This window comes from Streptomyces hydrogenans (genome assembly GCF_014656075.1).
Classification (GTDB): domain Bacteria; phylum Actinomycetota; class Actinomycetes; order Streptomycetales; family Streptomycetaceae; genus Streptomyces; species Streptomyces hydrogenans.
The window spans coordinates 1-55,416 of the sequence record NZ_BNBS01000013.1 but is presented as its reverse complement, the minus strand read 5'-3'; the positions used below and the strand labels follow the sequence as shown (position 1 = coordinate 55,416).

The 55,416-nt window shown below is 73.3% G+C and carries 52 protein-coding genes and 3 pseudogenes (1 of these 55 only partly in view); 31 read left to right on the top strand and 24 right to left on the bottom strand.

The features are described 5' to 3' along the window. The 8 genes and pseudogenes from IE321_RS08510 to IE321_RS08475 all read right to left on the bottom strand — a co-directional run. Positions 1-55: the 5' portion of an alpha/beta hydrolase gene (locus tag IE321_RS08510; RefSeq protein ID WP_190222358.1), read on the bottom strand. 1,532 nt of this gene lie to the left of the window's left edge; 55 of the gene's 1,587 nt are visible here — the first part of the coding sequence; its start codon is at positions 53-55; the stop codon falls past the left edge of the window. Positions 56-194: 139 nt separating this feature from the next. After that, positions 195-941 carry an urease accessory protein UreD gene (locus tag IE321_RS08505; RefSeq protein ID WP_190222357.1) on the bottom strand — a complete coding sequence of 249 codons (747 nt, stop codon included), beginning with the start codon at positions 939-941 and terminating at the stop codon, positions 195-197. Next, positions 938-1,633 (bottom strand): urease accessory protein UreG, encoded by a 696-nt coding sequence (ureG, locus tag IE321_RS08500; RefSeq protein WP_190222356.1) that lies wholly within the window; start codon positions 1,631-1,633, stop codon positions 938-940. The genes IE321_RS08505 and ureG overlap by 4 nt, the downstream gene beginning before the upstream one ends. 15 nt (positions 1,634-1,648) lie before the next feature. Next, positions 1,649-2,311 (bottom strand): urease accessory protein UreF, encoded by a 663-nt coding sequence (locus IE321_RS08495; RefSeq protein WP_190222355.1) that lies wholly within the window; start codon positions 2,309-2,311, stop codon positions 1,649-1,651. Further along, the gene (locus IE321_RS08490; protein WP_190222354.1) at positions 2,311-4,032 is read right to left on the bottom strand and encodes an urease subunit alpha; all 1,722 of its coding nucleotides are present in this window, start codon (positions 4,030-4,032) and stop codon (positions 2,311-2,313) included. The genes IE321_RS08495 and IE321_RS08490 overlap by 1 nt, the downstream gene beginning before the upstream one ends. Before the next feature lie 133 nt (positions 4,033-4,165). Beyond that, positions 4,166-4,471, bottom strand: a pseudogene (locus IE321_RS08485) (urease subunit beta); the annotation flags it as partial. A gap of 15 nt (positions 4,472-4,486) precedes the next feature. Further along, positions 4,487-4,789, bottom strand: coding sequence for an urease subunit gamma (locus IE321_RS08480; RefSeq protein ID WP_030746741.1), 303 nt, complete (start codon positions 4,787-4,789; stop codon positions 4,487-4,489). Positions 4,790-4,951: 162 nt separating this feature from the next. Further along, complete coding sequence (locus tag IE321_RS08475) at positions 4,952-5,593, bottom strand: TetR/AcrR family transcriptional regulator (RefSeq protein WP_190222352.1); 642 nt, start codon at positions 5,591-5,593, stop codon at positions 4,952-4,954. A gap of 253 nt (positions 5,594-5,846) precedes the next feature. Here IE321_RS08475 and IE321_RS08470 point away from each other — a divergent pair, with 253 nt between their 5' ends. Further along, complete coding sequence (locus tag IE321_RS08470) at positions 5,847-6,902, top strand: ABC transporter permease (RefSeq protein WP_190222351.1); 1,056 nt, start codon at positions 5,847-5,849, stop codon at positions 6,900-6,902. A gap of 155 nt (positions 6,903-7,057) precedes the next feature. On the opposite strand, the gene IE321_RS08465 is transcribed toward IE321_RS08470, so the two are convergent. Beyond that, positions 7,058-7,357, bottom strand: coding sequence for a type II toxin-antitoxin system Phd/YefM family antitoxin (locus tag IE321_RS08465; RefSeq protein ID WP_190222350.1), 300 nt, complete (start codon positions 7,355-7,357; stop codon positions 7,058-7,060). 58 nt (positions 7,358-7,415) lie between these two features. Here IE321_RS08465 and IE321_RS08460 point away from each other — a divergent pair, with 58 nt between their 5' ends. The 4 genes from IE321_RS08460 to IE321_RS08445 all read left to right on the top strand — a co-directional run bounded on the left by IE321_RS08460 (position 7,416) and on the right by IE321_RS08445 (position 10,020). Further along, positions 7,416-8,039 carry an ATP-dependent Clp protease proteolytic subunit gene (locus IE321_RS08460; protein WP_190222349.1) on the top strand — a complete coding sequence of 208 codons (624 nt, stop codon included), beginning with the start codon at positions 7,416-7,418 and terminating at the stop codon, positions 8,037-8,039. Positions 8,040-8,046: 7 nt separating this feature from the next. Then, entirely contained in the window at positions 8,047-8,352 is a 306-nt protein-coding gene (locus tag IE321_RS08455) for a hypothetical protein (RefSeq protein ID WP_043223396.1), read from the top strand. 524 nt (positions 8,353-8,876) lie between these two features. Next, the gene (locus tag IE321_RS08450; RefSeq protein ID WP_043223395.1) at positions 8,877-9,353 is read left to right on the top strand and encodes a C40 family peptidase; all 477 of its coding nucleotides are present in this window, start codon (positions 8,877-8,879) and stop codon (positions 9,351-9,353) included. A 223-nt stretch (positions 9,354-9,576) separates the two neighbouring features. Continuing rightward, a complete protein-coding gene (locus IE321_RS08445; protein WP_190222348.1) occupies positions 9,577-10,020 on the top strand; it encodes a cytidine deaminase in 444 nt (147 codons plus the stop codon). Positions 10,021-10,038: 18 nt separating this feature from the next. Here the strand turns inward: IE321_RS08445 and IE321_RS08440 are convergent, their stop codons facing one another. Both IE321_RS08440 and IE321_RS08435 read right to left on the bottom strand, forming a co-directional pair. Continuing rightward, the gene (locus IE321_RS08440) at positions 10,039-10,497 is read right to left on the bottom strand and encodes an ATP-binding protein (RefSeq protein ID WP_043223393.1); all 459 of its coding nucleotides are present in this window, start codon (positions 10,495-10,497) and stop codon (positions 10,039-10,041) included. A 193-nt stretch (positions 10,498-10,690) separates the two neighbouring features. Then, the gene (locus IE321_RS08435) at positions 10,691-11,869 is read right to left on the bottom strand and encodes an 8-amino-7-oxononanoate synthase (RefSeq protein ID WP_190222347.1); all 1,179 of its coding nucleotides are present in this window, start codon (positions 11,867-11,869) and stop codon (positions 10,691-10,693) included. 156 nt (positions 11,870-12,025) lie between these two features. On the opposite strand from IE321_RS08435, the gene bioB reads away from it, so the two are divergent. From bioB to IE321_RS08400, 7 genes are all read left to right on the top strand, one after another. Further along, positions 12,026-13,285 carry a biotin synthase BioB gene (gene bioB / locus IE321_RS08430; RefSeq protein WP_190222346.1) on the top strand — a complete coding sequence of 420 codons (1,260 nt, stop codon included), beginning with the start codon at positions 12,026-12,028 and terminating at the stop codon, positions 13,283-13,285. Between the two features lie 9 nt (positions 13,286-13,294). Then, positions 13,295-14,575, top strand: a complete 1,281-nt coding sequence (locus tag IE321_RS08425; RefSeq protein WP_190222345.1) for an adenosylmethionine--8-amino-7-oxononanoate transaminase — start codon at positions 13,295-13,297, stop codon at positions 14,573-14,575. A gap of 73 nt (positions 14,576-14,648) precedes the next feature. Next, positions 14,649-15,365, top strand: a complete 717-nt coding sequence (bioD, locus tag IE321_RS08420; RefSeq protein ID WP_190222344.1) for a dethiobiotin synthase — start codon at positions 14,649-14,651, stop codon at positions 15,363-15,365. A 71-nt stretch (positions 15,366-15,436) separates the two neighbouring features. Next, complete coding sequence (locus IE321_RS08415; RefSeq protein ID WP_043223388.1) at positions 15,437-15,781, top strand: VOC family protein; 345 nt, start codon at positions 15,437-15,439, stop codon at positions 15,779-15,781. Positions 15,782-15,862: 81 nt separating this feature from the next. Further along, the gene (locus IE321_RS08410) at positions 15,863-16,288 is read left to right on the top strand and encodes a GNAT family N-acetyltransferase (RefSeq protein ID WP_190222343.1); all 426 of its coding nucleotides are present in this window, start codon (positions 15,863-15,865) and stop codon (positions 16,286-16,288) included. A gap of 200 nt (positions 16,289-16,488) precedes the next feature. After that, complete coding sequence (locus IE321_RS08405; protein WP_190222342.1) at positions 16,489-17,829, top strand: hemolysin family protein; 1,341 nt, start codon at positions 16,489-16,491, stop codon at positions 17,827-17,829. Then, positions 17,826-18,845, top strand: a complete 1,020-nt coding sequence (locus IE321_RS08400) for a hemolysin family protein (RefSeq protein ID WP_043223383.1) — start codon at positions 17,826-17,828, stop codon at positions 18,843-18,845. The genes IE321_RS08405 and IE321_RS08400 overlap by 4 nt, the downstream gene beginning before the upstream one ends. Before the next feature lie 90 nt (positions 18,846-18,935). On the opposite strand, the gene IE321_RS08395 is transcribed toward IE321_RS08400, so the two are convergent. After that, a complete protein-coding gene (locus IE321_RS08395; RefSeq protein WP_190222341.1) occupies positions 18,936-19,964 on the bottom strand; it encodes a maleylpyruvate isomerase N-terminal domain-containing protein in 1,029 nt (342 codons plus the stop codon). A 64-nt stretch (positions 19,965-20,028) separates the two neighbouring features. On the opposite strand from IE321_RS08395, the gene IE321_RS08390 reads away from it, so the two are divergent. The 3 genes from IE321_RS08390 to mug all read left to right on the top strand — a co-directional run bounded on the left by IE321_RS08390 (position 20,029) and on the right by mug (position 22,935). Further along, a complete protein-coding gene (locus IE321_RS08390; RefSeq protein ID WP_043223536.1) occupies positions 20,029-20,811 on the top strand; it encodes an SGNH/GDSL hydrolase family protein in 783 nt (260 codons plus the stop codon). Positions 20,812-20,923: 112 nt separating this feature from the next. After that, complete coding sequence (gene purB, locus IE321_RS08385) at positions 20,924-22,366, top strand: adenylosuccinate lyase (RefSeq protein ID WP_190222340.1); 1,443 nt, start codon at positions 20,924-20,926, stop codon at positions 22,364-22,366. Between the two features lie 62 nt (positions 22,367-22,428). Continuing rightward, entirely contained in the window at positions 22,429-22,935 is a 507-nt protein-coding gene (mug, locus tag IE321_RS08380) for a G/U mismatch-specific DNA glycosylase (protein ID WP_190222339.1), read from the top strand. Positions 22,936-23,002: 67 nt separating this feature from the next. Here mug and IE321_RS41900 read toward each other — a convergent pair whose 3' ends face one another. Both IE321_RS41900 and IE321_RS41895 read right to left on the bottom strand, forming a co-directional pair. Beyond that, positions 23,003-23,200: a hypothetical protein gene (locus IE321_RS41900; RefSeq protein WP_226651814.1), complete on the bottom strand. Its 198-nt coding sequence runs from the start codon at positions 23,198-23,200 to the stop codon at positions 23,003-23,005. After that, a complete protein-coding gene (locus IE321_RS41895; RefSeq protein ID WP_226651812.1) occupies positions 23,200-23,439 on the bottom strand; it encodes a hypothetical protein in 240 nt (79 codons plus the stop codon). Before IE321_RS41895 ends, IE321_RS41900 begins: the two co-directional genes overlap by 1 nt. Positions 23,440-23,672: 233 nt before the next feature. Between IE321_RS41895 and IE321_RS08370 the strand changes: the two genes are divergently transcribed. After that, positions 23,673-24,830: an ROK family transcriptional regulator gene (locus IE321_RS08370; protein ID WP_043223378.1), complete on the top strand. Its 1,158-nt coding sequence runs from the start codon at positions 23,673-23,675 to the stop codon at positions 24,828-24,830. Between the two features lie 241 nt (positions 24,831-25,071). Here the strand turns inward: IE321_RS08370 and IE321_RS08365 are convergent, their stop codons facing one another. After that, a complete protein-coding gene (locus IE321_RS08365; RefSeq protein WP_190222338.1) occupies positions 25,072-25,812 on the bottom strand; it encodes a GntR family transcriptional regulator in 741 nt (246 codons plus the stop codon). 377 nt (positions 25,813-26,189) lie between these two features. On the opposite strand from IE321_RS08365, the gene IE321_RS08360 reads away from it, so the two are divergent. Next, positions 26,190-27,026: an alpha/beta fold hydrolase gene (locus tag IE321_RS08360; RefSeq protein WP_190222337.1), complete on the top strand. Its 837-nt coding sequence runs from the start codon at positions 26,190-26,192 to the stop codon at positions 27,024-27,026. A 48-nt stretch (positions 27,027-27,074) separates the two neighbouring features. On the opposite strand, the pseudogene IE321_RS41890 reads toward IE321_RS08360, so the two are convergent. Further along, a pseudogene (locus IE321_RS41890) lies at positions 27,075-27,674 on the bottom strand (EamA family transporter); the annotation flags it as partial. Between the two features lie 284 nt (positions 27,675-27,958). Here IE321_RS41890 and pdxR point away from each other — a divergent pair. The 5 genes from pdxR (at position 27,959) to IE321_RS08330 (ending at position 36,931) form a co-directional block, all read left to right on the top strand. Next, on the top strand, positions 27,959-29,428 hold the full coding sequence (pdxR, locus tag IE321_RS08350) for a MocR-like pyridoxine biosynthesis transcription factor PdxR (RefSeq protein WP_190222336.1): 1,470 nt from the start codon (positions 27,959-27,961) through the stop codon (positions 29,426-29,428). A 153-nt stretch (positions 29,429-29,581) separates the two neighbouring features. Then, positions 29,582-31,210 carry an alkaline phosphatase D family protein gene (locus tag IE321_RS08345; RefSeq protein WP_190222335.1) on the top strand — a complete coding sequence of 543 codons (1,629 nt, stop codon included), beginning with the start codon at positions 29,582-29,584 and terminating at the stop codon, positions 31,208-31,210. 85 nt (positions 31,211-31,295) lie between these two features. Continuing rightward, on the top strand, positions 31,296-32,657 hold the full coding sequence (locus IE321_RS08340) for an SWIM zinc finger family protein (RefSeq protein ID WP_190222334.1): 1,362 nt from the start codon (positions 31,296-31,298) through the stop codon (positions 32,655-32,657). A gap of 64 nt (positions 32,658-32,721) precedes the next feature. Beyond that, positions 32,722-35,418, top strand: coding sequence for a DUF7824 domain-containing protein (locus IE321_RS08335; protein ID WP_190222333.1), 2,697 nt, complete (start codon positions 32,722-32,724; stop codon positions 35,416-35,418). Positions 35,419-35,506: 88 nt separating this feature from the next. Next, a complete protein-coding gene (locus IE321_RS08330) occupies positions 35,507-36,931 on the top strand; it encodes a GNAT family N-acetyltransferase (RefSeq protein WP_190222332.1) in 1,425 nt (474 codons plus the stop codon). Here IE321_RS08330 and IE321_RS08325 read toward each other — a convergent pair. Then, positions 36,858-38,069, bottom strand: coding sequence for a trans-sulfuration enzyme family protein (locus IE321_RS08325; RefSeq protein WP_190222331.1), 1,212 nt, complete (start codon positions 38,067-38,069; stop codon positions 36,858-36,860). The genes IE321_RS08330 and IE321_RS08325 overlap by 74 nt on opposite strands. A 59-nt stretch (positions 38,070-38,128) precedes the next feature. On the opposite strand from IE321_RS08325, the gene IE321_RS08320 reads away from it, so the two are divergent. The 3 genes from IE321_RS08320 to IE321_RS08310 all read left to right on the top strand — a co-directional run bounded on the left by IE321_RS08320 (position 38,129) and on the right by IE321_RS08310 (position 40,894). Beyond that, positions 38,129-38,626, top strand: coding sequence for an Lrp/AsnC family transcriptional regulator (locus IE321_RS08320; RefSeq protein WP_043223366.1), 498 nt, complete (start codon positions 38,129-38,131; stop codon positions 38,624-38,626). A 49-nt stretch (positions 38,627-38,675) separates the two neighbouring features. Beyond that, complete coding sequence (locus tag IE321_RS08315) at positions 38,676-40,376, top strand: DUF885 domain-containing protein (protein ID WP_190222330.1); 1,701 nt, start codon at positions 38,676-38,678, stop codon at positions 40,374-40,376. A 71-nt stretch (positions 40,377-40,447) separates the two neighbouring features. After that, positions 40,448-40,894 (top strand): Lrp/AsnC family transcriptional regulator, encoded by a 447-nt coding sequence (locus IE321_RS08310; RefSeq protein ID WP_043223360.1) that lies wholly within the window; start codon positions 40,448-40,450, stop codon positions 40,892-40,894. Here the strand turns inward: IE321_RS08310 and IE321_RS08305 are convergent. The 4 genes from IE321_RS08305 to IE321_RS08290 all read right to left on the bottom strand — a co-directional run bounded on the left by IE321_RS08305 (position 40,884) and on the right by IE321_RS08290 (position 47,416). Next, complete coding sequence (locus IE321_RS08305; RefSeq protein WP_190222329.1) at positions 40,884-43,958, bottom strand: AAA family ATPase; 3,075 nt, start codon at positions 43,956-43,958, stop codon at positions 40,884-40,886. The genes IE321_RS08310 and IE321_RS08305 overlap by 11 nt on opposite strands. Beyond that, positions 43,955-45,130, bottom strand: a complete 1,176-nt coding sequence (locus IE321_RS08300; protein ID WP_190222328.1) for an exonuclease SbcCD subunit D — start codon at positions 45,128-45,130, stop codon at positions 43,955-43,957. Before IE321_RS08300 ends, IE321_RS08305 begins: the two co-directional genes overlap by 4 nt. Before the next feature lie 240 nt (positions 45,131-45,370). After that, positions 45,371-45,997, bottom strand: coding sequence for a YigZ family protein (locus IE321_RS08295; RefSeq protein ID WP_190222327.1), 627 nt, complete (start codon positions 45,995-45,997; stop codon positions 45,371-45,373). A 9-nt stretch (positions 45,998-46,006) separates the two neighbouring features. Continuing rightward, on the bottom strand, positions 46,007-47,416 hold the full coding sequence (locus IE321_RS08290) for a PucR family transcriptional regulator (protein ID WP_190222326.1): 1,410 nt from the start codon (positions 47,414-47,416) through the stop codon (positions 46,007-46,009). Between the two features lie 186 nt (positions 47,417-47,602). Here IE321_RS08290 and IE321_RS08285 point away from each other — a divergent pair, with 186 nt between their 5' ends. The 4 genes and pseudogenes from IE321_RS08285 (at position 47,603) to IE321_RS08275 (ending at position 51,586) form a co-directional block, all read left to right on the top strand. Continuing rightward, positions 47,603-49,093, top strand: a complete 1,491-nt coding sequence (locus tag IE321_RS08285) for a long-chain-fatty-acid--CoA ligase (RefSeq protein WP_190222325.1) — start codon at positions 47,603-47,605, stop codon at positions 49,091-49,093. Between the two features lie 214 nt (positions 49,094-49,307). Beyond that, positions 49,308-49,478 (top strand): annotated as a pseudogene (locus tag IE321_RS42780) (carboxylesterase family protein); the annotation flags it as partial. Positions 49,479-49,489: 11 nt separating this feature from the next. After that, entirely contained in the window at positions 49,490-50,983 is a 1,494-nt protein-coding gene (locus IE321_RS08280) for a carboxylesterase/lipase family protein (RefSeq protein ID WP_264202441.1), read from the top strand. 162 nt (positions 50,984-51,145) lie between these two features. Then, positions 51,146-51,586: a CoA-binding protein gene (locus IE321_RS08275; protein WP_190222324.1), complete on the top strand. Its 441-nt coding sequence runs from the start codon at positions 51,146-51,148 to the stop codon at positions 51,584-51,586. Positions 51,587-51,693: 107 nt separating this feature from the next. Here IE321_RS08275 and IE321_RS08270 read toward each other — a convergent pair whose 3' ends face one another. Both IE321_RS08270 and IE321_RS08265 read right to left on the bottom strand, forming a co-directional pair. Beyond that, positions 51,694-52,257, bottom strand: a complete 564-nt coding sequence (locus IE321_RS08270; protein WP_043223522.1) for a YbaK/EbsC family protein — start codon at positions 52,255-52,257, stop codon at positions 51,694-51,696. Positions 52,258-52,301: 44 nt separating this feature from the next. Next, positions 52,302-52,874 (bottom strand): helix-turn-helix domain-containing protein, encoded by a 573-nt coding sequence (locus IE321_RS08265; protein WP_043223352.1) that lies wholly within the window; start codon positions 52,872-52,874, stop codon positions 52,302-52,304. A gap of 119 nt (positions 52,875-52,993) precedes the next feature. Between IE321_RS08265 and IE321_RS08260 the strand changes: the two genes are divergently transcribed. Further along, complete coding sequence (locus IE321_RS08260) at positions 52,994-53,857, top strand: DMT family transporter (protein ID WP_190222323.1); 864 nt, start codon at positions 52,994-52,996, stop codon at positions 53,855-53,857. Positions 53,858-53,866: 9 nt separating this feature from the next. Here the strand turns inward: IE321_RS08260 and IE321_RS08255 are convergent, their stop codons facing one another. After that, positions 53,867-54,685 (bottom strand): acyltransferase, encoded by an 819-nt coding sequence (locus IE321_RS08255; RefSeq protein ID WP_226651806.1) that lies wholly within the window; start codon positions 54,683-54,685, stop codon positions 53,867-53,869. A gap of 149 nt (positions 54,686-54,834) precedes the next feature. Here IE321_RS08255 and IE321_RS08250 point away from each other — a divergent pair, with 149 nt between their 5' ends. Continuing rightward, on the top strand, positions 54,835-55,362 hold the full coding sequence (locus IE321_RS08250) for a gamma carbonic anhydrase family protein (RefSeq protein ID WP_043223347.1): 528 nt from the start codon (positions 54,835-54,837) through the stop codon (positions 55,360-55,362). Positions 55,363-55,416 lie beyond the last annotated feature (54 nt).

Below are 55,416 nucleotides of genomic sequence, written 5' to 3'. Positions count from 1 at the left end.
GTGTGCCGGCGATGAGCGTTCCGGCGGAGCCGAGCACTGCCGTGCGTCGTCTCACAGGTCCTCCCCCTGTAGGTGGTCGTCTGTTCGGGCGATCCTTTCGTCAGGGAGGCCACGGCGTCAGTGCGAACACACGTTTCTTTGCCGAACCCATAACCGGATCCGGGTGTCCGCTGAGCGGTACACCCGGATCCGCCTCATACGTCGGCGAGTTCGGTGAGCGCCGCGTCGAGGATCCGGCTCAGGGCGAGCGCGTCGGGGGCGACGGCGGTGACGAGGGCGGCGGGACCGGCGAGCGGGGTGAGCGCCCCGTGCTCGCCGAGCGGGCGCGCCGCCACCGGTTCCTCCTCGAAGGCCGGGTCGACGACCAGGAGCTGGCCGGTGGCCCGGTGACCGGCCAGGACGGCGCCGCCGTCCCAGCCGCCCGGGGCGCCCGGGCCGTACGCGAGTTCCTGGTCGAGCAGCGGACGGCCGGCGCGGCGGACGGTGAGCCGGGAGAAGAGCGTGCCGGGCGGCTCGCCGTGCCGGCCGAGGACCTGCTCCTCCCGCAGCACCAGTCGCGCGGTGGCGTCGAGGTCGACGTCCGTCCGCACCCGGAGGTCGGAGCCGTGGGCGCTGACGAGCTGTTCGGGCAACCAGTGCAGCGCGGCGTACGCGCCGACGCGGAGCCGGAGTTCGTACGCGGCCGGGTGCGGGACGCGGCCGGGCAGGGCCAGCGTGGCGGCAGCCGAGTCGACCCGCAGCCTGGCCCCGTCCCGTACCTCGGTCTCGATCGCGAGCCGGTCGCCACCGAGCGGCGCGCTCATCGCGCCGACCACCGTCACCCGCGTCCAGCCGGGTGCGGCGGCGCGGGTACGGCGCGGGGCGAGCGGACCGTCGCTCTCCAGGACCGGCAGGGAGCCGTCGGCCGCGGCGGCGATCCGGGCGGTGGCGCGCAGGCTCATGCGGTGGGCGCGGGCAGCGCCGTCCAGGCGGCGAGCCGCTCGCGCACCCAGTCGGCGACCGGGCCGACGCCCTCCGCCGAGCGCAGCGAGGTGAACGCGACGGGCAGGTCGCCGCGCTGCTCGGCCGCGTCGCGGGCCATCCGGCCGAGGTCGGAGCCGACGTACGGGGCGAGGTCGGTCTTGTTGACGACGAGGAGGTCGGCCGTGGTGACGCCGGGGCCGCCCTTGCGGGGGATGTCGTCGCCGCCGGCGACGTCGATGACGAAGATCTGCGCGTCGACGAGGCCCCGGGAGAAGGTGGCGGTGAGGTTGTCGCCGCCGGACTCCACGAGGATCAGGTCGAGGGGCCCGACGGTGTCCTCCAGTTCCTCGACCGCTTCGAGGTTGGCGGAGATGTCGTCGCGGATCGCGGTGTGCGGGCAGGCGCCGGTCTCGACCGCCTGGATGCGCTCCGGCGGCAGCACCGCCTCGCGGAGCAGGAACTCGGCGTCCTCGCGGGTGTAGATGTCGTTGGTGACGACGGCGAGGGAGAGCGTGTCGCGCAGGTGTCGGCAGAGCGCGGCGACGGTGGCCGTCTTGCCGGAGCCCACGGGGCCGCCGAGCCCGATGCGCAGGGCGCGCCGGGTGCCGTCGGGCCGGTGGGCGTCGGCGGAGACGGAGCCGTGGTGGGTGTGGCCGTGGTCGAGGTGCATGGGGCTACTCCAGTGTTACGAGGCGAAGAGGCGGACGGGCCAGGCCGCGTGCTGTTCGGCGGTGATGTCGAGGAGCGGCGCGGAGGCGGCGGGCAGGGCGTCGACGCCCTCGCGCGCGGCGGCGGTCGCCCGGGCCGCGACCTCGTCCATCACGGGGGCGAGCCGCGCGAGGACGGCGGTCGCCTGGTACGGGTCGAGGCCCAGGAGGCGTACGGTCGCGGTCGCCGGACCGCCGGCCGTCTCGTACGCGGCGCAGTGCGCGGCGTCCTCGGGGCCGCGGCCGGCGGCCCGCGCGGTGGCGCCGAGGACGACGGGCTGGTGCGCGCCGCGCGGGAACGCGGCGGCGAGCGCGTCGAGTCCTGGGCCCGGCCAGGTGGCGCGGGCGGCCCGCATCAGCTGGCGACCGAGCCGCCGGGAGGCGGCGCGGAGGGCGGGTGAGGGGGTGCGGGCGTCGGCGGCCGCGTCGAGCTCGTACGGGTCGTGGCCGAGGGCCGCGGCGGCCGCGAGGCCGGCCGCGGTGAGCCCGGTGGTGTGCAGACGCCCAAGGCAGAAGGCTTCCAGTCCGGCGGCGTCCCGGATCCGGCCCGCCTTGACGGCGGCCTCGGCGCCGCCGGAGTGCGCGTGCCCACCGGCGGGGAAGCGCCCGTCGGCGAGCACGAGCAGTGCGGAGCGCGTCATCAGAAGAGGAAGTAACGCTGGGCCATGGGCAGTTCCGCGGCGGGCGCCGGTTCGACCGCCTCGCCGTCGATGGTGACGGTGAAGGTGTCGGCGTCGACCTCGACGCGCGGCAGGGCGTCGTTCTCCCGCATGTCCGCCTTGGTGACGCGGCGGGTGGAGCGGATCGGGGTGAACTCCTTGGCCAGACCGAGCCGCCGCGGCAGGTCGTCCTCGATCGCCGCCTCGGCGGTGAAGTTGACGGAGCCGGCCGCGGCCGCCCTGCCCAGGGCGCCGAACATCGGCCTCGGCAGCACCGGTTGGGGCGTGGGGATGGAGGCATTGGCGTCACCCATCTGGGCGTACGCGATCTGCCCGCCCTTGAGGACCACGAGCGGCTTCACGCCGAAGAAGGCCGGCTCCCAGAGGACCAGGTCGGCGAGCTTGCCCGGCTCGACGGACCCGATGAGGTGGTCCATGCCCTGGGCGACGGCCGGGTTGATCGTGTACTTGGCGACGTAGCGGCGCACCCGGTGGTTGTCGGCCCGGCCGTCCCCCGGGAGCGCGCCGCGCCGCTTCTTCATGACGTGGGCGGTCTGCCAGGTCCGCAGGATCACCTCGCCGACGCGGCCCATGGCCTGGGAGTCGGAGGAGATGATCGAGATCGCGCCGAGGTCGTGGAGGACGTCCTCGGCGGCGATGGTGGAGGGCCGGATCCGGGACTCGGCGAAGGCCAGGTCCTCGGGGACGGCGGGGTTGAGGTGGTGGCAGACCATCAGCATGTCGAGGTGTTCCTCGATGGTGTTGACGGTGTGCGGCCGGGTCGGGTTGGTCGAGCTGGGCAGCACGTACGGCTCGGAGACCGCGGTGATGATGTCCGGTGCGTGCCCGCCGCCCGCTCCCTCGGTGTGGTACGCGTGGATGGTCCGGCCCGCGATGGCGGCGAGGGTGTCGCCGACGAACCCGGCCTCGTTGAGGGTGTCGGTGTGGATGGCCAGCTGGACGCCGGTCTCCTCGCAGACGTCGAGGCAGGCGTCGATGACGGCGGGGGTGGCCCCCCAGTCCTCGTGGATCTTGAAGCCGAGGGCGCCGCCGCGCAGCTGGGAGTGCATGGCCTCGCGGGACATGGTGTTGCCCTTGCCGAGGAGGCCGATGTTGACGGGGAAGGTGTCCAGGGCCTCGAACATCCGGGCCATGTGCCAGGGCCCCGGGGTGACGGTGGTGGCCTTGGTGCCCTCGGCGGGGCCGGTGCCGCCGCCGACGAGGGTGGTGATGCCGGTGGCGAGGGCCTGCTCGACGACGGTCGGCGAGATGAAGTGGATGTGGGTGTCGACGCCGCCGGCGGTGACGATCCGGCCGTTGCCGACGATCACCTCGGTCTCCGGCCCGATGACGAGCCCGGGGTGCACCCCGTCCATGGTGTCGGGGTTGCCGGCCTTGCCGAGCGCCGTGATCCGGCCGTCGCGGATGCCGATGTCGGCCTTGACGATCCCCCAGTGGTCGATGACCAGCGCACCGGTGATCACGGTGTCGGGGGCGCCTTCGGCACGTGTGGTGCGGGCCTGCCCCATCGACTCGCGGATGACCTTGCCGCCGCCGAAGACGGCCTCCTCGCCGGCCCGGCCGGGCCCGCCGGAGCGGTCCTCCTCGATCTCCACCAGCAGGTCGGTGTCGGCGAGCCGGACGCGGTCGCCGGTGGTGGGGCCGAACAGGTCGGCGTACACGGCACGGTGGAGGTCAGGCACGGGGATCTCCGTTCGGGGCCGCGGCGTCGGGGCGGGCGGTCGGGGCGGGGGTGCTCGACGGGCCGGGCTCGGTGGGGGTGCTCGACGGCGCGGACGCGGTCGAGGTTTCCAGCGGGCCGGTCGGGGGCGGGGTGTCCAGCGGGCCGGCGGTCTCGCCGCGGAGGCCGGGGACGATCCGGTGGCCGGCGATCGGCACGAGTTCGACCTCGACGGGGATGCCCGGCTCGAAGCGCACGGCGGTGCCGGCGGCGATGTGCAGCCGCAGACCGCGCGCGGCCGCGCGGTCGAAGTCGAGGCCGGGGTTGACCTCGGCGAAGTGGTAGTGGGAGCCGACCTGGACGGGCCGGTCGGCTGCGTTCAGGACGGTGAGGCGGGTGACGGGGCGGCCCTCGTTGAGGGACACCGGCCCGTCCCCGTACAGGATCTCTCCGGGGATCATCGGCGCCGGCCCCCGTCAGACGATCGGGTCGTGGACGGTGACGAGCTTGGTGCCGTCCGGGAAGGTGGCCTCGACCTGGACGTCGTGGATCATCTCGGGGATGCCGTCCATGACGTCGTCGCGGGAGAGCACCTTGCGCCCGGAGGCCATGAGCTCGGCGACGGTGCGCCCGTCGCGCGCGCCCTCCAGGATGTGCGCCGTGATGAGGGCGACGGCCTCGGGGTGGTTGAGCCTCACCCCGCGGGCGCGACGCTTCTCCGCCACGTCGGCGGCCACATGAATGAGCAGGCGTTCCTGCTCGTGCGGGCTCAGTTGCACTCTTCCACCTCACAGTCGTCCACCGGGCCGCACCCGGTCAGCTGCGGACCCTACCGACCGTCAACACTCTGTTGAACAGCGGAGATGCGGTGGACGGCCGGACATTGCACGTTAGGGCGGAAGTTTTTCCGGCGCGTTAACTCCGGCTTTGCGATCTCATGATCATCGGACCGCCGGGGAGGGTCCCTCCTGGGCGCCGGCGTTCATCGACATGAGACCCCGGAGCCCCTCGCCGAGAACCTCGATCTCGACGTCCCCGAAGAGCGCCTGCTGGGCGATGAACCCCTGGACCGCGGCGATGAGGGTGCGGGCCATCACCTCGGAGGAGACGTCCGCCGTGAGCACGCCGCTCGCGCGGTAGGCGTCGAAGAGTTCGGACCAGAGCGCCCGCATCGCGTCGAAGCCCTGCGCGAGGGCCTTCGCCAGGGCCTCGTCCCGGAGGGTCTCGGCCCACACCTGGACGATCAGCCGGGCGAACGCGTGCCGGTCGGCCCCGCTGATCCGCTCCTCCAGGACGATCGTCACGACGCGGGCCACGAGGACGTCGGGGGTCGGCGGCGGGGTGGACGCGGCCGCCTCGACGAAGGCGGTGCGGACGCTCGAGAAGGTCTCCTCCGCGATGGCCTGGATGAGCTCGTCCTTGCTGCGGAAGTAGCGGTACACCGCACCGGCGGAGAGCCCCGCCTCGGCGAGCACGTCCTGCATCGACGTGGCGTGGAAGCCGTTCCGGGCGAAGCAGCGGGCGGCGCCGTCGAGGATCTGGCGGCGGCGGGCGTCGAGGTGTTCCTGGGAGACACGGGCCATGCCACGAACCTAAAACGAATATTCATTCTTGACAACTTCCCCACCTCGGCGGACAGTGGGCCTCAGGTAAAACGAACGATCCTTCTCTTTGACTCTTCAGATCGCGCTCCACCTGGATCGCACCTTCCCCGGGCCGCTCCTTCTCCATGGATCGCTCCTTCTCCATGGATCGCACCTGCTCCATGGATCGGACCGGCCCTGGGGGGCGGTTCCGCCCGCCCGTTCCCGTCCCGCGCATCGAATCGAGGCCGCCATGCCCTCCGCCGCCGCCCCCACCGCGGGGCGCACGACCCTCGCGGTGATCCTGCTCGTCCCCGTGCTCGCCGCCCTTCTCCTGTGGACCTTCGCCTGGCCCGCCGCCCGTACCGCCCCGCGCGACCTCCCCGTCGGGATCGCGGGCCCCGCGGCGGCCGCCGACGGGCTGGCCCGCGAGCTCGGCCGGCACGAGGGCGCCTTCGAGATCCACCGGTACGAGGACGCCGCCGCCGCGCGCTCCGCCGTCGAGGCCCGTGAGATCTACGGCGCGGTCGTCGTCACCCCGGCCGGACCGGAACTGCTGACCGCGTCCGCCGGCAGCCCGGTCGTCGCCGGCCTTCTCCGCGAGGCGGTCACCGCCGGCGCCGCCGCCGAGGGCAGGACCGACCCGGTCGCCGACGTCGTCGCCCCGCCCACGGCGGATCCGCGCGGCAGCGTGCTCGGCGCCGGCCTGCTGCCGCTCGCCGTCGCGGGCGCCGCGACGGGCGTGGCCGCCCTCTTCCTCGGACTGCGCGGGACGCGCGCCGCGACGGCCCTCGCCGGCGCCTCGGCCCTCGCCGGACTCGCGGGCGCGGCCCTCACCCACAGCTGGCTCGGCGCCCTGACCGGGAACTGGTGGGCGGAGGCCGGCGTGTTCGCCCTCACCGTGCTCGCCATCGGCGCCACCTTCTCGGGGCTCGCCACCCTGCTCGGCAAGCCGGGCCTCGGCCTCGCGGCCGTCCTCACCGTGCTCGCGGGCAACGCCTTCTCCGGCATGAGCAGCGCGCCGGAACTCCTGCCGACCGGCATCGGCCTCCTCGGCCAGTGGCTGCCGCCGGGCGCGGGCGGCCAGGCCCTCCGGTCCGTCGCCTACTTTGACGGGGCAGCGGCGGGCGGTCCCGTCCTGGTCCTCTCCCTCTGGGCGGCCGCGGGGCTCACGGCCGTGACCCTGGGCGGACGGCGGGGCCGGACGGCGGCGGAGCCCGTACCGGCCGCGGCGTCCGCGTCCGGCACTCCGGCTTCGGCTTCGGCTTCGGCTTCGGCTTCGGCTTCGGCTTCGGCTTCGACCGGCTGATCGCCGCACCCCACAGACAGCCGCGTGCCCCCGCTGTAGCGGACGGGGGCACGCGGCTTCCGTATACACGGGGTCGCGAGCAAGGGGTCACGACACCGGGGGCGCGATCCAGAGAGTGCGATCCGGGGGCGCGGTCCAGGGCTCGCCCCGCCGGGTCAGCCGGTGCCGGGCTCGCGGTGGTGGGCGGCGATGCCGAAGCGGCGCTGTTCACCGGTGGCGGAACCCAGAACGCCCGGACCGGACACTCCGGACAGCGAGGTGATGACCAGCTCTTCGGCCTCCTCCGGCGCCTCGGCCTCCAGCTTCTCCAGTCGTTCCAGGTCAGCGGCGGAGACCAGGGCCACGAGCGGCTTCCCGTGGCGGGTCACGACCACGCGCTCGTCGCCGTACACCACGCGGTTGATGAGGTCGGCGAGCTCCGCCCGCGCTTGCGTCACCGGGATCTCGTAGGTCATGCTCCTCATCTTACGGTCTGTACGTCCTGTACATTTTTTACAGAAGGAGGTGCTCCTGATGGACGCACGCCACGTTCTGCCGGAGTTCTCGGAACGGACCCCGTACGGCACCCGGACCCTGGATCCGTACGCCAAGCTCCTGGAGAACCGGATCGTCTTCCTCGGCACGACGGTCGACGACATCGCGGCGAGCGACGTGATCGCCCAGCTCCTGTACCTCGACCACGCGGATCCGGGTCGGGACATCGCCCTGTACCTCAACTCCCCCGGCGGCTCGATCACCGCCATGACCGCGATCCACGACACGATGCGCAGCCTGGCGAGCGACGTGGAGACGACCTGCCTCGGGCAGGCGGGCTCCACGGCGGCGGTCCTCCTCGCCGCCGGCGCGCCCGGCAAGCGCCTGATGCTGCCCGGCGCCCGGGTCACCCTGCGCCAGCCGGTGCTCGACGAACCCCTCAACGGGCAGCTCTCCGACCTGGACCTCCAGGCGCACGAACTGCTGCGCATGCGCGCCGTCATGACGGAGCTCCTCGCCTCGTACACCGGCCGGGACGCGGCGGGGATCGCCGCCGACACCGACCGCCTGACCGTCCTGGACGCGCCGGCCGCGCAGGCGTACGGCCTGGTCGACCACATCGTCAGCGACAGGCGGGCCGCCTCCGCCGCCTCGGCCCGGTGAGCCCGCGATGGTGCCGGAGCTTCCGCCGCTGCCCGCCCTGACGCGTGCCGAGGGGCAGTTCATCGACGCGTACCTCGAAGTCGTCGACCTTCTGGGGAAGATCAATCCATCCAGGGGTTCGCATACCTATGGCGCCCTGCGCGCCGCGCAGGCGCTGGTCGGCCGCGTGGACGCGCTGCGCGAGGCCCTGACGCTCATGCACATGCGGGGCGAGAGCGAGGTCCACGCCGAGACATTGGCGTGCGCGCTGCGGGTGTTGGACGGCGAGCGGCGAGCAGCCCGCGTCACCGTGCCGGGAACACGGGCGAGTTGACATTCCGACGTGTCGTGTCCAGCCCCGGACGGCCGACACGAGACGCAGAAACCGTCCCCCGTTCGGCGTATTCGAGGGATCGACAGTTGCGGCGTGCGAGTTGCGCAACAGGTGTACGCATTTGGCGGAATAGGACATTCCGGCGCTGGTACGAGGCTCGTCGCCCAAACCTACGACGATCACGAAACCCTCTTGTCCACCCGTATGGATCAGTCGTGAGGAGCCTCACATAACGCCGTTTCCGCTCGGTTTTCGCCCGAACCGTGGGTCAAGATCCTCGACGACGACAAGCCCCCGCCATCCAGGCGGGGCGGTCCGGGCGGACGCCGAGTCCTGCCGCCGTCCCGGACGTCTGGTCGACAGGATTGGACCGGCAGGAGTGGAGGACCCGAGCAGTACGGGTCGACCGCGCTGATTCCCCAGCGCGGCCGTCCCTTGGGGTGAAGCCGCAGCCGCGGCCGGGCATCTTCGCCTGCCCGAACCCGACAGGTCATCCTTCACAGGCGGCTGACGAAGGGTTGCGCATGACTGCGCAGATGCATGTCCCGTCCCTGCTGTCCCGGGCCGGAGCCGTCTCGGCTCTCACCCTCGCCGCCGTCGGCGGCACGCTCCTCGCCCCGGGAGCGGCACCAGAGGCCCAGGCGGCCACCTCATACGCGACGAAGGCACTGGGCGTCGCCGCGTCCAAGAAGGGCGCGCCCTACGGATACGGCGCGGCGGGTCCCACCCGCTTCGACTGCTCCGGACTGACGCTCTACGCGTACAAGAAGGCGGGCAAGTCGCTGCCCCGCACCGCGCAGCAGCAGTACAACAAGACCCGGCACATCTCCGCCTCCAGCCGCCAGAAGGGCGACCTGGTCTTCTTCCACTCGGGCGGCAGGGTCTACCACGTGGGGATCTACGCCGGCAGCGGCAAGATCTGGCATTCGCCCAAGACGGGATCCTGGGTGAAGCTCGACCGGATCTGGAGCTCCAAGGTCTACTACGGTCGCGTGCGCTGACCCGACGGCGCCTGCGGTCGTGTCCCCGGGTGCGGTGGCGCCGCCGCACCCTCCCGCAGGCGCCGTACCCCTCTCCCCCGCCTCACCCGAGGCACTGTGCAATCGCCCTGCCCCACCCACCCGAGGCGGTGCGCGATCACCCCGCCCCACCCAGGCGGTGCGCAAACACCCGGCCCTGCCCAAGGCCGTGCGCAATCACCCCGGCCCTTCCTAGGATGCGGCGATGACACTTGACCAAGCCCTCGTCGACGCCGCCATCGCCCAGCTGGACCGCCGCTGGCCCGCCGACGAGCCCGGAGGGGCCGCCGCCGTCCGCCTCGACGACGGGCGGATCCTGACCAGCGTCGGCTTCGACAACATCCACGCGAGCGTCAGCCTCTGCCAGGAGACCGGCGCGTACTGCCAGGCGTACACCCTCGACCGGAGGGTGACCGCCTCCGTGTGCGTCTTCCGCGACCCGGAGGACGGCCGGTACGTCATCCTGCCGCCGTGCGGGATCTGCCAGGAACGGCTCGCGCTCTGGGGGCCCGACGTCGAGGTCGGCGTCCCCGACCCCGAGGACCCGACCCGCTGGCTCTCCCGCAGGCTCGCGGACGTCAATCCGTACTACTGGGCGCGCCACTTCGCCGGCGGCGCGTGGCCCTCGACCGCGATGCACGCCGAATGAACGGCGCCGACACGGCGTTCAGCAGGCGGGCACGACGTCGGCCCTCGTGGCGGCGACCCACGGCAGCGTGATCCACACGGTCTTTCCGCCCTCGTCGGTCGGCGTGAAGGAGAGCCGTCCGCCCGCCTCCGCCGCGAGCACCCGGATGATCACCATGCCGCGCCCGTTGTCCTGCTGGACGGCGGCCGGGAGCCGGCGCGGGAAGCGCGGATGGCTGTCCGTGACACCGACCCGCAGGACCTGCTCGCGGTCGAGGCGCAGCTCGACGGTGAAGGTGGGCGATTGCCCAAAGGTGTGCACCACCGCGTTGGTCGCCAGCTCCGACACCATCAACCGGAGCGCGTCCGCCGCTTCCGCCGTGTCAGCGCCGTCGTCCAGTCCCCAGCGACCGAGCACCTCCGACACGAACCTCCGTGCCGCGGCGACCGAGGCGGGTTCGCTCGGCAGGGTGACGGATGCTTCTCGGTGATCTGCCATGGCGACGTCGTCCCTTTCCCGCCGGGGCCGTCGCCCCGGATCGCGCTCCGCGTCAGACTGCCACCGATCGGGTGCCCGGGTGGGGCGTTCTCCCGATATATGCCCCGTTCTGTCGCCCGAAGCGGTGAACTCTCGCCCCACGAGCCGACCTTGGACGTCCGCACAATGTCCGGGGCTCAGCGGGCACCGGCGCTCAGCGCGCCCCGGCCGGCGCGGTCCGCACGATCGTCGCGACCGCCGCCGCGATCTCCGCGGCGGTGAGGTCCGCGCGCGCCGTCAGCCGCAGCCGCGAGATCCCGTCCGGAACGGACGGAGGACGGAAACACCCCACGGACAGACCGTGTTCGCGGCAGTCGGCGGCCCATCGAAGGGCCTCCTCGGGCCCCGGCGCGTGCACCGACACCACGGCGGCGTCCGGCCGGGCCGAGGTGAAGCCGGCCTCGGTGAGCATCCTGTGCAGATCGACAGCGACCGTGCGCGCCCGCCCGGCGAGACCCGGATCGGCGGCGATCAGGCGGAGGCTCGCGAGCGCCGCACCGGTCGCGGCCGGAGCGAGCCCGGTGTCGAAGATGAAGGTGCGCGCCGCGTTGACGAGGTGCTCGATCACCCGCGCGGGCCCGAGCACCGCACCACCCTGGCTGCCCAGCGACTTGGAGAGGGTGAGGGTGGCCACCACGTCCTCGTCACCGGCGAGTCCGGCACCGTACGGCGCCCCCCGGCCGCCCTCCCCCAGGACACCGAACCCGTGCGCGTCGTCCACGACGATCCCGGCGCCGTGGTCACGGCAGACGGCGGCGAGTTCCTCCAGCGGTGCCCGGTCGCCGTCGACGGAGAAGACGGAGTCGCTGACGGCGAGCGCCCGCCGGTCCGGATGCGCCTCCAGCGTCTTGCGTACGGCTTCGGGGTCGGCGTGCGGGACCACCGCCGCCTCGGCGCGGGCCAGCCGGCAGCCGTCGACGATCGAGGCGTGGTTGGCGGCATCGGACACGATGAGCGCGCCCGGCCCGCCGAGCGCGGTGAGCGCGGCGAGGTTGGCGGTGTAGCCGGAGGAGAAGACCAGGGCGGCCTCGAAGCCGCAGAACGCGGCCAGTTCGCGTTCGAGCGTGGCGTGCAGTTCGGTCGTACCGGTGACGAGGCGCGAACCGGTCGCGCCCGCCCCCCAGCGCCGGGCCGCCTCGGCGGCGGCGGCGGTGACCTCCGGGTGCCGGGTGAGGCCGAGGTAGTCGTTGCCCGCCAGGTCCACCAGCTCGGACTCGGCCCGGCGCGGCCGTAGGGTCCGGACCAGCCCGGCCTCGGCCCTCCGGCGGGCCTCGGCACCGGTCCAGTCGAAGGCGGTGCGGCGCGCGGGCGGGGTCGGCTGGGCCTGGGACATGCGGCGTTCCTTTTGTAGGCACCTTTTGTAGGCAGCGCACAGACCCTAACCGCAGGCGGCCGAGGTCGGGATGTGGTCATACACACACCTCGATCGGGCCCGTTTGTTCAGATCCTCCTTGGCCGGGGGGTGTGCCGTAGGCAAGGATCAGCCCTTATGGACCTGCTGAACACGCTGGTGGAGAAGGGGCTGCGGCGCGAGTCGCCGACCCGTGAAGAAGCGCTCGCCGTCCTGGCGACCTCCGACGACGAACTGCTCGATGTGGTGGCCGCGGCCGGCAAGGTGCGCCGTCAGTGGTTCGGACGGCGGGTGAAGCTCAACTACCTCGTCAACCTGAAGTCGGGACTCTGCCCGGAGGACTGCTCGTACTGTTCGCAGCGGCTCGGCTCCAAGGCCGACATCCTCAAGTACACGTGGCTGAAGCCGGACGAGGCGTCCGAGGCCGCCGCGGCCGGCATCGCCGGCGGCGCCAAGCGGGTCTGCCTGGTGGCGAGCGGCCGCGGCCCGACCGACCGGGACGTCGACCGGGTCGGCAGGACCATCGAGGCGATCAAGGAGCAGAACGAGGGCGTCGAGGTGTGCGCCTGCCTCGGTCTGCTCTCCGACGGTCAGGCCGAGCGGCTGAAGACGGCCGGCGCCGACGCGTACAACCACAACCTCAACACCTCCGAGGGCACGTACGGCGAGATCACCACCACCCACACCTACGCGGACCGGGTGGACACCGTGCAGAAGGCGCACGCCGCCGGACTCTCGGCCTGCTCGGGCCTGATCGCGGGCATGGGCGAGACCGACGAGGACCTGGTCGACGTGGTGTTCGCGCTGCGCGAGCTGGACTCCGACTCGGTGCCGGTCAACTTCCTGATCCCCTTCGAGGGCACTCCGCTGGCGAAGGAGTGGAACCTCAGCCCGCAGCGCTGCCTGCGGATCCTGGCCATGGTCCGCTTCGTCTGCCCCGACGTGGAGGTCCGGATCGCGGGCGGCCGCGAGGTCCACCTGCGGTCGATGCAGCCGCTGGCGCTGAACATCGCCAACTCGATCTTCCTCGGCGACTACCTCACCAGCGAGGGCCAGGCCGGCAAGGCCGACCTCGACATGATCGCGGACGCCGGCTTCGAGGTGGAGGGCGCGGGCACCACCACGCTGCCCCCCGACCGCGCCGCCGCCCTCGCGGCGTCCGGCGCCGGCGGCTGCGGTTCGCACGCCGCGTCGGGCGGCTGCGGTTCCGAGGCGGCGGCCGGCTGCGGCTCGCACGCGGACGCGGCGGCCGGCGGCGGCTGCGGCCCCTGCGGCGGCCACACCGAGGCCCCCGCCGAGACCCCGGCGGCGGTGTCCACCGGCGCCTCTGACGCCCGTACCGACCTGGTGGCGGTCCGCCGTCGCGGCGCCGGCACGGACCTCGCGCCGAACGCGTAACGGGTGACGATGCGCAACGACGAACTCCTCGCCCTGGACCGGGCGCACGTCTGGCATCCGTACGGCCCCATGCCGGGCCGTGCGGAGCCGCTCGTGGTCGCGTCCGCGTCCGGTGTGCGTCTGCACCTCGCCGAGCCGTCCGAAGGACGGTCGGAGCTGATCGACGGCATGTCCTCGTGGTGGTCGGCTGTGCACGGCTACAACCACCCGGTGCTCAACGAGGCGGTGCGCGGCCAGCTCGACCGGATGAGCCACGTCATGTTCGGCGGGCTCACCCACGAGCCGGCGGTACGGCTCGCGGCCCGGCTGGTCGAGATCACGCCCGAGCCGCTGCGGCACGTCTTCCTCAGCGACTCCGGTTCCGTCGCGGTCGAGGTCGCGGCCAAGATGTGCCTCCAGTACTGGCGTTCGCTCGGCCGCACCGGCAAGCAGCGGCTGCTGACCTGGCGCGGTGGCTACCACGGCGACACCTGGCAGCCGATGTCGGTGTGCGATCCCGAGGGCGGGATGCACCAGCTGTGGTCGGGCGTGCTCCAGCGGCAGGTCTTCGTGGGCGAGCCGCCGGTCGCGTACGAGGAGTCGTACGCCGAACTGCTCCGCACCACGATCGCGCGGCACGCCGACGAGCTGGCCGCGGTGATCGTGGAGCCGGTGGTGCAGGGCGCGGGCGGCATGCGCTTCCACGACCCCGCCTATCTGCGCGTACTGCGCGAGGCGTGCGACGCGCACGACGTGCTCCTCGTCTTCGACGAGATCGCCACCGGCTTCGGCCGCACGGGCACGCTGTTCGCCGCGGACCAGGCGGGCGTCTCCCCCGACGTCATGTGCCTGGGCAAGGCCTTGACGGGCGGTTACCTGTCGATGGCGGCGACCCTGTGCACCCGCACAGTGGCCGACGGCATCTCCCAGGGCGAGGTGCCGGTGCTCGCGCACGGGCCGACGTTCATGGGCAACCCGCTCGCCTCGGCCGTGGCCTGCGCCTCCATCGACCTGCTGCTGTCCCAGGACTGGGCCCAGGAGGTCAAGCGGATCGAGACCGGACTGCGCGACGGCCTCGCCGGCACCGAGGCCCTCCCGGGCGTCCGCGACGTGCGGGTGCTCGGCGCGATCGGCGTCGTCCAGCTCGACCACGAGGTCGACATGGCCGCCGCGACGCGCGCGGCGGTCCGGGAGGGCGTCTGGCTGCGCCCGTTCCGGGACCTCATCTACACGATGCCGCCGTACGTCACGGAGGACGCCGACCTGGCCCGGATCTGCGCGGCGGTACGCGCCGCCGCGACCGCGGGCTGAGCCCGCCGGTGGCCGCGGACTCCCGCGACACGGGGGCGGACACCGGCGGAGAACACGGACAGAGAGGAACAGCATGAGCATCGTCGTCGTCAGCGGGACGGGGACGGAGATCGGCAAGACGGTCGTCACGGCGGCCGTCGCCGCCGCGGCCGTCGCCGCCGGACGGACGGTCGCGGTCCTCAAGCCCGCGCAGACCGGGCTCGCGCCGGACGAGCGGGGTGACGTGGACGAGGTGGTACGCCTCTCGGGCGCGAAGACCTCCGCCGAGCTGGCGCGCTACCCGGAGCCGCTCGCCCCCGGCACGGCCGCCCGGCGTGCGCGGATGCCCCAGGTCGGAGCCGAGTCGGTCGCGGAGGCGGCGCGCGCGCTCGCCGCGGAGCACGACCTCGTCCTCGTCGAGGGCGCGGGCGGCCTGCTCGTCCGCTTCGACGACGAGGGCGGCACGCTCGCCGACACGGCCCGGCTGCTCGGCGCCCCCGTCCTGGTGGTCGTGCCGGCCGGGCTCGGCACGCTGAACTCGACCGCGCTCACGGGCGAGGCGTTGCGGGCGCGCGGCATCGAGCAGCTGGGTGTCGTCGTCGGCAGCTGGCCCGCGGAGCCGGACCTCGCCGCGCGGTGCAATCTGGCCGACCTGCCCGAGGCGGCCGACGCGCCGCTGCTGGGCGCGGTGCCGGAGGGCTCCGGCGCACTGGACCCGGCGGCCTTCAGGGCGGCGGCGCCCGGCTGGCTCGCCCCGGTCCTCGGCGGCACGTGGGACGCGGACGCGTTCAGCCGCGCGGCCGGCGCCTGAGTCCCGGGCAGGGCCGTACTCCTCCGTGCGCACGCACTCCCGCGCGTCCCCTCCCTCCGTAGAGTGAGGGGATGCGCGCACACGTACAGGAGCTCGTCCTCGACTGCGACGACCCGGCCGCCCTGGTCCGCTTCTGGGCGGGGCTCCTCGGCGGCGACCCCGTCGACCGGAGCCCCGACTGGTCGTACGTGGACCCGCCCGGCTTCGTCCGCGTCGCCTTCCAGCGGGTGCCCGAGGGCAAGACCGTGAAGAACCGTCTGCACCTCGACGTCGAGGTGGCCGATCCGGAGGAGGCGGCCGACGAGGTGGCCCCGCTCGGCGCGGTCCGCGTCGGCGGTCTCGTCACCGACGCGCAGGGTTCCTTCCAGGTGATGCGGGACCCGGAGGGCAACGAGTTCTGCTTCGTCACGGGGTGAGGGGCGCGTCGCCGCGGCGCGGTGCCGTCCACGCTGCGGAATGTGCTGGCCCAGCCCGTACCCGCGTGGTGGGATCGTGCCGTGATCGACATACAGATTCGTGCCGCCGCGCCGACCGACGCCGACGCCGTGCTGTCCTTCTGGCGGGAGGCCGCCGAGGGCACCTCCATCTCCGACGACGTCGACGGGGTGAAGCGGCTGCTCGCCCGCGACCCCGAGGCGCTGATCCTGGCCGTGGACGGCGATGTGATCGTCGGATCGGTGATCGCCGGCTGGGACGGCTGGCGCGCCTCGCTCTACCGGCTCGCCGTTCTCCCCTCGCACCGCCGGCGCGGCATCTCGAAGACGCTGCTGCGCGCCGCGGAGGAACGGTTCGCCACGCTGGGCGGCCGTCGCGCGGACGCCATGGTCCTGGAGGCGAACGAGCGCGCGCACCAGGCGTGGACCGCCGCGGGGTACGAACGCCAGGACTCCTGGCGCCGCTGGGTGAAGCCCTTCACGGGGTGAGCGACCCACCGTTTTGCCGATCCTTTACCATGGGATCTCCTTCAGAACCCCGAGCCGACCGAAAGGTGTGAACGTCCGCCCATGGGCGAGCCCCCCAGTAGCACTGGTTCCTCCCTTCCACGGAGCACCGGTCCCGAGCACGACGACCGACATCGCGCACTCCGAGCCCCCCTGGCTGATCATGGGACGGAGGTGAACCGATGACCGAAGTGCTCCTGCTCCTGGTGGCGCTGCTGCTCTCGCTCGCGTGCGGCGCGTTCGTGGCGGCGGAGTTCTCCCTGACCACCGTCGAACGGGGCGAGCTCGAAGCGGCCGTGGAGCGCGGCGAGCGCGGCGCGGCCGGAGCCCTCAAGGCCGTCAAGTCGCTCACGTTCCAGCTCTCCGGCGCCCAGCTGGGCATCACCGTGACCAACCTGGTCGTCGGCATGCTCTCCGAACCCTCCATCGCCGCCCTGATCAAGGGCCCGGTCGAGGCGCTCGGCTTCTCCGCCTCCGTGGCCTCCTCGATCGCGCTGGTGATCGGCACCGCACTGTCCACCGTGGTCCTCATGGTGGTCGGCGAGCTGGTCCCCAAGAACTGGGCGATCTCCTCGCCCCTCGCGGTGGCCAAGGTCGTGGCAACCCCACAACGCGTCTTCACGGCCGCGTTCAAGCCGCTGATCAGTCACCTCAACAACACCGCCAACCGGATCCTGCGCCGCCTCGGCATGGAACCCGCCGAGGAGCTGGCCTCCGCCCGCTCGCCCCAGGAGCTGGTGGCGCTCGCACGCCACTCGGCGAAGGAGGGCGCGCTGGAGGCCGACACGGCCGAGTTGTTCGTCCGCACACTGAACCTCGCGGAGCTGACCGCCGAGAACGTGATGACCCCGCGCGTCCAGGTGACCGCCCTGGAGGTCCAGGCGACCGCCGAGGACGTCGCGAACGCCACGCGCGCCACCGGCCTCTCCCGCTTCCCCGTCTACCGGGGCAACCTCGACACGGTCGTGGGCATCGCCCACATCAAGGACGTCCTGGCCATACCGGCCGAACAGCGACGCCTGCGCCGCGTCGGCGACATCGCGCGCGAGCCGCTGCTCGTGCCGGAGACGCTGACCGTGGACAAGCTGCTCGACCGGCTGTCCGGCAAGCAGACGATGGCCGTCGTCATCGACGAGTACGGCGGCACCGCCGGCGTCGCGACGCTGGAGGACATCGTCGAGGAGGTCGTCGGCGAGGTGCGCGACGAACACGACCCGCACGAGACCCCCGACCTGGCCCGCGCGGGCGAGGACGAGGACGGCCGCGCGCTGTGGTCGGCCGACGGAGCCGCCCGTACCGACCAGCTGGAACGCATCGGCCTGCGGGTGCCGGACGGACCCTACGAAACCCTCGCCGGCGTCCTCGCGACCGACCTCGGCCGCATCCCGGAGGTCGGCGACACCGTGGAACTGGGCGGCTGGCGTCTCGACGTCGTCGACGCCTCCGGACGCCGCGCCGCGCGCGTCCTGATGCACGCGCCGCCGGCCCAGGACGAGGACGAGACCGGGGAGGCCCGCCGATGATCGCGATCCAGCTGCTGATCGGCCTGCTCACGCTGGTCGTGAACGCCTTCTTCGTCGGCGCCGAGTTCGCCCTGATCTCGGTCCGGCGCAGCCAGATCGAACCGCTCGCCGAGGCCGGCGACCGGCGGGCCCGCAGCGTCGTCTGGGGTCTGGAGCACGTCTCCGCGCTGCTCGCCGCGGCCCAGCTCGGCATCACGCTGTGCACCCTGGTGCTCGGCATCGTGGCCGAGCCGGCCATCGCGCACCTCCTGGAGCCCGTCTTCGACGCCGTCGGCGTGCCGCACGGCCTGGTCCACCCGATCTCGTTCGTGATCGCGCTGACCGTGGCCACCTACCTGCACATGCTGCTCGGCGAGATGGTGCCGAAGAACATCGCGCTCGCCGAACCGGCCAAGACCGCGCTGATCCTCGGCCCACCGCTGGTGACCCTGGCGCGCGCCCTGCGACCGGTGATCTTCACGATCAACGCCTTCGCGAACGCGCTGCTCAAGCTGCTGCGGGTGGAGACCAAGGACGAGGTGTCGGCGACGTTCTCGGACGACGAGCTGGCCCGTATGGTCACCGACGCGAGTGACGCCGGCCTGCTCGACGACCGCGCGACGGAGCGTCTGCACGACGCCCTGGAGCTCGGCCGTCGTCCCGTACGGGACGTGGTCATGCCGGTGGAGAAGGTGATGTACGCGCAAGTGGGCACCACCCCCGAGGAGCTGGAGGCACTGTCCGCCGCGTCGGGCTTCTCCCGCTTCCCGCTCGTGGACTCCGACCGCCGAATCCTCGGCTACCTCCACGTGAAGGACGCCCTGGACGTCACGCCGCGCGACCTTCCGTTCCCGGTGTCGGCGCTGCGCCCGGTCGCCCGGGTGCGGGCGGCGACGCCGATGGACGACGTGCTGACGGCGATGCGCCGCAGCCGTACCCACCTGGCCGCCGTCCTCGACGAGGACGGCAAGCTCGCCGGCCTGGTGACGATGGAGGACGTCCTGCGCGAACTGGTGGGCCGCCCCGCGGCGCCGTGACGCAGTGACGCAGTGACGCAGTGACGCAGTGACGCGAGGGAAGGGCCCCGGGATCCACGATCCCGGGGCCCTTCCCTCGTTCCGGCGTCCTCAGAGCGCGCCGGCCGCGAGCCAGTCGTCGAGGAGGTCACGGTCCCCGGTGAGGGCGAAGCGCGGGTCGTCGGCGTCGTAGCGGCGGTGCACGAGCAGCAGCAGCTCGCCCGCGTCCGCCGTCACGGTCGTCGTCGGTTCGGCACCGCCGCTCCCCAGGCTCCCCCGGCTCCAGGCGAAGCCGCCCCCGCCGAGCACGAGCGTCCAGGAGGCGGCGCTGTCGCGCGCGTCCAGGCGCAGGACGGCGCCGTCGCGGTCGAGGTGGGCGAGCGGTTCGGCGATCCAGGGGATGTACGGGGCGGTGGCGAGGTGGTGGTCGAGCGCCTCCGCGGCGGTGCCGGGGGCGAGCGGCCGGGCGGTGCCGGTGAGCGCGATCTCGGCGTCGGCGAGGTGGACGACCGTTTCCGCGAGGACGTGGCGCGGGTAGTGCCGCACGTACGGCTCCGCGCCCGGCGACCACACGGGCGCGGCGGGATCGACCGCGCGGGCCGCCGCGGTGAAGCGCTCGGCGCGGTCGGCGAACCATCCGGGGTACGAGGACGGGTCGGCCGGCGGGTCGAGGGGAAGCTCGGCGGCGCGGACCCGGGTCGCGGGGCGGGCGGTCACGAGGTGCTCGGCCCAGCCGTGGACGGTGCCGAGGTGGCGGGTCAGGTCGCCGAGGGTCCAGCCGGGGCAGGTCGGGACGGGCGTCGCAGGGTCGGCACCGCGGACGGTGTCGGCGTACCGCCGCGCGTGGTCCGCGACGGCGTCGACGGCGGCGAGGTGGGGATCCTCGTCGAGCCCGAAGCCCGCGGAGACCTTGAGCAGCTCCTCGCGCCGGGCGCCGGGCGGCTCGCGCAGGGCGGCCTCGCGGAAGAGACCGTCGAGGGCGCGCCGGTCGGCGGCACCGAGTCCGGCCAGGACGTGACCGGTGTCCTCCAGCCACTTCACGGCGGTGTCGGGGTCGAGGACGTCCTCGTCGCTGGTCTCGACCGCGGTCACCAGCCCGGCCAGTGCCTCGGCCAGCGCGTTCAGGAGCGCGTCGCTCATCGGGTTTCCCCTCCCGGGTTCTCCACGGCATCCGCGCATACCGCGCGGTATGATCGGCTCCGCCATGGAGATCAATGCCACGTACAACAGTCTCGTCGCCGTCGGGGACAGCTTCACCGAGGGTATGTCGGACCTGAGGCCCGACGGTTCCTACCGGGGATGGGCGGACGTCCTCGCCGGCCGGCTCGCGGCCCGCTCGCCGGGCTTCCGGTACGCGAATCTCGCCGTGCGCGGGAAGCTCATCGGACAGATCGTCGAGGAACAAGTCGCCCTGGCCGCAGGGATGAAGGCCGATGTGGTGACCCTCGTCGGCGGCCTCAACGACACCCTCCGACCCAAGGTCGACATGGGGCGGGTGAAGGGCCTCCTGACCGAGGCCGTGGAACACCTCACACCTTCCTGCGGGCAGCTCGTCCTGATGCGCAGCCCCGGCCGGAACGGTCCGGTCATGGAGCGCTTCCGCCCCCGGATGGAGGAGCTCTTCACCCACATCGACGAGCTCGCCGCCCGGCACGGCGCCCTCGTCGTCGACCTGTACGGCGCCCCGGCCCTGGGCGACCCCCGCCTGTGGGACGTCGACCGCCTGCACCTGACCGCCGACGGCCACCAGCGGGTGGCCGAAGCGGTGTGGCAGGCGCTGGGACTCGCCCCCGAGCTCGACTGGCAAACCCCGCTGCCGGCCACCGCGCCGCCCGGCTGGCTGTCGCGGCGCACCGCGGACGCCCGCTTCGCGCGGGAGCACCTCGGCCCCTGGATCGGCCGTCGGCTCACCGGCCGCTCGTCCGGCGACGGCCGCCCGCCGAAGCGGCCCGAGCTGCTGCCGTACGAGACGCGGTCCGAGGTCTGACCGGGACGCGGGCGCCCGGCGGGGACGTACGGCGCGTGAGCTGCGTCTCGTAGCAAGCTCCAGCCGGGACCACGGCGCTGGCCTGCAGAAATCACCAGTAAACTCTGGACACGTGACTGCTGCGACTGTGAAGCCCCGTATCCCCAACGTCCTGGCCGGCCGCTACGCCTCCGCGGAGCTCGCCGTCCTCTGGTCCCCCGAGCAGAAGGTGAAGCTGGAGCGCCAGCTGTGGCTCGCCGTGCTGCGTGCCCAGAAGGACCTCGGGATCGAGGTTCCGGACGCGGCGATCGCCGACTACGAGCGCGTCCTCGACCAGGTCGACCTCGGCTCCATCGCCGAGCGCGAGAAGGTAACCCGGCACGACGTGAAGGCGCGCATCGAGGAGTTCAACGCCCTCGCCGGCCATGAGCACGTGCACAAGGGCATGACCTCCCGCGACCTCACGGAGAATGTCGAGCAGCTCCAGATCCGCCTCTCCCTCGAGCTGGTCCGGGACCGTACGGTCGCCGTCCTGGCCCGCCTCGGCAAGCTGTCGGCCGAGTACGGCGAGCTGGTCATGGCTGGGCGCTCGCACAACGTCGCCGCGCAGGCCACCACGCTCGGCAAGCGCTTCGCAACCACCGCGGACGAGCTGCTCGTGGCGTACGCCCGCCTGGAGGACCTGCTCGGCCGCTACCCGCTGCGCGGCATCAAGGGCCCGGTCGGCACCGCCCAGGACATGCTCGACCTGCTCGGCGGCGACGCCGGGAAGCTCGCCGAGCTGGAGCAGCGGATCGCCGGCCACCTCGGCTTCGCGCACGCCTTCACCTCCGTCGGCCAGGTCTACCCGCGCTCGCTCGACTACGACGTCGTCACCGCGCTGGTGCAGCTCGCCGCCGGTCCGTCGTCGATCGCCAAGACGATCCGCCTGATGGCCGGCCACGAGCTGGTCACCGAGGGCTTCAAGCCCGGCCAGGTCGGCTCCTCCGCGATGCCGCACAAGATGAACACCCGCTCCTGCGAGCGCGTCAACGGCCTCATGGTCATCCTGCGCGGTTACGCCTCGATGACGGGCGAGCTGGCCGGCGACCAGTGGAACGAGGGCGACGTGTCCTGCTCCGTGGTCCGCCGCGTGGCCCTGCCGGACGCGTTCTTCGCGCTCGACGGCCTGCTGGAGACCTTCCTCACCGTGCTCGACGAGTTCGGCGCCTTCCCGGCCGTGGTCGCCCGCGAGCTCGACCGCTACCTGCCCTTCCTCGCCACCACCAAGGTCCTCATGGCCTCGGTCCGTGCCGGCGTGGGCCGCGAGCTCGCCCACGAGGCCATCAAGGAGAACGCGGTGGCCTCCGCCCTCGCCATGCGCGAGCAGGGCGTCGAGCGCAACGAGCTGCTCGACAAGCTCGCCGCCGACGACCGCATCCCGCTGGACCGCGCCCAGCTCGACGAGCTGATGGCGGACAAGCTGTCCTTCACCGGCGCCGCCGCGGACCAGGTCGCGACCGTGGTGTCCCGGATCGAGGAGCTCGCCAAGCAGCACCCGGAGGCCGCCGGCTACACCCCCGGGGCGATCCTCTGACCCGGACCCCCCGGTTCACCCGTGAGGAACTGGAGGCCGCCCGCGACCGCGTCGTCCCCGACGTGGCCGAGGGCGGCCTCGCCGTTCTCTTCTGCGGCATCAACCCGGGGCTGATGACCGCCGCCACCGGTCACCACTTCGCCCGCCCCGGCAACCGCTTCTGGCCGGTCCTGCACCTCTCCGGCTTCACCCCGCGCCTGCTCCGCCCCGACGAGCAGGACGAACTCCTCACGTACGGCCTCGGCATCACCAACGTCGCTGCCCGGCCGACCGCGCGCGCCGACGAACTGAGCCGCGAGGAGTACGTCGAGGGCGGCCGCGTCCTCACCGAGAAGGTCCTGCGGCTGGAGCCCCGCTGGCTCGCGGTCGTCGGCGTCACCGCGTACCGCACCGCCTTCGGCGAACCCAAGGCGGCGATCGGCCCGCAGGAGCGGACCATCGGCACGACACGGATCTGGGCCCTGCCCAACCCGAGCGGACTCAACGCCCACTGGACGGCGCAGACGATGGCGGAGGAGTACGCCCGCCTCCGGCAGGCCGCCGGCCTGCCGCCCGCGACGACAGGCTGACGGAGACCCTCCGTCCCGACCTTCGTTCACCGCCGCGGCCCGAACTCCCCGCGCCGGCGCTCCCTCCCTACGGCGGGTCCACCTCCGTGACGACGGCGAGGAGCCGGACCGGCGGCTCCTCGCCCCACCGCGCTACGCCCAGGCCGATCCATCTGGCGTCCACCCGCCACAGCATCAGGTCCGGTACGTGGCCGCACAGGCCGGACCACGGCTCCGGCAGTTCGTCCCCCGCCACGCCCCGGTCCAGCAGCGACCACAGGCTCATCAGGTCCGGCTCGCCCCAGCGCGCGGGAGCAGGGCGACCGGCCCGTACCGCTCCGCCTCGCACTGCTCCTCGGCCTCCTCGCGGCTGCTCCCGTCGCCCTCCGCGGACTCCTCGCCGGTGGCCAGCGCGGCGACATGGAAACCGCGCCCGCTGCCGAGGGGCCCGTACCGCTCCGACCGCGCCGGGAACTCCCTCGACCGCAGTAAGTCGAGGTCCGACAAGAGGCGTGCCGTGGTCATGCGTCCAGTAAACCGGCCGGCACTGACAGTTGGCGTCACGTCAGCCCGCCCCGACGCCGAGCGGGCCTCCCCGCGATCCGACGGGGAGCCGCGGCCCCGGCCCGGGTCGGCCCCGCCGCGGCCGGGGTCTCGGCGGGGACACGGCCCGGACACGGGCCGGGGGCGGCCCTCGCCGCTTCCGGAACCATTGAGTACCATCCGCCTGAGAGGGGCACGAGCTGGGAGGACACACGGTGGGGCGGCTGACCGGCGGGGATCCGTCTCTGCTGCGGCGGATCAATTCCGCCGTGGTACTCCATGCTCTGCGGGGCTCCGACGCGCGCACGCTGACGGACCTGACCCGGATCACGGGTCTGTCCCGGCCGACCGTCGAGGGCGTCGTCGAGGGACTCATCGAAGGCGGACTCGTCGTCGAGGCCGCGCCCGAGGAGGGCGAGGCGAGGCGCCAGGGCCGTCCGGCCCGGAGGTTCCGCTTCCGCGCCGAGGCCGGCCACCTCCTCGGCATCGAGATCGGCCCGCACCGCGTCGCCGCGCTCCTCTCCGGCCTGGACGGCCGGATCATCGGCGCCGGCGCGCGCGAGGTGTCAGAGACCGCGACCGAGGACGAGCGCCTGGACAAGGTGCGCGTGGTCGTCGCCGACGTGCTGCGCCGCGCCGGCGTGCCCCGGTCGAACCTGCGGGCGGTCGGCGTCGGCACCCCCGGCATCGTGGAGGCCGACGGCACGGTACGGCTCGGCACCGCGCTGCCCGGCTGGACGGGCCTGGCGCTCGGCGAGCGGCTGCGCCGCTCCTTCCGCTGCCCGGTGATCGTGGAGAACGACGCGAACGCCGCGGCCGTCGCGGAGCACTGGAAGGGCGCCGCGACCGACTCGGACGACATCGTCTTCGTCCTCGCCGGGCTGAGCCCGGGCGCGGGCTCGATGATCGGCGGCCGCCTGCACCGCGGTTACGGCGGCGCGGCGGGCGAGATCGGCGCCCTGCACCTCCTGGGTCGCGGCGTGACGCCGGAACACCTCCTGTCGACGACCGACGAACCGCTGCACCCGCTGGACGAGCAGGCGGTGGCGGAGGTCTTCGCGCTGGCGAAGAAGGGTGACGTACGGGCCGAGGCCGCCGTGGAGCGGTTCATCCAGCGCCTGGTGCACGACGTCGGCGCGCTCGTCCTGGCGCTCGATCCGGAGCTGGTGGTCGTCGGAGGCTGGGCGGCCGGCCTGGACGGCGTCCTGCAGCCGCTCCGCGAGGAACTGGCGCGTTTCTGCCTCCGCCCGCCGCGCGTCGTACTGTCGCTGCTCGGCGAGGCCGCCGTCGGAACGGGCGCGCTCCGCCTCGCCCTCGACCACGTCGAGGAGCAGCTGTTCGCGGTCGACGGCAGCGTGACGGCCCGGCGCTAGACCCGATGTGGACGCCGGCCCGGCGTCCACCGCCACCGGTCACCGTCCCCGTACCCCGCGACCGAACAGCACCACCCGGACACCACCGCAGATCCCCCACCGGTCGTCGTCCCTGAGCGCCGCCGCCGTACGACAGGCACGAGCGAAGGCCACGACACGACACGACGCCCCGGCCTCGAAAGGCCGGGGCGTCGTGGTGCCCACGGAGCGCCGGCCCTCGGGGCCGGGCGACGCGGTTCGTTCAGGAGGCCATCGCCAGGTCGACGGAGTCGCCGAAGGTGAGGCGGCAGGTGTCGGCGCGGTACGTCGCGACGGAGACGGCCGCGGTACGGCCCCCGGAGAGGTAGCGGGTCGTCACGACCAGCACCGGCGAGCCGGGCAGTCGGTCCAGCTCCTTGGCGTCGTCGGCGCGCGCGGAGCCCAGCTCGACCGAACGGTCCTGGCCGTCGAGGGCCAGGTGCTGGAGCTCGCGCAGCACGGCGCGGGCGCCGGTGGCACCGGCGGGGGCGTCGACGGCGACGAGCCCGGCGACCGAGGCCGCGGGCACGTAGAGGAGTTCGGCGGCGACGGCCTGGCCCTGGCCCAGGCGCACCCGACGCACGATGTGCACGTCCTCGCCTGCCGGGGTCTCCAGAAGCCGCGCGACGGCGGCGGGCGCCGCGCCGAGGACCGAGTCCTGAGCCTGCCAGGCGTCGTCACCGACACCGGGCCACGCCTGCTGCGTGGTCGAGACGTCGACGCCGACGCGCGGGGGCGCGACGGTGGTGCCGACACCGCGACGCCGCTGGAGGCGTCCTTCGAGTTCGAGCTGCTCCAGAGCCTGGCGGAGCGTGGCCCGGGCGACGCCGAAGCGGGCCGCGAGCTCGCGCTCGTTGGGCAGGATCTCGCCGACCGCGAAGTCGGAGTCGAGAGCCTCGCCGATCACCGTCTTGAGGTGCTGGTACTTCGGTTCCTGGACCGATTCCAGCTGCGTGGTCCCCACCCTGTCCTCCGCATTTCGCCGTGTCCCGCGGCGTTTCCGCGCCCTTGTTTATTAAAGGTTCCTGCACTAACTCTGCGACCATAAGGCGAGCCACCACCTTGGTCAAGACCAATCCTCCGCCGAACGTCCGGAAATGTGACCCTCTGACCTTGATCGTTCACAGGACGTTCGCACCTCCGTGAGACGCGCGAAGCCCGAAGCCCCGCCTGCCGGTCCGGCGGGCGGGGCTTCGGGCACGTGAGAGGCGCGGGGGACGTGCGGGGAGGAGAGGGGCGCGAATCCGACGACATCACTTTGCGCAGAGCTCTTGAACTCCTGGCTACCGAACAGTAATTCTTGCTGACAGGACGTCTAAGAGGATGTACGAGGGAGCCTCCATGCCGGCACGGATCGCGTTCGAGTTCGAGACCCCGCAAGGTCGCCGCACCACGTCCCTGACGTACGAGCGCCGCGGAACGGGCGAGCCGCTGCTCCTGCTCCACGGCATCGGGCACCACTGGCAGGCATGGGAGCCGGTCCTCGACGTCCTCGCCGCCGAACGCGACGTCATCGCCGTCGACCTGCCGGGCTTCGGCGCCTCCGAGGGCCTCCCGCCCGGCTCGGCCTACGACCTGGCGACCGTCACGCCCGTGCTCTCCGCCTTCTGCGCGGCCCTCGGTGCCGAGCGGCCGCACGTGGCGGGCAACTCCCTCGGCGGACTGCTCGCCCTCCAGCTGGGCCGCGAGAAGGCCGTCCGCTCGGTGACGGCGCTCTCCCCCGCCGGGTTCTGGTCCGAGAGCGAGCGTCGGTACGCCTTCGGAACCCTGCGGGCGATGCGCGGCGCGGCCCTGTCCCTGCCCGTGCCCCTCATCGAACGGCTCTCCCGTACCCCGGCCGGACGCACCGCGCTCACCAGCACCATCTACGCCCGGCCCGGCCGCCGCTCACCCGAGGCGGTCCTCGCCGAGACGCTCGCGCTGCGCGAGGCCACCGGCTTCCACCAGACGCTCGACGCCGGCCGCACCGTCCTCTTCCACGACGACGTCCCCTCCCTCCCGGTCACCGTCGCCTGGGGCACCCGGGACCGACTGCTGCTGCGCCGACAGGGCGTCCGCGCCAAGCGGACCATCCCCGGAGCGCGCCTGGTACGGCTGCCCGGCTGCGGCCACGTTCCGATGAACGACGACCCCGCGCTCGTCGCCCGCGTGATCCTCGACGGCAGCGCCTCCGGCTGATCCCGCCGTCTTCCGTCCGGTCAGCAGACCGGTACCGAGTGCGGCCCCGGCCCCGACGAGAAGCCCGCCGGCCGCCTGGGGCAGCCCCAGGGTCGCCTGGCCGACCACGGCCGCGCTCAGCGCGGCCGCCACGGGAATGGCACCCGTGAAGAGCGTGGCGCGCTCCATGCCGATGCGCTGGACCCCCATGTAGAAGAGGACGAACCCGACGACGGTCGCAAGCACCGCCTGCCACAGCAGGGCGCCTGCCTCCACCGCGGTCGGCATCCGCACGAACGCGGAACCGTCCACCACCAGCCCGATCAACGTCGCCTCCACGGCCCCGACACCGCACACGGCGACCGTGAGCAGGCGCGGTCCGAGCGGACGCAGCACGGGCACCGCGAGCACGGTGAACCCGACCTCGCCCGCCAGCGCCGCGACCGACCAGCCGAGCCCCGCCAGGTCGGTACGCCCCCACCCCTGCACGGTGAAGGCACCGGCGGCAACGAGCAGGGCCCCGTACAGCACCGGCGGCGTGGGGCGCCTGCCTTCGAGCAGCGGCACCAGGACGGCCACCACGATCGGGGCGCATCCGACGACGACTCCGGGAACAGCGGGCTCTGCGGTCCGCTCGGCGGCGAGGACGGCAAGGTTGAACCCGACCATGCCGACGCCGGCCAGCACTGCGATCCGCACCCATGCGCCGACGCCGAGCAGCCGCAGCGGAGCGAGCCCGCCCCGGCCGAGGAGCGGGAGGAGAAGCAGACAGGCGGCACCGTAGCGCAGGGCCTGCCCGCCGGCGTACGGATAGTCGCCGAGCAGTCCGTTGGCGGTGAAGGAGGCCCCGACGAGGGCGTACGCGAGGGTCACGATCAGGACCCCGCGCAGGGCGTTGGCGTTCATGGTCCTCACGCTAGGAAGCCGGGCGGCCCGCATTAAGGTCCACTTCCATGACGCCATCGGGGACCACTTCGACCACGGCGGCCGAGCCGACCAACCGGACCTCGGGCGCGCAACCCGCCTGGGAGGTGCTTCTTCCGGCGGCCGCCGCACCCGCCCGCCGACGGGGGCGCGCCCTCCAGGAGGCACTGCGCGAGGCGGTCCGCGCCGGAAGGCTCGCGTCGGGCACCCGCCTGCCGTCCAGCCGCGCGCTCGCCCAGGACCTGGGGGTCTCCCGCGGCCTGGTCACAGAGGCGTACGAACAACTGGTGGCGGAGGGCTACCTGCGCAGCGACCGTGGCTCGGGCACCTGGGTCGGCGGCGCGGTACGTACGGGACGGGCGGCGACACCCTCCGTTCCGCACGCCCCGTCGGCGCCCGGCTCCGGCACGGTCGCCGACTTCCGGCCCGGCACACCCGACCTGTCCCTCTTCCCGCGCGCGGCCTGGGCGGCGGCGCAACGGACCGTGCTCGCCGAACTGCCCCACAGCGCACTCGGCTACCCGGATCCCCGAGGCCTTCCCGCGCTGCGTTCCGCACTCGCGGCGATGCTGAGTCGGCGGCGGGGCGTCGTGGCCGACCCCGACCGACTGGTCGTGTGCTCGGGGGTGGCGCAGGCGGCGACACTGCTCGGATCCGTACTCCGCGCACGGGGCCACCGCGACGTGGGCGTGGAGGACCCCGGGAGCCCGGAGCACGGCCGGCTCTTCGCGGCGACCGGGCTGGACACGCTGTGGCTGCCGCTCGACGACGAGGGCCTGCGTCCGGAGCCCCTCACCCGTTCAGGTACGCGGGCGGTGGTGGTGACGCCGTCGCATCAGTTCCCCTCCGGGATCGCGTGGTCGGCGGAGCGACGCGGGATGCTCCTGGAATGGGCCCGGTCGGTAGACGGATACGTGTGCGAGGACGACTACGACGGCGACTTCCGCTACGACCGTGCGCCGGTGGGGGCACTCCAGGGACTGGACCCCGAGCGGGTCGTGTACACGGGATCGGTGAGCAAATCGCTGGCTCCGGGGCTCCGACTCGGCTGGATGGTAGTGCCCGAGTCGCTGGTCGAGGAGGTCGTCGAACGGAAGCGGACCATGGACCTCGGGCATCCGGCACTCGATCAGGCGGCCTTGGCCCACCTGGTGACGAGCGGGGGCTACGACCGGCAGCTGCGCCGCTGCCAGCGTGCGTACCGCGAGCGGCGCGACGCCCTGCTCGCCGCTCTGGACGAGCACTTCCCCGGGACGACGGTGACCGGAATCGCGGCCGGGCTGCACGTGATCGCGTGTCTTCCGGCCCGGTACGGGCCGACACGTCGGTTCCTGGGGGCGGCGGCGAGCGTCGGCGTGGCCCTGCGCGCGCTGGAGGAGTACGGGACGGCGCGGCCCACTGACGGGGCCGTACGCCTCGTCGTCGGGTACGCACATCTGACGCCGACGACGATCGCCGCGGGAATGCGGCACGTGGCGGAGGCACTCGCCGGACGGTGAATCGCTCGGGGTGATCTGTTCACGCGGGGTTCGCGCGGGCGCTGCTCGCGGCGGTTAGGCAGGGTCCCGGACCGAACTCTCCTACCGGAAAACGACCTTGACGCCACAGTCCTGGCGCCGCGTCGACCACCGATCCGCTCCCGGAGGCCCCGTATGACCACGCACCCGCCCGGTTCCGTCCCGGCCGCCCCTTCCGCTCCGTCCCTTTCGACGCCCGCACGCCGCAGCGTGCTGCGTGGCTCGCTCGCCGTGTCCACGGGCCTCGCCCTGGGCGGCGCGGGCCTGGCGGCACCGGCGTTCGCTCTCTCCGGGCGTCCGGAGGGACGGTGGGGCGTGCAGACGGGGGACGTGACGGCCCACGCGGGACTGGTGTGGGTCCGGTCGGACCGGCCCGCGCGGATGATCGTCGAGACGTCGGCGACGGAGTCGTTCCGACGGGTCCGCCGGCACCACGGTCCCCTGCTGGGGGCGGATACGGACTTCACGGGAACGACGCTCCTGCGCGGGCTGCCCTCCGGCGAGCAGATCCACTACCGGGTGGTCCTCGCCGACCCCGACGATCCGCGCCGCACGAGCGAGCCGCTCCTCGGCACGTTCCGCACGGCTCCGGAACGGCGCCGCGACGGCATACGCTTCCTCTGGTCCGGCGACATCGCCGGACAGGGGTGGGGCATCAACCCGGACATCGGCGGATTCCGCGCCTTTGAGGCCATGCGCCGTCTCGACCCCGACTTCTTCCTGTGCAGTGGCGACACCGTGTACGCCGACGGACCGCTGCAGCCGTCGGTGACGCTCCCCGACGGTCGCATCTGGCGCAATGTGGTGACGCCGGAGAAGGCGAAGGTGGCCGAGACGCTCGACGAGTACCGCGGCAACTTCCGTTACAACCTGCTCGACCACAACGTCCGCGCGTTCAACGCCCAGGTGCCGACGGTGACCCAGTGGGACGATCACGAGGTGCGCAACAACTGGTACCCGGGGCAGATCCTCGACGACGCGCGCTATGCCGAGAAGGATGTGGACGTGCTCGCCGCGCGGGCGTCACGCGCCTTCTCCGAGTACTTCCCGGTCTCCACTCTGCGGGCCGGAACAGGGGGCGCGGCCGGTGCCGAGGGCCGGATGCACCGGGTGGTGCGGTACGGGCCGCTGCTCGACGTGTTCGTGCTCGACATGCGTTCGTACCGCAACGCGAACTCGCCCGGCCGGCAGGCAGACGACACCACGGGCATTCTCGGAGCGGAACAGCTCGACTGGCTGAAGAGGGAGCTGGTGCGCTCACGGGCGGTGTGGAAGGTGCTGGCCGCGGACATGCCCATCGGGCTCGTCGTCCCCGACGGCGCCACCGCCTTCGAGGCCATAGCGCAGGGTGATCCCGGAGCGCCGCTCGGGCGGGAACTGCAGATCGCCGAGCTGCTGCGGTTCATCAAGCACCGCCGGGTGACCGGCACGGTGTGGCTGACCGCGGACGTCCACTACACCTCCGCGCAGCACTACGCGCCGGAGCGGGCCGCTTTCCAGGACTTCGCGCCCTTCTGGGAGTTCGTGTCGGGGCCGCTGGCCGCGGGAGGGTTCCCGGCCAACAAGCTGGACGGGACGTTCGGCCCGGAGCGCGTGTTCGTGCGCGCGCCCGAGCGGGCCAACGTGTCGCCGATGGAGAGTCCGCAGTACTTCGGCGAGGTGGACATCGACGGCGGGAGTGGGGATCTGACGGTGCGTCTGCGTGGGGACGACGACTCCGTGCTGTTCACGAAGACGCTGCGGCCGGGGCTGGTAGGACAGTAACGCGCATATCGGACCGCAGGAGTTATCCACAGGCCGGCCTGTGGATACGAAGCGGATGTCAGTGGGGGGCTCTACGGTCGTTTCCATGACGCGATCCGTACAGGCGCTCGCCTACGCACGCCCTTCTTCCCTTGAGTCCACGGCCTCCGGCCGCCTCCTCGGTCTGGAGACGGCCGGAGGCCTGACCCCTCGCGGAGCCGAGGCCCATCCCCGGTTCTTCGCCGGCTTCCTGGCCGCTCCTCAGATCGCCGCGCGCGGTCTGCTGGCGGTGGCGGACGTGGCGGCGGCGCGCTACCACCAACGGACGAGACCAGGATCGCTGGATCCCGTCGTGACGGGGAACGGGGACCGGCTGCGATTCGAGTCCTTCTCCGGCTGCGGCGGGGTGTACGCGCGGCTCGATGTGCTCGACGAGGGCCTGGGAGGCGCGGAGACGGGCCATGGCACCACCAACGTGGATGTCAACGACCCCTTGCGGGAAGCGCTTTCGCGGATGAGCGGTACCGATCCCATGTACCTGCGGGTGGGTCCCGAGGAGATGGCCGTCACCACCCTCGGCGGATCGGTGGTGGAGAAGAAGGTCCCGCTGCCGGACCGGTGGTTGCGCGGTTTCGCGGAGGCGCAGGTCGCCTCGGCCCGGTTCGACCTGCGGGCCGAACTCACCGGGGCCGAGGCCGTCCGGTTCCTGCGGGGGCTGCCTCGTTCGCAGAGCCGCGGTCGCGCGCCGTTGTGGGTGGTCCAGGCCGGCCGCACACTGCGCCCGACGACGCGCCCGGGACCGGGGGCCGTGTGCCTGCCCGGGCCGGACCGGCTGATGGCGCTCGAGCGGGTGCTGCGATTCGCCACGGGGCTGCGCGTGTACGGGCCGGTACCCGATGGTCTGGCCTCGGCCAGTGCCTGGGAGATGACCTTGCCGGGTATGCGGCTGACGCTGACCCTGTCGCCGGATCCCTCCCGTGGGTTCTCGGGGGAAGGCGGGGTGCTGGAAGCCCTCGCGACGGACGACGCGGCTGCGGATGCCGAGCTGATCGCCGTGCTGCTGGCCTGGGAGCCGAGAATCGATCCGGCGGATCTCGCCGAGCAGTCCGGCCTCACGGCCGATCGGGTCCGTGCGGCCTTGACCCGGTTGGGCACCGCGGGACGGGTGGGCTACGACGTCGCGGATGCCGCGTACTTCCATCGCGAGCTCCCCTACGACGCCGACCGGGCCGAGCGGCACAACCCACGCCTCGTCGCCGCCCGCCGACTGGTCGCGGAGGACGCGGTGAGCGTCGACGGAGACGGCGTGACCGTGGTCTCGGGCGAGCGGCGCTACCGGGTGCGGGAGTCGGACGCTGCGCTGAGCTGCACGTGTACGTGGTGGGCGGAGCACCGCGGCCGGCGGGGACCTTGCAAGCACGCCTTGGCGGTACGGATGGTCCGCCGCGGCTCGGCAGCGGCGGCATGACGGTGGGGACGGACGCACGGTCGGCACTGGCCGGCGGCGAATCGAGCAACCGATGGGGGCGGAAATGAAGACTGCGGTACGGGGCGGGGCCGGCGACGGCAAGGGGGTCGGCGCCTTGATGACAGCCGTGCGCGCCGGTCGCGCGAACGCGGTTCCCACGCTCCTGGAACTCTTGGACGCGGCCGCACGCGCGGAGGCGTTGACGCAGCTCAAGGCGTTGCGTATCGAGGTGCGTTCCTGGGACTGGAACCGCTGGGAAGAAACCGCGCGGGTGCGGCGGGCCCTGTACGTGGCGGGGGCCGGTTGCCACACGGGCGCCGCCGCGGCGGCCGACTGGCTCGGTGGCCGTGATCTCCTCGGTTGGCGCACCGAGGACGGCGTCCTGGCCCTGCGGGTACTCGCCGACCGCACGGCGGAATGGCGGGCCGACGTGGCCCAGCGGCTGGCGGCCAAGCCGGCGGTCGCGGAGAGCAGCTACGGACTCATCCGCGCGCTCGTGGAGACCTCGGGGGCCGCGGTGCCGGCGACGGACGGATACGTACTCGGCTGGACGCGGGCTGTCACGGACGACAAGCTGTTGGAGCGGCTGAGGACGGATCCGCAGACGCGGGTGCTGATCGCGCACGCCCTCTCGATGCAGGAGACACCGGACCAGCTGACCTGGTCCGGGACGGATGGCTCGTCTACCCACTGGCCCACGGCGGTGGCGACTCTCACCCGGGAGGGGGTGCTGGACCGCGCGGAGGTCGTCGACCTGTGCGTCTCACGGCTGCTGCGCGGCGGACGCCTCCGTGACCTTCGCTTCCCCATGGCGCTGCTCCAGTTGGTACCGCCCGATGCGGAAGAACGCCGGGACCGGGTCGCCGACTGGATCGGCATGACCGCTGACGCGATCTCCTCGGTCGCCGGGTACGCGCAGAAGACGCTCTCGGGGCTGGCGCTGGAGGGCGCGTTGCCCGGCGGAGCCTTCGCGGAGATGACGGCCGGTGTTCTGTTCCGCACCGAGAAGAAGCTCCTGCGGACCCAGCTGTCCCTGGTGAACAAGGTGCTCGCCAAGAACCCGGCACTCGCCGCCGAGGTTCTCCCGGTGGTGGCGGACGCTTTCGGGCACGAGGACTCGGAGGTCCAGGAGCGGGCGCTGCAGGTCGTGGCCCGTCATCTGAAGGACGTCGACGAGCAGACGTGCCGGGAGTTGGCCGAGGCCGCGGAACTCCTCGGACCCGCGCATCGGGCCGCCGCAGAGGTGGTCTTCGGGGACCGCCTCGGGGAACCCGAGCGCCTTCCGTACGAGGAGATCCTGCCTCCCGTACCGGAACCGCAGTTCCTGCCCGGGCCCGAGGGCACCGTGGAGGAGCTTGTGGAGGACCTGCTGGTCCAGCGGCGGTCCGACAGCGCGATGGAGTACGAGCGATCCCTCGACGGTCTGGTGCGGCACGCGCACCACGACCGGGAAGCGTTGGCTTCCCAGCTGCGGGAAGCGTTCGCCGACGCGTACTGGCAGAACGCGAACGGAATCGCTCTCCACCGCGATTACGACCACTTCCAGCACGGTCCGCGCGGCCTGGACGCGGTCCTCGCCTCCGTCCTGGGAAAGGTGAGGCCGGAACGGATCGAAGCGGGGCGCAACCAGCCCGTTCCGATGACGGCCTGTGTCCACGGGGCGATGGAGGCATCCCACGAGATCCGGATCTGGGAGGTCGCGCACCTGATCGGTGGGGGAACGCTGCCCCTGCTCCTCTCGACTCCGACCCGGCACACCGGCGGGATCGATCCGCTGGAGCTGGTCCGGCGGCTCCGGGAGTACGCGGACGCGGGGCTCGAGCCGGCACCGGTGGATCTGGGCCACGCGCTCCTGCGCGTACGCCGGGAGGATCCGTCCGCGGGCAAGGCCGCGGAGGAGGCGGAGGTCCTGGGCACCGCCGCCGGAGCTCGGCTCGCCGTGTGGCTGCGGTCGGAGAACCCGTTGGCGGCGACCGTACGGTTCCATCCGCGCAAGGAGAAGGGATCGGGTCGCTGGTGGCTCGTGGACCGCATCCTCGTCGAGACGGCGAAGCGACCGGAGTTCCGGAAGGAGTTCCCGAGGTCTTTCCATTGGCTCGCCGGCGGTCTGCTTCCCAATGCGCGCCGCTGCTACCACTGGGAGCAGGTACCCGAGCGCTGGGCCACGCTGCTCCCCGCCGACCGTGAACTGCTTGCGGCGTGCCTGCTCTCCTCGATGGCGAGCGCGGTGGACGGCGATTCGACCCGGGACGTGACGGGCCCCCTGACCCTGCTCGCCGAAGGCGAGGGCCAGGTGGGCAGGGCGGTCGCCCTGGTGCTGGCCTTCGGGCTCGGCTGCCGGGACGCGGAGGACCGACTGCGGGCCGTGGACGCGCTGCTGGTCCTGGCAGCTCGGGGGGAACTCGACGCCCGTCAGGTGGGCAGGGATCTCGCCTGGCTCCTCGCCGAGCGGTCGATGAAGCCGAACCGCCTCGCGGACGCCGCTCGGACCGCGGCCGCGACAGGCGCCTACAGGACCGTGTGGACGATGCTCTCGGAGGCACTGCCCCCGCTCCTCGACGCCGAGCAGCCCATGCGCGGCCTGGGCGAACTCCTGGCCATCGCGGCGGACTGCGTGGAACGGTGCGGGGCGACGGGCAAGCTGGCAGGGCTCGAACGACACGCGTCGGCCCGGGGCGCGTCTCAGCTGGTCACCCAGGCGCGGAGGCTACGGAACGCACTCGGCCAGGGGACCGATCACGGCACGCCAGAAACAACCTGAATCAGTCACAAATCCTCCAGATCGCCACTTAACCCGCCAGTCACAAAGCGTTCGTGATCACGCAACACCTCTCGGTCACAGTGAAGCCATGACCGATGTGACGTCCTCCAAGAGCGCCCGCCACCCGCACCACTGGCGGCACGACCTGATCGAGCTCGCAGCCCTGTTCACCGCCGTGGTGGTGGCCGACACGATCGCCAAGACCATCGTGAAGGGACCCGACGGCCCCTACCTCCTGGTGTTCTCGGCGATCGCGCTGATCGCCACCGCCGGCTTCCACACATGGTGGGCACGGAGGCACAGCCATGCTCCACCCACCACCACAACAGGCGCCTCCTCGGCTGCACCGACCACCCACGAAGGGGCGGTACCGGACGCCGCGCCCGACCCGGACCGTGCACCTGTGTCCACCGAGACGGCGTTGTGGCGGATGAGGACCACCGTCGACGACACCCCGGGCAGCCTGGCCGCCCTGTGCACGGTGCTGGGCCGGCTCGGCGTCGACATCCTCACCCTCCAGACCCACCCGCTGACGGAGGGCACGGTGGACGAGTTCCTGCTGCGCGCCCCGGCCGACCTCGCCGCAGGTGACCTCGCGCGGGAGATCGGAGCCGCCGGCGGACGCGACACCTGGACCGAACGGGCCGACGCCCACGACCTCGTGGACACCCCCACCCGGGTGCTCGGCCTCGCCACCCGTACGGCACTCGACGCCGCCGAACTGCCCCTCGCGCTGCGTCAGCTCCTCGGCCGGTGCACCCTCCATTCCGTTCCGGCCTTCTCGCTCACCGGTCGCCCGACCGGCGAGCAGGCACCGGTCGAGGGTGTACTCGAAGAGACCGTGATGAAGCTGCGCGACCCGAGCGGGGGCACCCTGCTGATCGAACGGCCCTACCTCCCGTTCACGCCGACCGAGTTCGCCCGGGCACGCGCGCTGGTCGAACTGGACGCGCGGCTCGGACCACGCGTCCCGCACAGTCAGGACGTCCTCACCCTCCCCGAGGGCAACGAGATCACCGTCCGCCGCGCCGACCAGCGCGACCTGCCCGCCGCTCGTGCCATGCACGACCGTTGCTCGTCGCGCACGCTGAGCCTGCGCTACCACGGGCCGGTGGGCGACGCGGACCGGTACCTCGACCATCTGCTGAGCCCGCGGTTCGGCCGTACGCTCGCCGTTCAGACCGCGTCCGGGCGGCTCGTCGCCCTCGGCCACTTGCTGTGGGACGGCGACGAGACCGAGGTGGCGCTGCTGGTCGAGGACGACTGGCAGCGCCGCGGCATCGGCTCCGAGCTCCTCAGCCGGCTCGTGGCGATGGCCGAGGAGGCCGGATGCGAGAGCGTCTACGCCGTGACCCAGGCGTCCAACACCGGCATGGTCGCGGCGATGCGAGCGCTCAACCTGCCCCTCGACTACCAGATCGAGGAGGGCACGCTGGTGATCACCGCTCGGCTGGAGTCGGCACCGCTACGGAGTGAGCGCCCGCACCAGCAGGCTCGGCAGAGCGAGCGCTGAGCGCCTGGGTCAGGTCGCGCCACAGGTCCTCGACATCCTCCAGGCCGACCGACATCCGCAGCAGCCGGTCGCTGACGCCGGCTGCTCGTCGGTCGCCCTCGTGCACGATGCGGTGACTGATCGAGGCAGGGTGCTGGATCAGCGTGTCCACGCTGCCGAGGCTGACCGCCGGGGTGATGAGCCGGACCCCGGCGATCACCTCGTGCGGGTCCCCGTACACCTCGAACGAGATCATCGCCCCGCCGATGACCGGGTAGTGGACGCGGGCGATCCGCGGGTCGGTGGCCAGGCGGCGCACCAGTTCCGCCGCGGTCGCCGAGGCAGCCTTCACCCGGACGGGCAGCGTGGAGAGGCCGCGGAGCAGCAGGTAGCCGGCGAGCGGGTGGAGCACGCCGCCGGTGGCGAAGCGGACGCGGCGGAGTTCGCGGGCGAACTCCTCGTCGCAGGCGACGATGCCGCCCATGACGTCACCGTGTCCGCCCAGGTACTTGGTCGCGCTGTGCAGGACGATGCGCGCACCGAGGCCGACCGGGCGCTGGAGGACCGGAGTGGCGAAGGTGTTGTCGACGAGGAGCGGGACCGTGCCGCAGGCGTGGGCGACGGCGCGGATGTCGACCTCGGCCAGCGTGGGGTTGGCCGGGGACTCCACCATCACGAGACCCGTGTCCGGGCGGATCGCGTCGGCGACGCCCGCAGGGTCGGTCCAGGTCACCTCGGTGCCGAGCAGTCCGGCGTCCAGGAGGTGGTCGCTGCAGCCGTACAGCGGGCGGACCGCCACGACGTGACGCAGGCCCTGGGCGGCGCGGGCCAGCAGGACCGCGGTCAGGGCGGCCATGCCGCTCGCGAAGGCCACGGCGGCCTCGGCGCCCTCCAGGCGGGCCAGGGCCTCCTCGAAGCGGGCCACGGTCGGGTTGTCGAGCCGGGCGTAGACCGGCGGCCCGTCGAGGCGGGCGCCGGTGGCGGCGAACTCGTCGATGCGGGCGGCCTCCGCCCGCGCGTCGTACGAGGGGTAGGTGGTGGACAGGTCGAGCGGCGGGGCGTGCAGCCCGAGCGCGGCGAGGTCTTCCCGGCCGGCGTGCACGGCTTCGGTGGCGAGCGCCTTCGGGGTGGCCGAAGGGGCGTGATCCATGGCGTCCATGGCCGCACTGTGAACGGATACCGGGAAGTAGCGACGAACATCCGTGCTACGTTCGACCGATGGCCGATTCTGTCGTACTGGACACGGTCGATCTGCACATTCTCCGCCTCCTGCAGAACGACGCCCGGACCACCTACCGGGAACTCGCCGCCGAGGTCGGCGTCGCGCCCTCCACCTGCCTGGACCGAGTGGCCCGGCTCCGACGCACCGGAGTCGTCCTCGGACACCAGCTACGACTGGATCCGGCCAAACTCGGTCGTGGTCTGGAGGCGCTGCTGCTCGTCCAGGTCCGGCCCCACCGGCGGGAACTGATCGGTCCGTTCGTCGACCGGATCCGGGCTCTGCCCGAGTCCCGCGCGCTGTTCCACCTCACCGGCCCCGACGACTACCTGGTGCACGTGGCCGTCGCGGACCCTGCCGACCTGCAACGACTCGTGCTCGACGAGTTCACCTCGCAGCGTGAGGTGGCGCGGGTCGAGACCCGGCTGATCTTCCAGCAGTGGGACTGCGGCCCTCTGATGCCGCCCGGCGCGGGACCGTCCATGTCAGCCGTGTAAGTCGGGTCGAGGGTGACGGGAGGCCGACGGAGGCATCAGGATGAGACACATGCCAGAGAGTTCCCTCAGCAATCTGCCCCGTCAGGTCGCCGACGCCTTCGTCGACGACCTCATCGCCCTCGACCCGATCACCGGCACCCATCTGGGAATCCGTGAGAGCGCCGGACGCCTTCCCGACTTCTCCCCCGAAGGACAGGAGGCCGTGGCCGCGCTCGCCCGCCGGACCCTCTCCCTGCTCGACGAGGCCGAACGGGTCCCGGGCGCGGACAGCGACGCCGAGCGGCGTTGCGCCCGCCTGCTCCGGGAGCGGCTGACGGCCGAACTGGCCGTGCACGACGCCGACGAGGGCCTGTGCGCGGTCAGCAACATGCGTTCGCCGGCGCACAGCATCCGGATCGTCTTCACCGTGATGCCGACCGAGACCGAGGACGACTGGACGGCCATCGCCGAGCGGCTGCGCGCCGTCCCGGCCGCGCTCGAGGGCTACCGGGCCTCGCTCGCGCTCGGCCTGGAGCGCAAGCTGTACGGCGGGCCGCGCGCCACCGCCACCTTCGTCGGCCAGCTCGCCGACTGGGCGGGCGGGGACGGCGAGCCGGGCTGGTTCGAGCAGTACGCGGCGGCCCGCTCGGACTCGCTCCCGGCGGAGCTGCGTACGGAGCTCGCCGCGGCCGCCGAGGAGGCGAGCGCCTCCCTCGCCGCGCTGCGGGACTGGATGCGCGACGTGTACGTCCCCGCCGTCGCCGACGCTCCCGACACCGTGGGCCGCGAGCGCTACCGGCGCTGGAGCCGCTACTTCAACGGCACCGACCTGGACCTCGACCAGGCGTACGCCTACGGCTGGGACGAGTACCACCGGCTGCGCGCGGAGATGGTCACCGAGGCCGACCGGATCCTGCCGGGCTCCGACCCGTGGGCCGCGCTCGCCCACCTCGACGAGCACGGCACCCACATCGAGGGCGTCGACGAGGTCCGCGAGTGGCTCCAGCGGCTCATGGACGAGGCGATCGACGCGCTCGACGGCACCCACTTCGAACTCGCCGAGCGGGTGCGCAAGGTGGAGTCGCACATCGCCCCGGCGGGCGGCGCGGCCGCCCCGTACTACACGGGCCCCTCCGAGGACTTCTCGCGCCCCGGCCGGACCTGGCTGCCGGTGGACGGGCAGACCCGGTTCCCGGTCTACGACCTGGTGTCGACCTGGTATCACGAGGGCGTCCCCGGCCATCACCTCCAGATCGCGCAGTGGGCGCACGTCGCCGACAGCCTCTCGCGCTACCAGGCCACCATCGGCATGGTCAGCGCCAACGCGGAGGGCTGGGCGCTGTACGCGGAGCGGCTGATGGACGAGCTCGGCTTCCTGCCGGACGCGGAGCGCCGGCTCGGCTACCTGGACGCGCAGATGATGCGCGCCTGCCGGGTGATCGTCGACATCGGCATGCACCTGGAGCTGGAGATTCCGGCGGACTCGCCGTTCCACCCGGGCGAGCGGTGGACGCCGGACCTGGCGCAGGAGTTCTTCCAGGCGCACAGCAGCCGCCCGCCGGCGTTCGTGGAGAGCGAGCTGACGCGCTACCTGTCGATGCCGGGCCAGGCCATCGGCTACAAGCTGGGCGAGCGGGCGTGGCTGCTCGGCCGCGAGCGGGCCCGCGAGGCGCACGGTGACGCGTTCGACGCGAAGGCGTGGCACATGGCCGCGCTGAGCCAGGGGCCGCTGGGCCTGGACGACCTCGTGGACGAGATCTCCCGCCTCTGATCGCACGGCACGGAAGGTTTCCCCGGCGGAACTCTTGATCCGCCGGGGAAACCCCTGTTGGCTCGGGTCTCATGAACGACTACACCCCGGACGCCACCGACTGGCGCATCCTCGACGCCCTCCAGGCCCAGGGGCGGGCCAGCTACGCCGAGCTCGCCCGCGCCGTCTCCATGTCCCCCTCGGCCGTGACCGAGCGGGTGCGGCGCCTGGAGGAGGCCGGGGTGATCACCGGGTACTCCGCGGTGGTGGACCACGAGCGGCTGGGGCTGCCGATCCTCGCCTTCGTACGGCTCCGCTACCCCACCGGCAACTACAAGCCGTTCCACGACCTGGTCGCCGTCACCCCCGAGGTGCTGGAGGCCCACCACGTCACCGGCGACGACTGCTTCGTGATCAAGGTCGCGGCCCGTTCCATGCGGCACCTGGAGGAGATCTCCGGGAAGATCGGCACGCTCGGATCGGTGACGACCAGCGTCGTCTACTCCTCGCCGCTCCCCCGTCGCGCCGTCAGCCGCTGAGCCCGTCGCCGCCGAACCCTTCGCCACCGAGTCCGTCCCCGCCGGCGCGGAGGCGTACGGCCGAGCCGTGCCGGGACTTGGTGACCTCCAGCTGGGCCGGGATCCGGCGGCGCAGGTCTGCGACGTGGCTGACGATGCCCACGCTCCGGTCCCGTTCGCGCAGCGAGTCCAGGACGTCGAGCACCTCGTCGAGGGTCTGGTCGTCGAGGCTGCCGAAACCCTCGTCGATGAAGAGGGTGTCCAGGCGGACGCCGCCCGCCTCGTCCGTGACGACGTCGGCGAGGCCGAGGGCCAGCGCGAGCGAGGCGAAGAAGGTCTCGCCACCCGAAAGGGTGGCGGTGTCGCGTTCGTTGCCGGTCCAGGCGTCGACGACGTGGAGTCCGAGGCCGCTGCGCCGCGCACCGGCGCGCACGTCGGAGTGGACGAGGGTGTAGCGGCCGGAGGACATCCGCTGGAGGCGGGCGGAGGCGGCCGCGGCGACCTGTTCGAGCCGGGCGGCGAGGACGTACGACTCCAGGCGCATGCGGCGTTCGTTCTCGGCGGAGGTGCCCGCGGTGAGGCCGGCGAGCCGCGCCACGCGGTCGTGCGCGGTACGCAGCGGGCCCAGGCGGCGCACCTCGGTCTCGGCCTGGCGGGCGAGGCCGGCGAGTCCGGTGACCCGGTCGCGTGCCGCGGCGAGCCCGGCGCCGGCCGCCCGCAGGGAACGCTCGGCGGCCGTGTGGACGGCCTCGGCTGCGGCGGGTGCGGCGGGTGGGAGGGCGGCGGCCTCCTCGATGCCGGGTTCGGCGAGCCGGTCGGCGATCGCGGCGGCCTCGGCCTGCCAGACGTCGAGGCGGTGCTGACGCGCGCGGCGCCCGTGCTCGTCCAGGAGCGCGGCCGCGGCCTCGGCGGGGGTGGTGAATCCGGCCCGGTAGGCGGCGTCGGAGAGTTGGGCGTCCGCCTTCTTGAGGCGGTCGGCCGCGAGCTCCTCGGCGCGTACGGCTCCGGCGGCGTCGACCAGGAGGGCGATGCGGCGCTCCAGGAGGTCGGCGTGTTCGGCCACGGTGGCGAAGGTGCCGCGTCCCCGGGCCAATTCCTCCGCGATCTCCGCCCGCTGTCGCTCGATGCCTTCGCGCTGCGAGGTACGGGCGGCGACGCGGCGCTCCGCCTCCCGTTGGGCGGCTGCCCTCTCCTCGTGCTCGCGCTCGGCCCGCGCCAGCGCCTCGCGCGCCGCGTGGGTCCGGGCGGCGAGCGCGTGCGCCTCCGCGTGGCGGGCGGTCAGTTCGTCCGCCTCGGCGGCGAGGTCGGCAACGGTGGGCTGACTGGGCATCTGCCCTGACGGAGCCAGGGAGTGGACCTCTTCGCGAGCGGCGGCGAGGGCTTCGCGGGTGCCCGCGAGCTCGCGCTCGGCGGCGCGACCGACCTCGTCGGCCTCCGTGTAGCGGGCGTAGGCGGCCTCCTCGGCCGCCCGGTCGACGTGGTCGGCCGTGGTCGCGGCCGGAGCCGGGTGGCTTGTGCATCCGCACACCTGGCAGGGGTCGCCGTCGACGAGACTCGCGGCGAGTTCGGCGGCGATGCCGCGCAGTCGGCGGGACTTGAGGTCGAGCCAGGTCTCATGCGCGGCGTTGCGGTGCTCGCGGGCGGCCGCGTACCGCTCCTCGGTCCGGGCCAGGGTCCGGGCGAGGGTGTCGCGGCGGCGGGCCGCGGCGAGGCGGAGGCGGAGGGGTTCGAGCCGGCCGGCGAGCTGCTCGGCGCGCGCGGCGGCCTCCTGCGCGGCGTCGACGAGCTGCTGGAGCGCGGCCCGCCGGGGCTCCCAGTCGGCGAGCCAGCCGGCCGCCTCCTGGAGGGCCTCCTCGTCGGCGCGGGCTTCGCGTTCCAGGAGGGCCCGTTCCTCGGCGAGCGCGGCGGCGCGGCTCTCGGCGCGCCGGGCCGCGGCGAGGCCACCGAGGTCCTCGCGGAGCCGGTTCTCCAGGGTGGAGAGCTGCTCGGCCGGGGCCTCGGCGAGGTCGGGAGGCAGTTGCGAACCCGCCGACCGGCGGACGGCGAGCGCGCCGGCGTGTTCGCGTTCGGCGTCGTGGCGCAGCGCGAGGGCGGGCGCGACCCGTTCGGCCTTGAGCGCGAGGTCGAGGGCCTGCCGGTCCCGGTCCCGCTCGGGGACCCGGGCGGTGAGTGCCTCGCGGCGGCGCAGGGCCTCGGCGTGGCGGGACTGGCGAGCGGCGAGATCCCGGGCGTGTTCGGCGGCGACGCGGGCGAGTCCCTCGACGTGTTCGGCGGCGGCGAGCCGGACGCCGGCGATGTCGGCGGCCTCCCGGGCCTCGGTGCGGGCGACGGCGCCCCAGCCGAGCACGGTGTCGGCGAGACCGGGCTCACCGGGCTTGCCCTCGACCGGGGTGCGGGCCGCGGGCAGCCCGTCGGCGGCCTGCGCCATGCGGTGGGCGAGGGCGAGGAGCCGGGCGTCGCCCTCCTCGACGCTGTGCGCCGCGTCTCGGCGGAGCTCGGCGAGGCGCTCCTCCACGGCGGCGAAGCGGCGGGTGTCGAAGAGCCGGCCGAGGAGCCGGCCGCGGGCTTCGGCGTCGGCGCGCAGGAAGCGGGCGAAGTCGCCCTGCGGCAGCAGGACCACCTGGCAGAACTGGTCCCGGCTCATGCCGAGGAGCTGGGTGATCTCCTCGCCGATCTCCTGGTGGGACTTGCTGAGGCCGGTCCACGCGCGCGTGGCGGGGTCGTACTCGCGCAGCGTGCTCTGCGCCTTCTCCGTGGTGAAGCCTCCGCCCCGCTTCTTCGGGCGCGGCTGGGCGGGGCTGCGCGTGATCTCCAGGCGCCGGCCGCCGACGGTGAGGTCGAGCAGTACCTCGGTGAGGGTGTCGGCGGGCGCGTGGTCGCTGCGGAGGGTGGTGCCGGGCCCCTGACGGGCGCCGGGCACGCTCCCGTACAGGGCGAAGCAGACGGCGTCGAGGACGGAGGTCTTGCCCGCGCCGGTGGGGCCGTGGAGGAGGAAGAGTCCGGCCGTGGACAGGGTGTCGAAGTCGACGGTCTGCGTCGTCCCGAAGGGGCCGAAGGCGGTGATCTCCAGCCGGTGCAGCCTCATCGGCCCCCCTCGCGTTCGGTGGCGGCGGTGTCGACACGGACGTCGTCGAAGGCGCCGTACAGCACGTTCCGTTCCGCGGCGTCGAGTCCGGCGCCGACGCGGACGTGGGACACGAAGTCCTCCGCGATCTGCTGGTCGCTGCGGCCGCGCAGCCGTTGCGCGTAGGAGGCGAGGGACTCGGTGTCGGCGCGCTCGGGGTCGAAGACGAGGTGGAGGGTGTGCGGGAAGCGTTCGGCGAGCCGGGCCATCGGATCGTGGGGTCGCACGGCGTCGGTGAGGGTGGCCTCGATCCAGGAGTCCTGGTGCCGGTCGTGGGCCGGGTCGGCGAGGAGGTCTTCGAGGCGGCCCCGCAGACGGGCGAGGGGGCGGGGCACCGGGCAGTCGACGCGCTCGGCGGCGGCCACCTCGCCGTCGGCTCCGAGGTCGATCAGCCACATCGTCTTGCGGTGGTCGGTCTCGGAGAAGGAGTAGGCGAGCGGCGAACCGGAGTACCGCACGCGCGGGGTGAGGGCCTGGGAACCGTGGAGGTGGCCGAGGGCCACGTAGTCGACCCCGTCGAAGACGGTGGTGGGGACGGCCGCGACACCGCCGACGGTGATGTCGCGTTCGCTGTCGCTGGGCGCGCCGCCCGCGACGAAGGCGTGCGCGAGCACGACGGACCGCGTGCCTGCGGGGCGCGCGGCAAGATCGGCGCGGACCCGGTCCATGGCGGCGACCAGCACCGCCTCGTGCCCCGGCTTCGCGGCCCCGAGCCGCTCCCGTACGAGTGCGGGCTCCAGGTACGGCAGGCCGTAGAGGGCGACGTCGCCGTGCGCGTCGGCGAGGACGACGGGGGTGCCGATGCCGGCCGGATCGGTGCGCAGGTGGATCCCGGCCCGGTCGAGGAGTCCGGCACCGACGCCGAGGCGGCGGGCGGAGTCGTGGTTGCCGGAGATCATGACCGTGGGCACGCCGGCCTCGGCGAGGCGGTGCAGCGCCCGGTCGAAGAGCGCGACGGCGGACAGCGGGGGAACGGCACGGTCGTACACGTCGCCGGCGACGAGGACGGCGTCCACCTCGCGGTCGCGGACGGTGGCGACGAGGTGATCGAGGAAGGCGGCCTGGGCGTCGAGGAGCCCGACGCGGTGGAAGGACCGGCCGAGGTGCCAGTCCGAGGTGTGCAGAAGCCTCACGTCGTCGTCCCACCCCGCATGCGCGTGCCGCTCCTCGCCCCTGGTTCCGGTTCCGTCGCGCGTGCCGCCGGGCCCGCCCTTGTATGTCTGCCCACCACGCTAACCCGGCCGGGGAGGTGGCCGGGGCCACGCGGGAGTGAAGGGCGTGGCCAGGTTCGGGGATGGGCGGAGGTGCGGGTGTACGAGAGGGGCGGAGGCGCGGGTGTGCGGGAAGGGCGGAGACGCGGGAGGGGCGGAGGGTCAGGCGTCGCCGTACGCCTCGCCTCCGAGTTCCACGGTGGCCGTGCCGGCCGTCACGTCGGCGAGCCAGGCGCGGAAGGCGGACACGTCGGCGTCGGGCAGGCCGATCTCGATGGTGACGGCTTCGGCGTAGCGCACCTCGCGCACGGAGCGGCCGGTGGACCGGAGGTCGTTCTCCAGCTTTCCGGCCCGCTGGTGGTCGACGGTGACGGTGGCGATCCGGTAGCGCCGGCGGGTGACGGTGCCGAGCGCGTCGAGGGCTTCGCCGACGACGCCGCCGTACGCGCGGATGAGACCGCCCGCGCCGAGTTTCACCCCGCCGTAGTAGCGGGTGACGACGGCGGCGACGTACCGCATCTCGCGGCGCAGCAGCATCTGGAGCATCGGCACGCCGGCCGTCCCGCCGGGCTCGCCGTCGTCGCTCGCCTTCTGGACGGAGGCGTCGGCGCCGAGCACGTAGGCGAAGCAGTTGTGGGTGGCCGTCGGGTGCTCCCGGCGGATCCGGGCCACGAACTCCTGGGCCTCGCGCTCGTCGGCGACCGGTGCGAGTGCACAGAGGAACCGCGAACGGTTGATCTCGGTCTCGTGGACGCCCTCGCGGGCCAGCGTGCGGTACTCCTCCTGCATTCCGCCAGCCTACGTGCCGTACGCGTCCCACTCCGCGCCGCCCGTGCCGTGCTGATCCGCCACGATCGGGGCGGCCCCGGGGGCGTCCGCGAGGCCGACGTACGGAAGGGCGCGCAGGGCAAGTGCCCAACCCATCCGTGCTTCGCCAGATTCGCTGGACCGGCCGGTGAGCTCGGCCACGCGGCCGATGCGGTTCAGTACGGTGTTGCGGTGGCAGTAGAGGAGTTCCGCCGCCTTGGAGGCGGAGCAGCCGTGGTCCAGCCAGACGCGGAGGGTGCTCAGGAGGGCGTTGCGCTCGCCGCCCGTGACGAGGACGGGACCGAGGTTGACGGTGACGATCCGCTCGGCGATGTCGGGGCGGGCGCTGAGCAGGACCTCGGGGAGCCGCGCGTCGAAGAGGGCGACCTCGCCGCTGCCCGCGCGGAGGGTACGAAGGGTCTGCTCGGCGTGCCGGAGCGCGCGGCCCGCCTGGGAGAGGCGTTCGAACTCGGGCGAGACGCCGGCGGTGGCGCCGGTGCGCTCCCGCAGCGCGTCGAGGAGCCGGACCAGTGCCGGGTCGAGCCGGGCGCCGGGCGGAGGGGCGGTCCGGCCGGCGGGGTTGTCGCGGCGCGGGAGGCGGACGATGCCGGCGTACCGGCCGGAACGCGGGCGCCAGAACGACCACAGCCCCTGTGCCTCCAGAACGGGCGCGGGTTGGGGCGGCGCCGCCGGATCCTGGGTGGCGACCACGACGACGTACCGGTCCTGGGCGGGCACCCCCAGGGCGGCGGCCGCGGCGGAGGCGATGGCGGGGTCGTCGGCGCGACCGTCGAGGAGCGCTTCGAAGAGCGCGGCGCGGCGGGTGTCCTCCTGGTTCTGGAGTTCCAGCCGGGCGATGCGGTACGCGTCGGCCATGGCGACCGAGTAGCGGTCGATGGTCTCCCAGACGGCGCCTGCGGCGTCGAGCTCCAGGTCGCGACTGTCTGCCTCGCGGCGGGTCCGGGTCCGCAGGTGCTCGGCCATGACCTGCCACAGGACCCGCCCGCCGCGGCGGTAGGCCTGGAGGACGATGTCGAGCGGGACGCCCTGCTCGGCGCGGCGGCGGCCGGTCTCGCGGGCGGCGCCCTCGAAGTCACCGCCGGTCGGGGCGAGCCCGCCGAGGTCCTCCAGGACGCGCAGCATGTTGTCGCGGCAGATCGCCCACAGGTCGTCACGGGTGACGGGGTCTCCGGAGGCGTATGTGCCGGAGTGGGCGCGGATGTCGTCCACGGCCCGGTCGGTGAGCCGGTCGACGTCGGCGAGCAGCGCGGTGGCGAGGGAGCGGCGCAGCGCCCCGGAGCCGCCGGCCGAGCCGAGCCGGGTGTGCGCGCCGCGTGCGGCCGACGGGTCGGAGGAGCGGCCGGACGTGGGGTCGGGGGCGCCGGGCGGGCTGGGCGTCATGGCTGGCACCGTAGCGCCGCGCTTTGGCGATTGCCACGCTCCGGTGGCCGCCGAGGGGCCGATGCCCAGCCCGGATCCACGCATGGTGGGCGTCTGCACATGGTGTCGCGGTACTTCCACGATCGATTCTGAGCCGTGTCACGGAATGTTGACACCGCCGTCAACTCCACGTCTCAGGAGCGTGTCATGTCGCTGAGTGTCGCCGGCGTGCTGGGCGAGTCCACCCGCCACTTCCCCGACCGGATCGCCGTCGTCGAGGGTGCGAGCCGGTTCACCTACCGCGAGCTGTGGGACGCGGCGCTGCGCTGCGCCGCCGGACTGCGGGAGGCGGGGGTGAAGCCCGGCGACCGGGTGGCGGTGCTGCTGCCGAACACGACCGAGTTCCTGCGGGTCTACTACGGCGCTCTCGCGGCGGGCGCGACCGTCGTGCCGGTGCACGCGCTGCTCGTCGCCGACGAGGTGCGTTTTGTGCTGGAGCACAGTGGCGCGGTCGCGATCGTGAGCGGCGGACCGCTGTGGGCGGTCGCCGACGAGGCGGCGCGGGCCGCGGGCGTGCGGGCCTTCCAGGGCGCTCCGTCGTCACCGGAGCCGCTGGTCGCCGCGGAGCCGGCCGATCCGTCCGACCCGGCGGTGATCCTCTACACGAGCGGCACCACGGGGCGCCCCAAGGGGGCCCGGCTGACCCATCTCAACATCGTCATGAACGCGGCCGTGACCTCGCAGGATCTCCTCGGTCTCGGCGAGGGTGACGTCGTCCTCGGATGTCTGCCGTTGTTCCACAGCTACGGACAGACGTGCGCCATGAACGGGACGCTGCGCCAGGGCGCCACGCTTGTGCTGATGCCCAGGTTCAGCGGCCCGGCGGCGCTGGAGGTGCTGGCCTCCGAGGGCGTGACGGTGTTCATGGGCGTGCCGACGATGTACCACGCGTTGGTGGAGGCCGCGGCGACGTCGGACCGGCGCCCGGAGGCCTTGCGCGCGGCGGTCTCCGGCGGTGCGGCCTTGCCGGTCGCCGTCCTGGAGCGCTTCGAGGAGGCCTTCTCGACACAGATCCTGGAGGGGTACGGCCTGACGGAGACCTCGCCGGTCGCGACCTTCAACCAGCCGCACCTCGGGCGCCGGCCCGGCACGGTGGGGCACCCCGTCTGGGGCGTCGAGGTCGGGGTGGCCGACGCGGCCGTCGACGGCGAGATCCGGCTGCTGTCCGACGGCGAGATCGGCGAGGTGGTCGTGCGGGGCCACAACGTCTTCGCCGGGTATCTCGACGATCCCGAGGCGACGGCCGCCGCGATCGTGGACGGCTGGTTCCGCACCGGTGACCTGGGCGCGCGGGACGAGGACGGCTTCCTGCGGATCGTGGACCGGAAGAAGGACCTGGTGATCCGCGGTGGGTTCAACATCTACCCGCGTGAGGTCGAGGAGGTCCTGGTCCGCCACCCCTCGATCTCCGAGGTCGCCGTGATCGGCGTCCCGGACGAGGCGAAGGGCGAGGAGGTGTGCGCGGTGGTGGTCCGCCGCGAGGGCTCCGCCGCCGTCACGGAGGACGAGCTCGTCGACTGGGCGCGGGAGCGCCTCGGCCGCCACAAGTACCCGCGCCTCGTCCGCTTCGTCGACACGCTGCCCCTGGGCCCGACCGGCAAGGTGCTCAAGCGGGCACTGGTGACACCCGCCGGCTGAGCCCGGTCGTGACGCGAACCCGGTCGTTGTGCGAATTCGGCCGCCGTGCGAACGCGGTCGCCGTGCGAACGCGGTCGCCGTGAACGTCGGCTGGGCATCCGCACATCGACGTACGAGTCGCGGCACGGGTCTCCCCCGCCGACGGTTCCGTGCGTCATCATCCACCGCACGGACCCACCCCCTCCTCCCCCTCTTCGTACGGAAGGACGCAGGTATGACGACTCCGGAGCTGGAGCAGGACACCGGGTTCGGAGCGGGAGCGCCCGAGGCGGTGATCGGCGCCGGGAGGCTGAGCGGCACCTTCGTGGCCGACGGGGTAGCCGCCTTCCTCGGCGTGCCGTACGCGCGGGCCCCCTTCGGGGCGCTCCGGTTCCGGGCACCGGAGCCGGTGGAGCCGTGGGAAGGCGTACGGAAGGCGACGGAGTTCGGACCGACCGCGCCGAAGCGGCCCTACGCTCCCCCGCTGGACGCGCTCCTGCCGGATCCCACGGTCGAGGCGACGACTGCCTCAACGTCAACGTCTGGGCACCCTGGACTCCCACGGGTCCGACGACCACGGCGGGTACGACGACCACGGCAGGTAAGACGGCCATGGCGGATACGACGGGCACGGCGGGTGCGACCGGGACATCGGACCCGGCCGCCGCTCCCTCCCCCGCCCGTCCGGTGATGGTGTGGATCCACGGCGGATCGCTGATCCACGGTTCCAACGCCGTGCCCGTGTACGACGGGACCGCGTTCGCGCGCGACGGCGTCGTCCTCGTCTCCGTCAACTACCGGCTCGGTGTGGAGGGCTTCGGGGTCTTCCCCGACGCGCCCGCCAACCTCGGCCTGCGCGACCAGATCGCCGCCCTCGTGTGGGTGCGCGAGAACATCGCCGCCTTCGGCGGCGATCCGGAGCGGGTGACGGTGTTCGGGGAGTCCGCGGGCGCGATCTCGATCGCGGCGCTGCTCGCCTCACCGCTCGCGCGCGGACTGTTCCGGAGGGCGGTCGTGCAGAGCGGGGCGCCGATGGCGCTTCCGCTGGAGCGGGCGCGGCGGACGACGGAGGCGGTGGCGAAGCGGCTGGGGGTCCCGGCGACGGCGGAGGCGTTCGCCGCGGTGGATCGCGAGCGGCTGCTCACGGCGCAGACGGAGGTGACGGCGAAGGGCTCGCCGTTGACCGGGAGCGGGCACTCCTTCCAGATCGTCGTGGACGGGGACGTGCTGCCGCGCGATCCCGCGGCGGCCTTGACGGGCGGCGGGCAGGACGGGGCCGCTGACCGGACCTCCCCTGGGCAGGTGCCCAAGGACGCCGTCGGGGGGCCGGGCGTCGAGTCCGCCGGCGTGGACTTGCTGATGGGGACGACGACGGAGGAGTACCGGCTCTGGTTCGTGCCGAGCGGGCTCGTGGAGCGGCTGTCGCCGCTGATGCTGCGGCTCGCCCTGTGGAAGACGCGGGTGCCGTCCCGTACCGCGCGGGTCTACCGCGCGAACCGGCCCCAGGCGCGACCCGGCGAGGTCCTGGGCGCGCTCGCCACCGACAAGCTGCTGCGGGTGCCGTTGAACCGGTGGGCCGACGCGCGGCTGCGGGCGGGGGCGGCCGGGCGTACGTATCTGTACGAGTTCGGCTGGCCGTCACCGGTGCTCGGACTGGGCGCCTGCCACGCGCTGGAGCTCGGCTTCGTCTTCGACACCCTGGACACGCCGGAGACGGAGGCGCTGACCGGGCCGGACGCGCCGCGTGAACTGGCGGAGGCGATGCACGCGGCCTGGGTGGCGTTCGCGACGGACGGTGCCCCGGGGTGGCGGGCGTGGGACGCGGAACGGCCCGTGATGGCCTTCGGTCCGGGACGTCCGGCCACGGTGTCGGCCCCTCGTGAGGAGGAGCGAAGCTCCTGGGACGCCTGAGGCCGCCGCGCGACACCCCGGCTGCCTTCCCCGCCCTTCCCCGCCCTTCCCCGCCCTTCCCCGCCCTTCCCCGCCCTTCCGCGCCGGTTCGGGAAGGATCCGGGGGTCCGGCGAGTTCGTAACGGGGAAGCCCGTGTGACGGAACGAAGGAAGGCAGCAGGGATGAGCGTCGACACCACGACCACCGAGGCGACGGAGCGTTCCGAGGAGGAGACCGTCCGCCGGATCCTGACGGGCACGGGCGACACCTGGGCCGTCGTGGGCCTGTCCTCCAACCGGGAGCGAGCCGCGTACGGAGTGGCGGCCGTGCTCCAGCGCTTCGGCAAGCGGATCGTCCCCGTCCACCCGAAGGCGGAGACGGTCCACGGCGAGCAGGGGTACGCCTCCCTCGCCGACATCCCCTTCCCCGTCGACGTCGTGGACGTCTTCGTCAACAGCGACCTGGCCGGCGCGGTCGCCGACGAGGCGCGGGAGATCGGCGCGAAGGCCGTGTGGTTCCAGCTCGGCGTCGTCGACGAGCGCGCGTACGCGCGCACGACCGGCGCGGGCCTCGACATGGTGATGGACCGCTGCCCGGCGATCGAGATCCCGCGTCTGGGCTGATGCCCAACGGCGGCCCGTAACGACCGGTACACCCCCACGTGACGTCAGCCCGTCACCACAGGGCGCTCCCCCATGACGGGCCCGCCGCCACACGCCCCCGGGAGCCGTCACCCAGCCGCCACGCCCAGCCCTTCCAGTACGACGGCGTTCGGCAGTTGGGCGAATGCCTTGCCCGGGAGGATGATCTTGCCGCGGCGGCGGCCGCTGCCGACGAGGACCCAGGGGGTGTCGACGACGGCGGCGTCGACGAGGAGCGGCCAGTCGGCGGGGAGGCCGATCGGGGTGATGCCGCCGTACTCCATGCCGCTCTCGCCGGTGGCGGTGTCCATCGGCGCGAAGCTGACCTTGCGCGCGCCGAGGTGCTTGCGTACGACGCCGTTGACGTCGACGCGGGTCGCCGACTTCACCACGCACGCGGCGAGGGTCGTCGTGTCGCCGCGCTTGCCTGCCACGACGACGCAGTTCGCGGACTGGTCGAGGAGGTCGGGGCCGTAGTGTTCGACGAAGACAGCGGTGTCGGCGATGGCCGGGTCGGTGTCGACGTAGACGATCTGGTCCGCGGGCACCGGCCCGGTCCAGGAGCGGACGGCCGCGGCGACGGGCGGCGTGAGGAGGTCCAGGCGGTCGGGGGCGGGACGGGCGTCGTCGAAGGCTCCGATGGGTGCGCGCATGCGGGTCACGCTAGCGGCTCCCGCGGGCCGCGCGGCCGCGCGTCTCAGCGTACGGGCGGGATCGAGACGGCCATCGTCATCTCGACCGTCTCCTCGCCGTCGTTGCGGTACGTGTGCGGCGCCGACGCCTCGAAGACGGCGGAGGTGCCGGCCGGGACGGTGTGCGCGACGCCGTCGACGACCAGGGTGAGGACCCCGGCGACCACGTGGAGCAGCTCCGTGGTCCCCTGCGGGTGCGGGTCGGAGGCGCTGCCCTCGCCCGGCACGAGCGACCAGGACCAGAGTTCGAGGGGGCCGCGGGCCTCGGTGCCGACGAGGAGGGTGGTGGAGCTGCCGGCGGGGGTGGACCACATCCGGACGGCCTGCTCCGGCGGGACGAGCCGGACGTGGGGGCCCTGCTCGTAGTCGAGGAGGGTGGTGATGGAGACGCCGAGGGCGTCGGCCAGCTTGACCGTGGTGCCGACGCTCGGGTTGGTGCGTGCCTGCTCGATCTGGATGATCATGCCGCGGCTGACGCCGGAGCGGGCGGCGAGCGCGTCCAGGGTGAAGCCCCGTTCGTTGCGCCAGCGCTTGAGGTTGCGGGCGAGCGACTGGGTCAGCTGGTCGAGGTCCGACACATTCCCGTCCAATATCCTGGATGACAGAGTTCAACAGACTGCACTACGGTGAGGTGCACCCGATCGTGCACTGCACTGTACTGCCCCCGCTCCGCCCGTACCTTCCTGCGAGGACCCCCATGACCGCCGTGTTCGCCCTGGCCACCGCCCTCCTGTGGGGCTTCGCCGACTTCGGGGGCGGACTGCTCACCCGGCGCATCCCGGCCCTCACCGTCGTCGTGGTCTCGCAGAGCCTCGCGGTCCTGGTCCTCGGCGCGGTCGTCGTCGCCACCGGCGCGTGGACCGAGGCCGGACCCGACCTCTGGTACGCGGTCGCCGCCGGTGTCGTCGGACCCGCGGCCATGCTCGCCTTCTACAAGGCCCTCGCGCTCGGCCCGATGGGCGTCGTCTCGCCCCTCGGCTCGCTCGGCGTGGTCGTCCCCGTCACCGTCGGCCTGGTGCTCGGCGACCGGCCGGGGCTGTTCCAGGTCGGCGGCGTCGTCGCGGCGATCGTGGGCATCGTCCTCGCCGGCGGCCCCGAACTGCGCGGCGCGCCCGTCCAGCGCCAGGCGGTCGTCCTGACGCTCTTCGCCGCCTTCGGGTTCGGCGCCGTCATGGCGCTCATCGCCGAGGCGTCGACCACGCTCACCGGCCTGTTCCTCGCGCTGTTCGTCCAGCGCGTCACCAACGTCGCCGTCGGCGGCGGCGCGCTGTACCTCTCCGTGCGGCGCGGCGGCCGCGCCCTGCCCGAGGGGGGCTTCGGTGTGATCCGCGGCGCGCTGCCGGCGCTCGCCTTCGTGGGCCTCGCCGACGTCGCCGCCAACGGCACGTACGCGCTGGCCGCGCAGCGCGGCCCGGTCCTGGTGGCCGCGGTCCTCGCCAGCCTCTACCCCGTCGTGACCGCGCTCGCCGCCTTCGGCGTGCTCCGCGAGCGACTGCGGGCGATCCAGGCGGCGGGAGCGGGGCTCGCCCTCGTCGGCACGGTCCTCATCGCGAGCGGCTGACGGCCGGCCTCAGGAGGACGAGACCTCGGCCTGCTCCCGCGCCTGCGCCTGCTCCCCCGCCTCCTCCTGACCCTGCCCCCGCTCCTTCTCCTGTTCGATCTCCCACGCCGCCAGCGCCGCCAGCTGCTCCGGAGTGACGTCCTCCGGGATCGGCTTCGGGGCCGGGGTGCGCAGGGGCGGCTGCCAGCCGAGCTCCGGGTCCCAGCGGCGTACGACCCTGGCCGGGGCGCCCGCCACCACCGAGTGGTCAGGGACCTCGCCGCGCACCACCGCGCCGGCCGCGACCACGACGTTGCGGCCGATCCGCGCGCCCGGCAGGATCACGGCCCCCGTGCCCAGCCAGCAGCCGGGGCCGATCGAGACCGGCTCGGAGCGGGGCCACTGGCGGCCGATGGGCTCGTGCGGGTCGTCGTAGCTGTGGTTGGTCGAGGTGATGTAGACGTACGGACCGCAGTACGTGTCCGAGCCGATGGTGATGGTCGTGTCGGCGATGACGTGACTGCCGCGGCCGAGCACGACGCCGTTGCCGAGGGTGAGCACCGTCTCGGTGCCGAGGTCGAGCCCCGGCAGCATGCCGGCGGTCAGGGTGACCTGTTCGGCGATGATGCAGCACTCGCCGATCTCGATCCACCGCTCGCCGAAGACCGTGCCCTGCGGGAAGGCCAGCCGGGTGCCCGCGCCGAGCCGCCGGAACCGGAGCCGTCCGGGATGCTCCGCCGTCACCGCTCCCGCCTGCTGCGCCCAGCGCCAGCCGCCCTGGAGCGCGTGGGCGACGACCCGGCGCCGCCAGGCGGCCAGGGATGAGAACGTGTTTCCGTTTCTGGGCACCCCGACACCGTAGTCGGCGGTGTCGGGGCTGATCGGTGCGGTCCCCTGTGATGTCCGTCATGGGCTCGGCATAGGGTGCGGGCAGACAACCGGAAGGCGCGACACCACCACGGCCGCACGGGCCGTACGGACCCTCAGGAGTGACCCCCATGGCAGAGGCGTTGATCAAGGCCGTCGGCGGCAAGGAGCCGAGCGTCGACCCGACCGCGTTCACGGCCCCGACCTCGGTGGTGCTCGGCGAGGTGACGCTCGGGGCGCGCTCCGGCGTCTGGTACCACGCGGTGCTGCGCGCCGACTGCGGCCCCATCACCGTCGGCGAGGACTCCAACGTCCAGGACAACTGCACCGTCCACGTCGACCCCGGCTTCCCCGTCTCGATCGGTGACCGGGTGACCGTCGGGCACAACGCGACCGTGCACGGCTGTGTCATCGAGGACGACGTCCTCGTCGGCATGGGCGCGACGGTGCTCAACGGCGCCCGGATCGGCGCCGGCTCGCTCGTCGCGGCGCAGGCGCTGGTGCCGCAGGGCATGCAGGTGCCGCCCGGCTCGCTCGTCGCCGGCGTCCCCGCGAAGGTGCGGCGCCCGCTGACCGAGGAGGAGCTGGCGGGCATCCGGCTGAACGCCGAGATGTACGTCCACCTGGCCAAGAGCCACGCCGAGGCGTACGAGGACTGACGGCCGGCCGGTGACATGACGGAGGGCGGTGCCCGGGACCTGGTCCCGGGCACC

What these genes read in the sequence shown, in the direction of transcription:
- IE321_RS08505 (WP_190222357.1), bottom strand. Translation starts at nt 941, where the DNA reads ATGAGCCTGCGCGCCACCGCCCGGATCGCCGCCGCGGCCGACGGCTCC.
- ureG (WP_190222356.1), bottom strand. Translation starts at nt 1,633, where the DNA reads ATGCACCTCGACCACGGCCACACCCACCACGGCTCCGTCTCCGCCGAC.
- IE321_RS08495 (WP_190222355.1), bottom strand. Translation starts at nt 2,311, where the DNA reads ATGACGCGCTCCGCACTGCTCGTGCTCGCCGACGGGCGCTTCCCCGCC.
- IE321_RS08475 (WP_190222352.1), bottom strand. Translation starts at nt 5,593, where the DNA reads ATGGCCCGTGTCTCCCAGGAACACCTCGACGCCCGCCGCCGCCAGATC.
- IE321_RS08470 (WP_190222351.1), top strand. Translation starts at nt 5,847, where the DNA reads ATGCCCTCCGCCGCCGCCCCCACCGCGGGGCGCACGACCCTCGCGGTG.
- IE321_RS08465 (WP_190222350.1), bottom strand. Translation starts at nt 7,357, where the DNA reads ATGACCTACGAGATCCCGGTGACGCAAGCGCGGGCGGAGCTCGCCGAC.
- IE321_RS08460 (WP_190222349.1), top strand. Translation starts at nt 7,416, where the DNA reads ATGGACGCACGCCACGTTCTGCCGGAGTTCTCGGAACGGACCCCGTAC.
- IE321_RS08455 (WP_043223396.1), top strand. Translation starts at nt 8,047, where the DNA reads ATGGTGCCGGAGCTTCCGCCGCTGCCCGCCCTGACGCGTGCCGAGGGG.
- IE321_RS08450 (WP_043223395.1), top strand. Translation starts at nt 8,877, where the DNA reads ATGACTGCGCAGATGCATGTCCCGTCCCTGCTGTCCCGGGCCGGAGCC.
- IE321_RS08445 (WP_190222348.1), top strand. Translation starts at nt 9,577, where the DNA reads ATGACACTTGACCAAGCCCTCGTCGACGCCGCCATCGCCCAGCTGGAC.
- IE321_RS08440 (WP_043223393.1), bottom strand. Translation starts at nt 10,497, where the DNA reads ATGGCAGATCACCGAGAAGCATCCGTCACCCTGCCGAGCGAACCCGCC.
- IE321_RS08435 (WP_190222347.1), bottom strand. Translation starts at nt 11,869, where the DNA reads ATGTCCCAGGCCCAGCCGACCCCGCCCGCGCGCCGCACCGCCTTCGAC.
- bioB (WP_190222346.1), top strand. Translation starts at nt 12,026, where the DNA reads ATGGACCTGCTGAACACGCTGGTGGAGAAGGGGCTGCGGCGCGAGTCG.
- IE321_RS08425 (WP_190222345.1), top strand. Translation starts at nt 13,295, where the DNA reads ATGCGCAACGACGAACTCCTCGCCCTGGACCGGGCGCACGTCTGGCAT.
- bioD (WP_190222344.1), top strand. Translation starts at nt 14,649, where the DNA reads ATGAGCATCGTCGTCGTCAGCGGGACGGGGACGGAGATCGGCAAGACG.
- IE321_RS08415 (WP_043223388.1), top strand. Translation starts at nt 15,437, where the DNA reads ATGCGCGCACACGTACAGGAGCTCGTCCTCGACTGCGACGACCCGGCC.
- IE321_RS08405 (WP_190222342.1), top strand. Translation starts at nt 16,489, where the DNA reads ATGACCGAAGTGCTCCTGCTCCTGGTGGCGCTGCTGCTCTCGCTCGCG.
- IE321_RS08400 (WP_043223383.1), top strand. Translation starts at nt 17,826, where the DNA reads ATGATCGCGATCCAGCTGCTGATCGGCCTGCTCACGCTGGTCGTGAAC.
- IE321_RS08395 (WP_190222341.1), bottom strand. Translation starts at nt 19,964, where the DNA reads ATGAGCGACGCGCTCCTGAACGCGCTGGCCGAGGCACTGGCCGGGCTG.
- IE321_RS08390 (WP_043223536.1), top strand. Translation starts at nt 20,029, where the DNA reads ATGGAGATCAATGCCACGTACAACAGTCTCGTCGCCGTCGGGGACAGC.
- IE321_RS41900 (WP_226651814.1), bottom strand. Translation starts at nt 23,200, where the DNA reads ATGAGCCTGTGGTCGCTGCTGGACCGGGGCGTGGCGGGGGACGAACTG.
- IE321_RS41895 (WP_226651812.1), bottom strand. Translation starts at nt 23,439, where the DNA reads ATGACCACGGCACGCCTCTTGTCGGACCTCGACTTACTGCGGTCGAGG.
- IE321_RS08360 (WP_190222337.1), top strand. Translation starts at nt 26,190, where the DNA reads ATGCCGGCACGGATCGCGTTCGAGTTCGAGACCCCGCAAGGTCGCCGC.
- pdxR (WP_190222336.1), top strand. Translation starts at nt 27,959, where the DNA reads ATGACGCCATCGGGGACCACTTCGACCACGGCGGCCGAGCCGACCAAC.
- IE321_RS08345 (WP_190222335.1), top strand. Translation starts at nt 29,582, where the DNA reads ATGACCACGCACCCGCCCGGTTCCGTCCCGGCCGCCCCTTCCGCTCCG.
- IE321_RS08340 (WP_190222334.1), top strand. Translation starts at nt 31,296, where the DNA reads ATGACGCGATCCGTACAGGCGCTCGCCTACGCACGCCCTTCTTCCCTT.
- IE321_RS08335 (WP_190222333.1), top strand. Translation starts at nt 32,722, where the DNA reads ATGAAGACTGCGGTACGGGGCGGGGCCGGCGACGGCAAGGGGGTCGGC.
- IE321_RS08330 (WP_190222332.1), top strand. Translation starts at nt 35,507, where the DNA reads ATGACCGATGTGACGTCCTCCAAGAGCGCCCGCCACCCGCACCACTGG.
- IE321_RS08325 (WP_190222331.1), bottom strand. Translation starts at nt 38,069, where the DNA reads ATGGACGCCATGGATCACGCCCCTTCGGCCACCCCGAAGGCGCTCGCC.
- IE321_RS08320 (WP_043223366.1), top strand. Translation starts at nt 38,129, where the DNA reads ATGGCCGATTCTGTCGTACTGGACACGGTCGATCTGCACATTCTCCGC.
- IE321_RS08315 (WP_190222330.1), top strand. Translation starts at nt 38,676, where the DNA reads ATGCCAGAGAGTTCCCTCAGCAATCTGCCCCGTCAGGTCGCCGACGCC.
- IE321_RS08310 (WP_043223360.1), top strand. Translation starts at nt 40,448, where the DNA reads ATGAACGACTACACCCCGGACGCCACCGACTGGCGCATCCTCGACGCC.
- IE321_RS08305 (WP_190222329.1), bottom strand. Translation starts at nt 43,958, where the DNA reads ATGAGGCTGCACCGGCTGGAGATCACCGCCTTCGGCCCCTTCGGGACG.
- IE321_RS08295 (WP_190222327.1), bottom strand. Translation starts at nt 45,997, where the DNA reads ATGCAGGAGGAGTACCGCACGCTGGCCCGCGAGGGCGTCCACGAGACC.
- IE321_RS08290 (WP_190222326.1), bottom strand. Translation starts at nt 47,416, where the DNA reads ATGACGCCCAGCCCGCCCGGCGCCCCCGACCCCACGTCCGGCCGCTCC.
- IE321_RS08285 (WP_190222325.1), top strand. Translation starts at nt 47,603, where the DNA reads ATGTCGCTGAGTGTCGCCGGCGTGCTGGGCGAGTCCACCCGCCACTTC.
- IE321_RS08275 (WP_190222324.1), top strand. Translation starts at nt 51,146, where the DNA reads ATGAGCGTCGACACCACGACCACCGAGGCGACGGAGCGTTCCGAGGAG.
- IE321_RS08270 (WP_043223522.1), bottom strand. Translation starts at nt 52,257, where the DNA reads ATGCGCGCACCCATCGGAGCCTTCGACGACGCCCGTCCCGCCCCCGAC.
- IE321_RS08260 (WP_190222323.1), top strand. Translation starts at nt 52,994, where the DNA reads ATGACCGCCGTGTTCGCCCTGGCCACCGCCCTCCTGTGGGGCTTCGCC.
- IE321_RS08250 (WP_043223347.1), top strand. Translation starts at nt 54,835, where the DNA reads ATGGCAGAGGCGTTGATCAAGGCCGTCGGCGGCAAGGAGCCGAGCGTC.